Genomic DNA, 57,671 nt, shown 5'->3' with positions numbered 1-57,671 from the left:
AATAAAAAATACCTCCATCCAAAAGAATGCAGGTATAAGGTTTCAGAAAAATAGCTTTAGCTATTAATTTTATTCAAATTTTAAATTTTTCCGACCTTGTCTGCCTCTCTGGACAACCTTAAAGGTTTTTATCATTATAGCAAACTTCATTTAAAAAGACAAGAATTTATCAATCTTTTTTCAAATTTTGTAACTTCTTACCTTTGCTTGCCAAAAACAGACCAAAATTGGTCTGTTCTTTTTTTATTCAAGGATAACAATAATTCGGTTACCAACTGGATCTAAAATGGTCAATTGATGATCTGTCGCTTGAATCAAGGCATTTTTCCCCTCAGCATATGCTTTAATTTCATTGAAATAAGTGACTTGATCAACAAAAACGTCAAATTCTAATAGACCGGGCCAAGCAGCATTATTTTTTTCTAAATAAGGTCCTGACCAATCATTAAAGGCAAAATGGTGATGATAGTGGCCAGACGAAATCCAACTTGCAGAAGGAACAGCAAACTTTTCAGTCATGTTAAACAATTGTTGATAAAAAATAGAATCTTGAGCTGCTGACTGAACAGTTAAATGCACGTGTCCCATCCGCGTGCCAGCAGGAATTTCATAATTTTCCTGCATTAGATGTGCTGAATCGATTACTCCCGCAGCATCAATTTGTTCAGTCACACCAATAATCTTTTCACCTTGAATGTCCCATTCTTCTACGGCTTTATCCCGATAAACTTCAATCCCATTGCCTTCTAAATCTTGTAAGTAGATAGATTCACTATACCCATGGTCTGCCGCGCCAACGAGAGGATATTGATGTTTGATGACATGATTTAAAAAGTCACCTAAATCTGCACGTGAGGGCAATAAAATTGCTAAGTGGTACAAGCCATAAGCTTCATGTTGTTCTGATTCAACTTTATTGAGTCGCACTAAAACCTCGTTTGTTTCTTTGATTCCTAAACCTATTGATTTTGAATTTTCCTCCAAGACACTTAAACCCAAGACTTCTTGATAGTATTGTGATTCGAGTTCTAAATTGACGACATTGAGAGCAACTTGGCCCAATCTTACTTGTGATTGATAATGATACATTTTTTCCCCTTTATTTCTTAATTGTTTTTTCTTTGTTAATTTCACTTTCAACTGAAAGAATTAAATCAGCCAAGGAAATCCTTGCCATTTCAGCGTCAGCAGCAGTTTGGATTTGATCATAGCTGTCGCTAAGAACATTTTTGATGTTTCTACCAAGTTCACAATCTTGATTCGTTTTTTGATCAACCTGTAGAAGGTGGCATTCCGTTTCAACTGCCTTGTAAACATCAAGCATTGAAATGTCACTTGCTTGTCTAGTCAAGGCCGGTACTGCTTTCCCAACCTGTGTTGAAATAAGACCTGCCTGACTCAATTGAGCCATCAACCGTCTGATAACGCCTGGATTAGAAGAGACACTTTTGGCAATCGCTGTCGAAGTCATTTCACGTTCGCCTTTATAAAGTTCAATATAAATTAGAATATGAATGGCATCGCTCGTCTTATATGAATTCTTCATGCTTTCCTTTCATTTGATACAAAATAACAACCTGTTACTTTAAAAATATCATCTATGCTTATAGTATAAGTTGTTACTTTAAAAATGTCAACCATTTGATTTAAAAAAAGCACCATTGTGCTTTTTCATATCATTTCTTCTTCTTGCCTTTTTTCATTTTCTTTTGCGCACGCTTCATTGCTTGTTTCATCGCAAATTCTGATGCTTTCCCTTTAAGTCCGCCACCAAACATGGCGCTCATGTCAGGTTGTCCACCTTGGCCCATCATTGATGATAGATCTCCAAATTGTGACATATCAGGCATCCCATTCATTCCGCCCATTCCTTTAGGCATATTTGGCATTCCCTGACCACCCATCATTTTTGACATCATGGCATTCATATCACCATTCATAATGCCTTGCATCATGTCTTTTGATTGATTAAACTGTTTGATGAATTTATTTACTTCAATAAAGCTATTTCCTGAACCAGTCGCAAGACGCCGGCGACGAGCAGGGGATAATTCGACTTCCAAATGACGTTCTGCTGGTGTCATTGACAAAACAATTGCTCGCTTACGTGCGACATCTTTGGGATCTACTTTTACTTTATCAATTCCAGGCATTTGTGACATTCCTGGAATCATTTTCATAATGTCTTCCATTGGTCCCATCGATTGAACTTGATCAAGTTGTTCAACAAAGTCTTCATAATCAAAACGATTTTCGGCCATTTTTTCAGCCAATTTAGCAGATTGTTCTTCGTCGAATTGCGCTTGCGCTTTTTCAATCAAGGTCAACACATCGCCCATCCCAAGGATACGACTTGACATACGATCAGGGTAAAAGACTTCAAGGTCAGTTAATTTTTCACCCGTCCCAGTGAATTTGATTGGTTTCCCTGTTATTTCACGAATAGAAAGCGCAGCACCACCACGTGTATCCCCATCAAGTTTTGTAATGATGACACCAGTAATGTCCAATTTCTCATCAAATGTTTTTGCGACCTGTGCTGCAACCTGACCAGTCATTGCATCAACCACCAACAATATTTCAGTTGGATTTGCAAGTGCTTTGATCTCTTGGAGCTCGTTCATTAATTTGTCATCAATTTCAAGACGACCAGCCGTATCAATCAAGACATAGTCTTTTCGATCTTCCTGTGCTTTTTCGAGTCCACGTTTTACGATATTTACTGGACTTTCACTTGTGCCCTCATCATAGACAGGAATATCAAGCTGCGCCCCAAGCGTTTTTAATTGTTCAACCGCAGCAGGACGGTAAACGTCTGCTGCAATCATTAAAGGTCTGGCATTTTGCTCTTCTTTAAGTTTCTTAGCTAATTTACCAGCAAATGTCGTTTTACCAGCACCTTGAAGCCCCACCATCATGATAATCGTCGGAATGTGTGGGGATTTGAGAAGTTCAGCCTCACCACCGCCTAGAATTTTTGTCAATTCTTCATTAACGATTGATATCACTTGTTGGGCTGGATTCAATGCTTCAGATACTTCTGTTCCAATTGCTCGTTCACGAATATTGCGAATGAATTTTTTAACAACAGGCAAAGCAACGTCAGCCTCAAGTAAAGCAATTCGGATTTCTTTCGTAATTTCTAAAACATCATTTTCTGATATTTTTTTCTTACCGCGTAAATTTTTGAAAACACCTTGCAGACGTTCTGTTAGATTTTCAAATGCCATATTATTTTATCCTTTTTCTAACTATTTATTTATTTTTGATGTCACTATATTTCAGATTTGACTACTTTTATAGAATCTAATTTCCATTAGGTCAGTTTCTACAGATTCATTCAGCGTTTTATATCCATGCCTTTTCTTCATCATTACAGAGCGTCAAGATAGACAAATTAACGAAATGCTAACTATTTCCAAGTAATAAAAAAGAAAAACAAATATTTTGATTTCAATGAATGAACGAAAAACCATTACTGCTATTTTAACATTTTTCGATTAAAAATGCGCCCTTAATCATAAAATTCATAATGCCAATATTTTACCATATTAAAGTACGATATTAGAACATATTGATGGAACTAGAAAAGCAGAACCAAACGATTCTGCCTGACAAACAACTCATTTTTTGATTATTTCTTTAGTTCCTTCCAAGACCAATCCGTAAATTCAGGAATATCTACTCCATCATTCCGTGTGACTTTGAAGTGCTTTTCTAATATCCGATGCATGGAGTCAACGAATGCAACGGCTAAAGCTTCATTGACAACTTTGTTTTTCTTAAGAATTTCTACAGCATCGATTGCTTGGTGGAAACGATCCATCTCTGAATAAACACGCATGTCATATGTGGTTGTGATATCGCCATCTTCTCGATATCCATGAACATGAAGTCCTTGATGTGCTCTTTGATAGAAAATGGATTCAATCAAATCTTCATAACCATGGAAACCAAAGATCACAGGAGTTTCTGTTGAACCAAAGAAGGATTGGAACTCATTGTCACTCAGTTCCCGTTTTTGATTGAGTTTTCCTTGTTTCTTCTGCAAACGACCAATTTCTACCACATTGACGTACCGGAAGCGAACGGCTGGGAAAATATCATTGATCAAGTTAATCGCTGCCAAAGTTTCGATTGTGGGCTCGGACCCAGCAGAGGCAAAAACTAAATCAACATCTTCCCCACTTTTAGCTGTCGACGCCCAATCAATGGTCGCTAACCCTTCAGTGGCAAGTTTTGATGCTTCTTCAACAGTAAACCATTGTTGGCGAGGCTGTTTTGAAGCAACGATATGATTGATTTTTGAACGGTCTTGGAATGCTCGGTCAAAGACCGCAAGTAATGTATTGGCATCCGCAGGTAAATATTGACGAATAAAATCAGATTTTTTTTCTGCCAAATGGGTCAATATTCCTGGATCTTGGTGGGTATAGCCATTGTGATCTTGCTGGAATACCGTTGACGTTGAAATCACATTCAATGAAGGATAATCTTTACGCCATTTTTGTGCAGCTGCTTGACGAATCCATTTGAAATGTTGAGTCAACATCGAATCAACGACGCGTAAGAAACTTTCATAAGAGGCAAAGACACCTGTACGTCCTGTCAAAGTGTACCCTTCAAGCCAACCTTCAGCTTGGTGTTCAGACAATTGACTATCAATAATTCGACCTTCTGGTCCAATGAATTCGTCATCAGGAATATCAACTTCTTGCATCCATTGCCGCTTGGTCACTTTGAACATTTCCCAGAACCGATTAGACATAGTTTCATCAGGACCAAATAAACGGAAACGTGTTGGATTAAGTTTCACAATTTCTGCAAAATATTTAGACAAGACATTCATATCCATATTGTCATTCGTTTCAGGCATCAAACTTCCTCTGTTGTCAGCACTGATCGGATTTGCGAACACCTTCCAATCTGGTAGAATCAAATTCGTCCCATCAATACCACCGTTCGTCACTGGGTTGGAGGCCATTCTCATCTCTCCTTTAGGAGAAAAGGCCTTAATTTCGTCTTTAATTGTTCCATCCGAATTAAAAGCTTCTTCTGGTCGATATGATTTTAACCATTCGACAAACTCAGGTAGTGTTTCCATATTTGTAGATGATAATGGCATTGGAACTTGGTGAGCACGAAAACTGTGCTCAATCGGCATCCCTTTCCCATCAAATTTAGGCCCTGACCAATCATTATAACGTGGACCTCCCCAGCCTTTTGGCAATCGAGCGATGATAATTGGCCAAGCAGGAATTTCACCATTCTGGTAACGCCCATTATCCCGAGCATCGTTTTGGATGTTGTGGATGTCCTCAATGGCTTGATCAAAAACTTGAGCTGCAATCTCGTGATACCTCATGTAGTCATGAATCTCTTCATTTTCGATGTATCGAGGACTGTAACCTAAACCTTCAAAATATTTACGAAGGTCAACATCCGACATTCTGGCTAAAAGCGTTGGATTTGAAATTTTGAATCCGTTCAAATCAAGAATTGGCAAAACGGCCCCGTCATTCTTCGGATTTAGGAACTTGTTTAAATGCCAACTTGTTGCCAATGGGCCAGTTTCACTTTCACCATCACCAACAACCGCAAAAGCAATTTGTTCAGGCTGGTCCAAAACAGCGCCCATCGCATGACTCAATGTATAACCCAATTCACCACCTTCATGAATTGAGCCTGGCGTTTGGGCAGTCATGTGCGAGCCAATACCACCTGGAAAACTGAAACGTTTGTAAAGAGCTGCCATCCCCTCCAAATCTTGTGTAATTTCAGGATAGGCCTCGGTGTAAGAACCGTCGAGATAAGCAGGTACAACCATTGCTTGTCCTCCATGCCCAGGACCACCAAGATAAAACATTTTCTGGTGATATTTATTAATTATGCGATTAGCATGAGCATAGAGAAAAAGTTGTCCAGAAACCGTGCCCCAATGTCCAATCGGATTAGCTTTTAAATCTTCCTTTTGAATCGGTGTATCTGTCACACTAAAGAGCGGATTAGATTTCAAGAAAATCATCCCTGCCCCCATATATGTAGCTGCACGCCACCATTTATCCAGCGTCTCTAAATATGCTTTCGAATCATAATCTATCATCTTAATCTCCTCTCAGTTTTTTCTCGCTATAACCAGAGCATCCTGTTTCACACCAATAACCGATAGCTCTGTACCTCCCTTATTAAACTTAACTTCAGGTTGGTAAAAGAATTTTTCATCTAAATCGAGCATTTGAAAGCTGTATTCAGAGAAATCAATTCCTAATTGAATGACTGTACTACTTGGAATATAAATAATAAAAAGGTCATTCTCCTCAGTTGACGCAATGCGTATTGAATCATCTCCATCTATTAACAAAGTATTTTTAGGAACTAAATTATTGACGTTTAAGATTTTAAAAAGATTTTTCAGAAAGCAATAATCTAAAGCCCCAGGTAACGAAAGAGCTTCTTGCCACGTCAATGGACGGTCAAATGCTTCACCAATTTCATCATTATAACTTGAGGTATAATCGTGCCAACTCCAGATTCCATGAGCTCCATATGTTATTCCAGCACAGGCACCCGATAAAAGCGATTGCCAAGCAGCTTTTCGGACATCAAACTGTTTGAACCGGCCATAAACCTTTCTTGAATAGCCCATTTGTTCATAACATGGTTCTGAATTAATAATTGGTTTAGGAGGAAATCTCATGTAAAAACTCGTTGCAAGGTAAAATGGCATTTCTGGAAAACTATTGTTATGACCAGATTGATAAAAATACAAATCTGAACTTTCAATAATTACTTCAGGGATTTCGTCAAGACGTCCTTTAATATGAATTGTTTTTAATGTCTGGGGTGAATATTTTTTAAAATAGCTAAAAGCAATCTGATAAGTGTGAATTGTTTCTGAGGTAGGAAAATCAGTATCACCTCCAATAACATAGATCGGATTAAACTCATCAAAATACTTCAAAACTTTATCAAAATAATTGTCAAGTAAATATTCTGGAAAAATATTTTTTTCCTTGTCTAAAGCGCTCGCCCATGTTCCCTTCACATAATTTGCCCATAAAAGAACCAAGCTTAAAGTAAACCCCATCTGATCGGCTATCCTACATAGTTTATTAGCTCGTAAAAAGTACTGATCATCAAATTTTTCGAAATCAATAATCCCATCCTTGATTGAAAAAGGCAGAATCTGAAAATTGTTGATACTTCTATCCCATTGAGGTAACACATTAATTTGAATTGTGTTAAAACCTTGTTTTTTCCTTCTAGAAAGGTAACTTATCCACTCTTTCTCATCAATATTAGTAAAGGCGCTCCAACATGTATCAGCAAGATAGAAAAATGGTTTATTATCTTTCAATAAAGTTCTTTTATTTTTACTTATGGTAATATTAGACATAAATTTTCCTTTATTTTAAAAATATGTGTTCTAAATTATTAATCAGCATACCAATTATTTCTTCGCAATTAATGTTAGTAAAGTATCTCCAGCATTTACCAATGCGCTTGAATTTACCTCAATATTACCATAATCTGGGGTGTTAGTAATAATAATTGGTGTTGTAACTTTTAAATTTTCTTTCTTGATAAGCTCCAAGTTCACCGTCAAGAGATGATCTCCAATTGACACATGTTGATTTTGAACAACATAAGAGTCAAAGCCTTTTCCCTTTAAATCTACTGTATTCATACCAACATGAATTAAAACTTCTGCACCATTGTCAGAAATTAGACCAATAGCATGCTTGGTTGGAAATAAAGTCTTTACAATTCCATTAACTGGCGATAAAATTTCCCCATTTGTTAGTTCTACTGCAATTCCTTTTCCCATTGATCCGCTCGAGAAGACTTCATCATCTATTTGTTCAAGGGGAATCACTTTCCCTGACACAGGACTTTTAATTACATCATCCTCCCTAAATGTTAATGGTGTCACATTCTCGGCTTTAGGTGATTCAGCTATTACAGTGCTTATATTATCTTTTTCAACAGGATCTTTATCAATTATAAAAGTTAATATCAATGCAATTACAAAAGCAACAATAAGAGAACTTACAAAGCCAATAAAGCCAGCAGTCACTCCATGTTTGGGATCAATGAACATTGGGATGCCGAAAACACCACCACTCGCAAATCCTCCAAACATTTTAGAACCAAACGTCCCAGCAATTGCACCACCAAAGGCAGAACCAATTGAGGCGGCAATGAATGGACGTTTTCGTGGCAGAGTAACACCGTATATAATGGGCTCTGTAATCCCTAAAAATCCTGAAATTGTGGCGGCTGTTGCCACTTCTTTTTGTTTGCGATTTCGCGTTTTAATTGCCACAGCAAGAGCTGCCCCTGTCTGACCAAATACTGTACAGTAAAGCATTGCATTGATTGGATCAAATCCATGAACAGCGATATTATTTATAAAAATAGGAATAAAAGCCCAATGCATTCCAAAAAGTACTACAATTTGCCAAATTCCAGCTAATAAGAAACCAGCAAGCATAGGACTAAATCCGTAAATTGCCATTGAAATATTCGATAATAATTTACCGACTTCTGAAAATATTGGTCCAACCACCAGCAGTGTCAATGGAACCATAATAACAATTTCTAGTAATGGAACAAAAATTAATTTGAGTAAATCAGGAATTGTTTTATTCAAAAACCGATCCAAATAAGACAGTGCAAATACCGCAAAAACTGCTGGTAAAAGGGATGAGGAATAACTCATTAATATTACGGGAATATGTAGAAAAGTTAAAGCAGTTTTTGTCGTAAAAGCTGTGACAAGGGTAGGGTAAACGAGCACTGCTCCTAACATTCCACCAATATATTGATTAACTTTGAAAACTTTACCAGCTGAAAATCCAAGAACAACAGGCAAGAAATAAAAGAATGCATCGGCTGCCGCATAAAGTATAATATAAGTTCCATCTGTAACTTTCAGAATGCCAAGCGTTGTCAAAAGAACTAAAATTCCTTTTAAAATACCAGAGGCGGCTAACAAACCAAGAACAGGTGTAAATAGACCCGATAAAATAGATACTAGTTTTGAAGATATTTTCTCATTTTTGTCAGGAGTCGAATTTTCTACATTTTCTTGTGAAAGACCTATTCGTTTAGCAATTTCGTCGTAAATTAAAGGCACTTTGTCACCAATGACAACTTGATATTGCCCCCCAGATTGCACCACCGTCATCACACCATCCAAATTTTTCAGTAACTCTGTGTTTGCCTTCGATTCATCCTTGAGTTTGAATCGTAGTCGCGTTGCACAGTGAACCAAACTATTCACATTTTCTTTACCACCTATGTTAAAAAGAATGGTCTTAGCTAAATCTTTATTTTCCATAATAATTCCTATTCTATTTTAAATTTGTTACATTACCCCATGTGTGCCTGTATAACGATATGGCTCAATCTGCTTTTCTGGATTCCCTGCATAGTGATAGACAGAGCTCGTTAAAATAATTCCTTCGGTATCAAACTCATTACTATATAGTAAGTATCTGAGAAACGAATTTTGGTCATCAACTTCGCCATCCGTAGTGATAATTGTTCTAATTTTTTCTGAATTCATTCGAATTCCTCCTGCATTTTATTTTTCCACTTGAAATATCTTTTTAGTTCTGCATCATCATATTTTGAAATAACATGGTGATATTCTTGTTGAAACGGAACCCCCGTGACTACAGCCAACGCACCAAGAGCAGATAATTCTTCAACTTCGCTCAAATATAAATCTTTTCCCAAAAGGTTTGACAATTTCTGCATCAATGCCTTATTGTTTGCCACCCCACCATCAACACGAATTGACCTAATGGACAGTCCTGAGGCTTGCTCAAGTTTATCTAAAACCATTTTTACTTGAAAAATGATGCTTTCTAAAATCGCATATAGTAAATCATCACGTGTAGAATTTCGTCTAAGGTTTAGGAATGCACCTGTCGCAGTATTGTTCCAAAAAGGGGCAGCAATGCCGACTAATCCGGGAATAAATAAAATTTCTTGATGTTCACCTTTTATTATTTGATTACATTGCTCGATAATATCATCAAAATGAGCAATTGAATCATTAAACCAATTTATCGAATCAGCACAAGATCGAATGATTCCTTCAAGTGCATAATTTGTAACGTTTTTTTCAGAGTTTACAATCGTTGTCAAAATTTCTTGATTGTTCACTTGGTGAATATTTCCAGTCATCATTAAGATGGAACATCCTGTTCCAAGTGTAATTTTAATATCGCCTTTTGCAACTGCATTTTCCCCTACACTTGCAGCCTGTGAATCTGCCATGACTCCTTTAATAGGAATCCCATGATAAGTTCCGAAAAAATCTGATGATGAATGAATTTGAGGTAAATCTTCTCTGTTGGGTCCAAATATATTTAATAATTCTTGGTCCCATTCATTTGTATGAATGTTATAAAGTAAGGTTCGACAGGCATTGCTAGGCTCTGTCACGAACATCTTACCTTGAGTCATTTTCCAAATTATCCAACTGTCAACCGTTCCAAGTGCTAAATTTCCAGATTTAGAAAGTTCCCCAACTTCAAGAACGTTGTCAAAAAGCCATTTAATTTTTGTTCCAGAAAAATAGGGATCAAGCAATAAACCTGTTTTCTCATGAATCTTCTCCTGTAAACCTAATCGAATCAAATTCTGGCAAATTTGAGAGCTGCGATTATCTTGCCAAACGAGAGCATTGCAAACAGGTTTTCCTGTTATTTTGTCCCATGCAATAATCGTTTCTCTCTGGTTTGTAATAGAAATTGACTGAATATCTTTTGGTTCAAGTCCTTCTTCATTCAATAATTTATGAAATAAGTGTTCGAAGTTTTGCCAAATTTCTAATGGATCATGCTCAACCCAACCTTCTGTGGGATAGTATTGCTCATGTTTCTTATCTAATCTCTTTAATATTTTCCCATTTTTTACAAGCAATAGTTTTGTCGCTGAAGTGCTTTGGTCAATAATTAAATAATTTTCATCCATTTTCCTGAACCATTTTCTCAGCCAACTATGCTAATGATGAGCCACATAAACCATAATATTCCAATACTTCGTCGCTTTCACCTGCCATTGGTAATTCATCTGGTAGTCCAAGTATTTTTTGCCGGATTCCAACCTCTTCAGATAAGGTTTCTGCAACTGCAGCACCCAATCCATTATGAATACTATGTTCTTCGACTGAGATAACTAACCCTGTTTTCTTTGAAGCTTGTAAAATAGCTTCTTCATCTAGCGGTTTTAAGGAACTCACATTTAAAACTTCTGCATGAATCCCTTTTTTCTCTAATAGCTCGCTAGCACATAGTACTTCGTGGACCATAGATCCAACTGCAATAAAAGTAATGTCATCACCACTCCGCATCACATTTGCTTTACCAATTTCAAAACTGAAATTTTCATCTCTATAGCAGTCCTCTACTGCACCACGTCCTAAGCGAATATATGCTGGTTCATTCGTTTTTACTAGGGCCTCAAACATCTTCTTTGTTTCAAATCGGTCAGCTGGGCATAAGACTTGTAAATTGGGTATTGCTCTTGTTACTGCAAAATCCTGAGCAGAATGATGACTCATTCCCAAAGGACCGTAACTTATTCCGCCAGAGATACCAATTAATTTCACATTAGTATGTGAGTAGGCGACATCTACCTTAACTTGTTCAATACTCCTCATGCTCAAAAAACAAGCTGGAGAAACTGCAAATGGTCTTTTTCTCATGTGAGCTAGTCCAGCTGAAATACTAACCAAATTTTGTTCAGCAATCCCAACTTCGACAAGTTGTTCTGGAAGTTGTTCAGCAAAAGGAACTAATTTTCCAGAACCTCTTGAATCACTCGTTAAAACTAAAATATTTTTATCATTCTGGGCTGATTCAATAAGGACATCACAGACAACTTGGCTATTTGCGATTTTATTTTTTTCAGGCATTTATAATTTCCTCCAACTTCTGATTTAATTCGCTCATTGCTTGATTATACTGGTCTAAAGTTGGAACCTTATGATGCCATTGGGCTTGATTTTCCATATAGGATACACCTTTTCCCTTGGTAGTTTTGGCAATTATCATTTTAGGTTTACTGTTGAGATGGGGAGACTTCAGTAGTTCTACTAAAGCTCCAACATCATTTCCATTCACTTCATGGACATCCCACCCAAAAGCTGTCCATTTTGCTGCTAAATCTTCGACACTCATTACTCCTTCTGACGGGCCTGAAATTTGTAATCCATTTCGATCGATGATTGCAGTCAAATTATCTAGTTTAAAATGTGCCGCGGCCATCGCACCTTCCCATATAGATCCTTCAGCCAATTCTCCATCTCCTAAAAGTGTGAATGTTTGGTAATTTGATTGATCTAATTTTCCAGCTAATGCAATTCCAACAGCAACAGGAAGACCATGACCAAGCGATCCTGTATTCATTTCTATCCCTTCAACTTTATTATTGGGGTGGCCTATCAGTCGCGTTCCGAATTTTGAAAAAGTTTTTAGTTCTTCTTTATCAATGAAGCCTTTGTCCGCTAGAATTGCCCAAAGTGCTTCGACCGCATGACCTTTACTTTGAACATATTGATCCCGTCCATACATCTCTGGCATGAGTGGGTTAACATTCATCACACCATAATATAAGGCAACCAAGATATCTGTACATGATAAATCAGACCCTGTATGACCTGTTTTTGATCGAAAAATCATTTGTAGAACACTTTTACGGATTTCAATAGCCTTTATTCTCAAATCTTTTTCCAACATTCTATTCTCCCCTCAAGTATGCTTTTACATCTTCTTCAATCGGATCATAAAAGTCTGGCTGTATCCCAATATATTTAGTGGCCTCGTACAGAATTGGAATGACATTTTTACGAATTGCAGCAACGTGATGAATATATGGCCCTTCAACAAGTTTAAATTCAAAACGATTTAAATTTTCGAACTCAAGATAGAGATAAGTCCCTTGATTATATGGCCCCTCTACTGCGTTACCTGTTCCCATTAAGAGTGAATATTGTCCGTCATCACCGTCAAAACGACATATCGTATATTCTCCTTTTTTTGCTTCAAAAGCGACTGAACCTGGATAATCAAAGACAAAATGGCGTTTAGGTAAAATTGGTTTAGCATCGGATGTAGAATAAGCAAATACTCCCAGATGTTGAAGTAACTCGGCATTGGGATTTTCAGGGTGACGACAATTAACATCCGCAAAGATTGCTTTATCTTGTCCTAAATTTGCTGCTTCAACAAGTAATTCTGAAATTGCTCCATGAATATCAGTTTCACAGGTAAACGGAATCCCTTCATTTTGAAGTAATGATAAAGATGCATAAGGTAAAATTCCTATTTCTTTTTGTAGTTCTGTCCAACATTGAATAACTCCTGCATTACAACCATAATACTCAACTTTATTTTTTAATGCGACTTTTAGTGCAGCAATCATAACTAAATCTTTATCGTCGATTTGAATATCAGTATTCTGAGAAAACCAATTGACTGTGTATTGAACTTTCTCTTGTTCTTCTGCTAGTACACGTTTAATTTCATTAGATATTTCTCCAATTGGGACTGGTGACAACTGAATATTAAATTTTTCAAGAAGCTCACCTTCATTCACCATAACTGACCAAAAATCAAATGGACGAGGTCCTACTTGTAATATCCTTGTATTTCTAAATGTTTTAACCACATTGCAAACTCTTATAAAATCTAATAGACCACGTTCAAATTGAGGCGTATCAATATCACAGTTTTGTAAGTAAGTAAATTTTACTTTAAATCGACGAAGTACTTTTCCAATTGCAAACAAACCACATTGCGTATCACGGAGACGTGAGCCATCTGAAGCAGGACACTCATCTTTTGGTCCCCATAATAAAACTGGTACATTTAATTTTTTTGCTAGTCGAGCTACTGCGTATTCCGTTCCAAAATTTTCATTTGCAATAAATAGTCCATCAACCTTAGCAGCTCTAAATTTTTCCGCCGTTTTTTCAACACTGAAATCGTCAAAGATTAAACCTTCTGAATTGATATCTTTAATATCAATATAATTGATTTTTAAATCAGTTAATTTTTGCCTTGTTAAATCCGCATATTCGATTGCCGCTTCTGCACTAAAAAGATTTCTACGTGTAGGAGCAAACCCAATTTTTATTTCATCCATGATATAACCGCTTTCTTTTTATTGATATCTAGATTATAATCAATTATTATTTTGGGTTCAATAAAAAAAAGATGAATATTCGAATAATTTATTTTAGTTTAGTAAACCATATAAAATCTATAATTTCGTTATTTTTATATGAAATTTACAGCAATTTACAATTTTACACAAGTATTGTTTAGTAAACTTAATGAACTTTTGATTGATTATTTTATAAGAGTATGTTATCTTATCAATAAAGGGGGGAGCACACATGAAGTTATCTGAAATTGCCTCAAAAGCCAATGTTTCAAAAACAACTGCATCGTTAGTGTTAAATGGGAAACCTGGAGTAAGTGATTCCAAACGGGAAGAAATTTTAAAGATTATGAATGAGTCAAACTATGTTCGTCTCAGACACCCCAATAAGTCTACAAATAAAAGCAAACTAAAAATACGATTTGTAGCCGGCACGAATGATGACGTTATATTAACCAAATTTGAACAGCCATTTTTTAATGAGCTCATTTCTTTATTAACTTCAGAGGCAAGTTGTAAAAATCTATCGTTAATCATGAGTATTTTTCCAAAAGAAACACTATTTCAATCACTAAAAGAAATTGAGAATGAGGAAAAGTCAGCTGGGATTATTTTACTGGGAACCAATTTAACTTCTACACAATTACTCCCTTTAAGTACGTATTTTGATAATTTAATTATTATTGATTCGGAAAGTAGTGGGGTTGACTGTACCACTGTCACAATGAATAATTATTTAGGAGGTTATATTACTACCCAATATTTATTAGAGATGGGACATCATAATATTGGGTACATTAAAGGTCAACCAAGAATCAATAATTTTTTTGATCGTCGACGTGGATTTAAATCAGCTTTGATTGAAAATAATATTAATCCTAACAAGCTCCCAATTTTTCATATGAAAGGCATGCAATTTTCTCAGTCCGACGAAAGACATATTGAATCATTGCTTAATTTTGCCAAGTCAGTTACAGCTATCTTTTGTGAGAATGATTATATGGCACTTAACTTAATCCAATCTCTTCAAAACAATGGGATAAGTGTTCCCGACGATATTTCTGTAATTGGCTTCGATGATATTGTTGAAAGTCGTTTTGCTTCGCCACAACTTACAACAGTCCATGTCCCATTACGGGAAATAGCCACGGAAACTATTAGACTTATCTTAAATGGTATCACCGAACCGCTAACTACCCGACAGCAAATATTTTTAAACCCTAAACTTGTTATACGCAATTCCGTTAAAAATATAAGATAAGATTAATATTTAGATTCCAATTTTATTGTAATGAACAAAGACCAGCCATATATAATGACTGGTTCTTTGATTTTTAGATTTACCTCATTTTTGAATAAAAATTAGATGAAACAGTTTGAGTTAGCACTATTATTTTTTCTCTCATTTTCCTATAAATGTCAGAAAATAATAAACCTATCTATGACCACTTTTGACTCCAACCCAAAAATCTCGACAAGACAATACCAAAACATGTCGCTAACAAGATTTTTATAACAGCTTTTATTTTATTGAAGAATGTTTTTTTCCGAGGTATTTTACTTTGTTCTGTTTGAGCTTTCGCTTTGTTAATTTCATTTGACATTACATCTTTTTGTGTTTTTTTAGGTCGAGCTCTTACTTTCTGGTTTGGACTTATTCCTTTTGCTCGCCTTGATTCCTTTTGATTTTGGTCAAGTTTCTTACTTTTTGAACGATTGATCCTTCGTGTTTCCGACTCTAAATTGAGTTTTGATTTTTGCTTGTTTTTCTTTACATTATTTGTAATGAGAGGTTTCAAAACTTGGTCTTGTAGTTTATGGTCTGAAGGGATCGTTTTGTGTGGCGTTGGTTTTACAATATCATCGGAATGAAAACTTTCATTATATTTTTTTCTCACAGGTTTTTCTTGAATCTCGGAATTTATTCTCTTTACTTGCTCCTGAATAGGGACTTCAAGCATCTTGTTTTTTGGAAAAGTCGGTGATAACTTTACATTAGTCATTGGTATTCTATTTTTTATATGATTGAGAATGTCTGAATGGTTGATCAGGAAGTGCTGAGCGTTGCTTTCTTGAGCTATTGGTCTAGAAAAAATAATCCCTGGAGATTTTTCATCATTTTTATTTGTTATAGGGTCAAAATCGGTTCCAGAAAAGTTTGCACACTCATTCTCTATCCTTGAAAATTCATTAAATACTTTCGTCGAATCTTCAAAATCTGCAATGGCAGAAACTTCTCTTGATTCTAAATCATCACTTGTTTCTCCCCCTGCTTCTAAATTGTCATCTTCCTTTATTGATTCATGAATTGTACTTTCCTTTTCATTGATTAAACCTTGCTCAGTATCATTTTCTTCATTGACTGGATCTTCGATTGTGATAATACTGGAAATTCAACTTTTGAAAATCGTACCATCATCCCTTCGATAAATGGTTCGTATTCCTGACGATGGAAGATCACTGAGTTGGGTAAATAAAGGGCTTATTTTATTGATCGCGTCATCCACCCAAGTCACCCCTTGTCCTAAATGAATATCTTTAATAGGACTCCCTGAAAAAGCCATTGAATCGATCAACGTATTGGCTTCATCCGAAAAATAGATGCTTTCCAGTGTATTAGATTGGAATGCTTTAGCACAAATTTCTTGTAGGTTTACCTCAAAATTTACTTGCTTCAAAAAATTATTTGCAAAGGCTCGCGTTCCTATTCTTGTCAAAGCGGATGGAAATTGAACCTCTCTCAAAGCGTTACCTGCAAAAGCATCCGTTTTTATACTTTGAACATTTATTCCAAATTGAACTTCCTTCAATGCCGATTTATAAAAATTAGGAGCATTTGTTGTCGTTTGAAAGGCGGATGTGTTGATGGCTGTAACATTATCACCAATGACCACACTTGATATACCAGAATTAAGAAAAGCCGATGTCCCAATTTCGATTACTGGATATCTATTTTCATTTTCGTTGATGGTCGCTGGGATGATGATTTGAGCACCACTTGGTCCAAAATAGGAACTTACTGATGCCGTATTTTTAGAATGGTCAATCGTGTAAGTGATCTTTTGATAATCAGATACAGTGCTATATATTGTTGCCGCTTGAGCGGTCAGAGCTGTCAAAAATGTATGACTGCTCAAAAGCGTCGGTTGTAGAGTAACTGTCATTAAGGACAGCCCAATTAAAATTTGGCAGGGCCATTTCTTGTGCATAAAAAAAATCCTCCTAATTTTCTATACGAAAATTAAAAGGATTTGTCACATTTTATTTATTTTTATTATGATATTTGCGCAAATCTTGAGGATTACGTGCTTCCATCACGACTGGTAAAATCACTGGTTTACGATGAGTTTGGTCATATAAGAATTTACCAAGGGCATCCCGAATGTTCCCTTTCAGTTCAGCCCATTCGAAATCTTTTCCAGCCAAATACTTTTCGACTGTTACGTTGACTAATTCGCTAGATTCACGCATGAGATCCCGCGATGTTTTAACGTATACAAATCCGCGCGTATGGACACGACTCTTGGATACAATTTTTTTGTCATGTTTAGATATTGTAATGACGGCAATGAAAATCCCGTCTTCAGACAAGACCTTACGGTCACGCAAAACAACTGAACCGATATCACCAACTCCTGAGCCATCAATCATGACATTTTCTGCTGGCACAACTTCTGCTGGTACCATTTCATCGCCTTCAAACTCAACTGATTCTCCTCGTTTTGCGATAAAAATGTGTTCTGGGAGAATTCCCATATCCATTGCCAATTCTGCATGAGCACGTAATTCCCGATACTCCCCTTGAATTGGAATAAGATTTTTCGGACGTAAGATGTCAATTAAGAATTGCAAATCACGAGCATTGGCATGTCCTGAAATTGTTAAATCAGAAGCCAACATTTTCATGACACCACCTGCTTTGTAAACGTCATTTTCAATTCTTGCAATCATGGTTTCATAAGAGACCGATGGACTTGTAACTGACAAGATTAAATCGCCTTCTTTGATTTGGACGAATTTGTGACGGCGGTGAGCCATATCACCCAAAATCTTTAACGGTTCTCCCATCCGTCCTGTTTCCAAAATGACAAGTTCATCATCTGCATATTTTTTTATTTCGGATGGCTTAATAATGGCTTTTGGGTCAATGATATTCAATTTTTTAAGACGTCTTGCTGTTTCAATAATTTGATCCATGTCTTCACCTGTAAAGGCAACACGGCGACCAATTTTAATTGCTGCGTCAAGTACTTGTTGAATACGGCCTAAGTTCCCGGCGTTACAAGCAATAATAACGCGACCACTTGCATCATCGATGTAGTCGAATATTTTTTCATAGATTTGGTGTTCACTTGCTGATTGAACAGTTGATAATGCATTTGGAGATGATGAAAGTAAGGCGAGAACGCCATTATTTCCAATTTCAGCCAAACGTCGCATGTTGGTCCGATAGCCTGGAGCAACTGCAGGATCAAAACGGAAATCACCTGTGTAGACCACATTTCCAGCTTTAGTAGAAATTACAACACCTAAACTATCAGGAATGGTATGCGTTGTGGTGAAGAACGAAACCACTGCATTTCCAAAATCAATTTCAGTATTCTCATCCACCACGTGAAAATCATTGAATTTACGTGAACCTTCATAGTTTTTTACATTGATTCTTGCTAACTCGATCGTCAATTGACTAGCAAATACAGGGATTTTCAATTCAGAAACGATGTATGGGAGTGCGCCAATTGAATCGGCGTGTCCATGGGTCAAGAAAATCCCTGCTACACGATCTGCATTTTCGATAAGATATGAAATATCAGGGATGACAAAGTCAACACCTAACATCCCCATTTCTGCATATTTCAAACCTGCATCCAGTACAAAAATTTGGTCGTTCACATCAACCAAATACATATTTTTACCAAATTCGCGAACGCCGCCAATTGGTGTAATTTTAATATCAGCCATAAAAAGCCTTTCTTTCTTTTTTCAAATAGTAAAACCGCGTAAATAAGAACTTACTTACCGTTTAATTTTTTTTAAAATTTTCTGTTGTGTCTCCTCCACTTTCAAAATTGTTCAAGTGGTTCACAAGCTAAAATTTTCAAATTAAAAAGGGCTATATTCAAGCCCCACCGAGAATACCTATTATAATTTTATCGTAAATATATAAAAAAATCAAGCTTGTTCGTTTCAAACTTGATCTCATCTGATTCAATTGTTTTCTTACTTTGCCAGAGCTGCTTTAATTTTTTTGGCCTCATCAGTTGTTGCATCTACTAATGGAAGTCGAACGCCACCAACTGCATATCCACGCTCATTTAGAATGACTTTTAGAGCTGCTGGGTTGGGTAATGAGAATAGCGCATTGATTTTAGGCAAAATCAACCGCTGCATTGCTGAAGCCCTTGCGATCGTCCCGTTTTCTAATTCATCAAACATTTCATAGATTTGTTGACCCAATACGTGACTGGCAACTGAGACAACCCCATTTGCCCCCAAAGCTTTTGCGTGAAACGCAAGGGCATCTTCACCTGTATAAATCAAAAAGTCTTTAGGGGCCTGATCAATTAAATATGCCAGTTGCTCAACACCTGTGCAATCTTTAATGCCAATTACATTTCGTAATTTAGCAAGTCTTAATATCGTTTGTAATTCAATTTCTTGGATGACACGACCTGGAATGTTATATAAAATAATGGGTAAATCTGAGGCTTCGGAAATTGCTTTAAAGTGTTGATAAATTCCTTCTTGTGACGGTTTATTATAATAAGGTGTTACCGCTAAGCCAGCATCTATATATCCAAGCTCTGCCACTTCTTTTGTAAAGGCAATGGAATCTCGTGTATCATTTGTTCCAACGCCGGCGATTAGAGGCACGCGACCTTTCACAATTTGGTTGACCTTTTCAAATATTGCTAATTCTTCGTCGTGGGTCAATGTTGGACTTTCTGCCGTTGTTCCAGCCAAAATAAAGGCATCTGTGTGCTGACTTAATAAATCTTCAATTAATTTACTGTACGCATCGAAATTAACTGAGCCATCTTCGTTGAATGGTGTGACCAAGGCCGTTATTATTTCAGCCTTCTTCAATTGTTCTAAACTCATATCATCTCCTTTTTATTTTGTAAAGTGAAATTAACGAAATCGCTAATCACTCGTTGGTTAGGTTGATGTATATTTTGGGGTAATTGGTCCAGAGAAAACCATCTGAGTTGATTGACTTCTGCTTCTTGTGGCATCAGTTGACCAGAGAATTTACTGCACAGATAAAATGCATTAGGCATATAGATTTGATCCCCATTAGGATAAGTCATAAATCGATCTTTTCCTGAGTAAAAACCAAAAAAATCCAACTGTTCAGCAATCAATCCCGTTTCTTCAAAAAGCTCACGTCGAGCCGTTTCTTCTATTTCTTCTCCTATTTCAATTCCCCCAGCATGGAGCGCCCAAGTCTGGTTATCTTGTCTTAATTGCAACAATATTTTATTATCCTGATAGACAATGACTCCTGCACCCAAGTAAATCAAGAGGTCATGCCCGATTTTCTTTCTGATTTCACTGATGTAACTCAATTTTGCTCCCCTCTCATTACTGACAAATTGATATTGATTATTGTAAATTGAAAGGATCGACTTAGTCAAGATTCAATTTATTTCAGTTCAAATTTCATTTGCTCAACTGGGTGGATTAGGCCTCGTTGATGCAATGTTTCAGCAATTTGAACAGAATTCCAAGCAGCTCCTTTAAGCAAATTATCAGAGACACACCACAGATGAATTCCAAATGGAGCATCTAAATCTTTTCTTATCCGACCGACAAATGTTTCTCTTTTCCCGACGGCATTGATTGCTTGCGGATAGATTTGATGGGCCACATCATCTTCAAGAACAGCACCTGGAAATTCAGCAATCAAGCGTTTAATATCAGATATGTTGGGTTCTTTTTTTGTCTCAATATAAATGGATTCACTATGGCCAACCAGTACTGGAATACGGACGCAGGTCGCTGAAACCGCAATTGAATCGTCCTCCATGATTTTTTTGGTTTCCATGGTCATTTTCATTTCTTCATATGTATAATCATTGTCAGTAAAGACGTCAATTTGTGGTAACGCATTGTAAGCAATCGGGTAATGTTTTTTATCCCCACCTGCAGGTAAAATATGAGCTTCGACCTCTGTTGGAGCGACACACTCATTTAAAATTGAACGGTACTGATTTTCTGCCTCTTCCATGGCTCGTGCACCGGCTCCACCAATGGCTTGATAAGTTGATACGATGATTCGATTTAGTCCGTAAACTCGACGAATAGGTTCAAGAGCAATCATCATTTGTATCGTTGAACAATTTGGACAGGCAATTATACCATTGTGTTCATCGAGGGCCTGTGGATTTACCTCAGGTACAACAAGGGGCACGTTAGGATTTTGCCTAAAATAACTTGTATTGTCAACGACAACAGCTCCAGCTTTAACAGCATAAGGAGCAAATTTTGCCGAAACAGAACCACCTGCTGAAAATAAAGCAACATCAATCCCCTCAAATGAATTTTCAGTTAATTCTTCAATGATAAGTTCTTGGTTCCCAAATTTTACTTTTTTTCCAGCTGAACGTGCACTAGCCAAGGCTTTGACAGAAGCAATGGGCAGTGTCGTGTCCGTTAATTGTTCAAGCATTCGTGTTCCTACTGCCCCCGTAGCCCCTACGACGGCAACATTGTAAGATTTCATTTTAGATCCTTTCTTGGACGAAAAAACGCCCAAAAATAGAGGACGCTGCATAATTTATTTATACATTAGCGCAACTTGGATAACCCAAGACAGTCCGAGGGATTTAACCACACGTCCCAAGTCAAAAGCTGTGAATTTTTGACTTTCGGCAAAAAATTCCGCCCTCAAGTTTCTTCGTGCTCACCACTCGACTTGACTTCTTAATTTTTGCAACCTCTAATTTATTATTTTAATTTTCTTAATTATACTTCTTTTATAGACAAAATTCAATCATTGTCCCATTTTAATAATAGTTATAAAAAACCCTCTGTCAGTACTGACAGAGGGTTTTGGGCAAATAAATTTGTGTCAAAAAGGTTCACACATTTTGACAAACGCTCACACTTCCTGTGCGACTGACCCAACAGTCCAGCGTTCCCTGCTCGAAATTCTACTCGAAAGCAGAATGATCGACTCATCGCATAGTTTATTCTATCACAATTTTTGTTTAACCGCAATTTTGCTTTCTTTTTATTTTTTCAATCGATTTGCCTTTTGCCAACTCATCAACGATTTTGTCCATCAGACGAACTTTCTTCAAAATGGGGTCTTCAATGTTTTCGACACGAACCCCACAAACAACACCAGTAATTAATTTTGCCTCGGGATGAAATTCTATTGTGCTTAATAATTTTCCAAATTCCCCTTTCACTTCATTGGGGTTTTCAAATCCTGTCAGCCATGACAAAACTTCATTGAGTTCTACTAATGTCCGTCCCTTACGTTCAACTTTTGCCACATATAGCGGATAGACAGACTCAAATTTCATTTTATAAATTCGTTCTAATGCTTTTTCCATGATGCTTTTCTCTTTTTAAGGCTCAGACTAAAAAGAATTTGACAAAAGTCAAATTCTTTTACGATATGTCAATTACTTCAGACCTTGATAAACTTCCACCAAGTGGGCTGCTGTGAAACCGTAGGCTGGTAAAACAATTCCTGCTGGAGCTGACGCACCCCAGGTATCAACGGTTATCGTTGCTCCATCTAGTCCTACGTATTTGCCCCATCCGTAGCTTGTTCCTGCCTCGATTGCCACACGTTTGCGAACTGAACGTGGGAGTATTTCTTCGCGGTATTCTGCTGATTGTTCATCAAAAATATTCATTGAAGGCATGGATACGACACGAATCCCTTTACCAAGCACCTGCTTCGCTTCAATGGCCAATGCCACTTCTGATCCTGTCGCGATCAAAATGCCTTCCAGTGGGCCTTCTTCTTTGGAAAGAATGTATGCGCCACGATTCAAACCTTCTTCTGCTAATTCCGCTGTTCCTTCAAGAACTGGTAAGTTTTGACGTGTCAAAATTAATGCCGTTGGACGGGTTTGGCTTGTGGCCGCGCGACGCCATGCTGCAACAACTTCATTGCCATCTGCTGGTCGAATGACATCCAAGTTTGGCATTGAACGAACGCTGGCCAGTTGTTCTACTGGTTCATGAGTAGGCCCATCTTCACCAACCGCTATTGAATCGTGCGTCCAAACATAAGTCACTGGTAAACTTTGCAAAGCAGCCATTCGGACTGCTGGTAACATATAGTTTGAAAAGACAAAGAATGTGCCTCCATAAACACGTGTTCCACCATGTAAAGCAATTCCGTTCATGGTTGCACCCATCGCGAACTCACGGACACCAAACCAAATATTACGTCCTGCATAATTTTCTGGCATGAAATCATGTTCTGCTTTAGCCATCGTGTTATTTGAAGCAGATAAGTCCGCTGAACCGCCCCAGAAATTAGGCATTTGAGCTGACAATTCTTGGATGGCTTCTTGAGAAGTGACCCGTGAGGCTTTCGATTCTCCTTCTGCGTGCTTCGTCAATTCAAGTTCTGGACTTTCGTTGGCAAAGGCTTTAACGTACTGTTCCGCTAATTCGGGATACTGTTCAGCGTAAGCCACAAATGATTCATTCCAGACTTGTTCCAATCCTTCTCCACGGGCAACAAGCGTGTCCAAGAAACGTTTTGAAACTTCTGCTGGAACTTGAAATGGTTCGTAAGTCCAACCATAGGCTTTTTTAGCTGCTTCAATTCCTTCAATGCCAAGGGGGGCACCGTGAACCGCAGATGTTCCTTGTTTTGTTGCACCAAAGCCAATGACGGTTTTCACTTCAATGATTGTAGGGTGAGTGGTATCTTTTTTAGCCACTTCAATCGCTGCCGCAATTTCGTCTAAGTCGTTGCCATCCTTAACCAAAAGGTGTTGCCAACCATAAGATTCAAAACGTTTTTGGACATCATCAATGAATGATTGTTCCAAATTACCATCAAGTGAGATGTTATTTGAATCATAAAATAAGATCAATTTACCCAATTTCAATTTCCCTGCAAGGGAAGCTGCTTCTTGAGAAACGCCTTCCATCAAATCGCCGTCACCGTTGAGCGCATAAGTGTAGTGATCAACGATATCAAAGCCTGGTTTATTGTATTGAGCAGCCAAATGGGCTTCGGCCATTGCCATCCCAACCGCATTTGCGATTCCTTGACCAAGCGGACCGGTTGTTGCTTCAACACCGTCAGTGTGTCCCACTTCAGGGTGACCTGGTGTTTTCGACTGCCATTGACGGAATTGTTTCAAATCATCCGTTGTCACATGATAGCCCGCCAAATGTAAGAGACTATAAAGCATGGCTGAACCGTGTCCTGCAGATAAGACAAAACGGTCACGGTTGGACCATTTCCGACCAGTTTTTGGATTCACGTTAAGGAATTTACTCCACAAAACGTAAGCCATTGGTGCAGCACCCATAGGTAAACCTGGGTGACCTGAGTTGGCTTTTTGAACCGCATCAATTGAAAGTGTACGAATCGTGTTGACAGCTAATTGATCTGTTGTATCGAACATCTTATTCTCCATTTATCTTTTATTTATACCAATTATATCATAAGTTTTACTATAATTTTCAATAAAAAGTTAAAAATTTTTACTTTATTGAGCTTTTTTCATGAAAATTTTTTTCACTTCTTTATCTCGACTAAACAAGAAAAGCCAGAAATCAACTGGCCTATTTAATTTATTTCACTTTTGCTTTATCGCGCGCATTGAGAACCGAATTTATAACCAAAACGAGAACCAAGAATCCTAAAATTAGAGCAATCAAAGCGGTTGATCCTGCTTTCCCAGTCAAACCAAGTATGCCGCCAGACACAATATAATCTGAGTCTGCAAATGTTGATGCAGCACCTGCTCCAAATGAACCAAGGGCAGGCAAAATCAACAATGGGCCCCACGCTAAAATCAAACCATTGACGAATGAACCAATTACAGCACCCCGCACACCTCCAAAGGCATTTCCATAAACTCCGGCAGCACCACCACAGAAGAAAATTCCGACAACACCTGGAATAATGACTGTTGTATGTAAACCTAACATGGCTAACATTGAGAATACGCCTACCACGAATGATACGAAAAATCCAATTAAGACTGCATTTGGCGCATAAGGAAATACAATAGGTACATCTAATGCTGGTTTTGAATTTGGTACCAATTTAGAAGCAATACCTTGGAAAGCTGGAATTATTTCAGCTAAAATCATACGTACCCCTTGAAGCACGACAACAAATCCTGCAGCGAATGTACCCGCCTGTGTAATGGCATAAACAATGTAATTTGTCCCATTTGATAAGCTTGGTCCCTCAACGAATTTTGGACCTGCGATCAAAGCTAAAATAATATAAACAACCATCATAACAAGAGATATTGATACTGTCGAATCACGCAAAAACCCAAGATTTTTTGGAATATTTAATTTTTCAGTGGATTTTTCAGGATCAGGATTACCAAATTTTTCTCCGAGGTATCCAGAAAGCGCATAGCCCATATTTCCAGTATGCCCCATTGCAACACCATCATTCCCTGTAATTTTGCGCATGTAACGTTGTGTCAAAGCTGGCGTAATAGTCAACAAAGTTCCTTCAAATATGCCACCAAGCAAAATCGTTAACCATGAAGTTCCAAGCCCCGCAGAAGCTAATACAACGGCTGCCATCGTTGATACATAGAGCATGGCTTGTCCAGTTAAGAAAATATATTTAAACCGAGTAAATCGTGCTAAAATAATATTAACAACAAATCCGACAAGCATAATCAATGCTGCTGGTGTTCCAAATTTGACCAATGCCAACGCCACAACAGCTTCATTTGAAGGTACAATTCCTTTTGCATTAAAAACATGTTGAAACATGGCTGAAAATGGTGTCAAAGAATTAACCAAAATTCCTGCTCCACCAGTAAGAACCAAGAAGCCTGCAAATGTTTTAATACCTCCCTGAATAACTGCAGTAGCTGGCTTTTTTTGTAAAATCAATCCCAGCATTGCAATAATTCCAACAAGTAAAGCTGGTGTTGTTGCAAATGAAACGATAAAATTTAAAAATCCGTTCATCTTTATTTCTCTCCCTTATATTTATAAATAAAAATATTTCCTTAATTAATTATGACTTATATTTTCGCGATCCAAAACCGAATTTAAAGCTACACGAGCAACTTCACGATCTATGATCGTAGTCAATGGAACAATTTTTTCAGTCGGAATATTAGGAAGTGCCGAGGTCAATGTTGCTTCCACAAAGAAATAATCTGCAGCATCTGCAGTTGCTGAACCAACATCCATATGATCTAAATGAAAGTCATTGACATCAAGACCTTCTTCCTGTAAAAGTGATTGTAGATTGAGTTGAACCATAAAGCTAGTCCCGAGGCCTGATTGGCATACGCATGCAAATTTCATTTTGTTTCTCCTTTTTCAGATAAAATATGTTCTACTTCATTAATTGTTGTTGCATCTAATAATTTTTGTAACTCTTCTCTATTGGAAAGAATTTGGGTCAGAGATGACAAAGCTCGTAAATGTGCTTCGTTATCAATTGCTGAGAGGACGATGAAAATTTTTATCTCGTGATCGACGTCATCCAATAATTTCACCGGTTTTTCACATCTCAGGAATGTCATTCCGACTTTATTTACACCATCTTCTGGACGAGCATGAGGCAATGCAATTCCCATCCCTAAATCAACAAACGGGCCAAATTCTTTAATTCGATTAATCATCGCTGTGATATATGAGGGTTCAATTGAATTAGAATCCAATAAGGGTTGCGCTGCTAAAGTAATGGCATCTTCCCAATTTAATTCACGTTCAGTAAATTGAATATTTTTCCCTTTTATTAAATCTTGTAACATTAAACTTTCTTTCTCCTCTTCTCTTTTATTGAGTTTTATTTTTCTTTGCAAAACTTTTTTGATGTCCTCAAAACTGACATCTTCTCTTAACAGTGGCTTCAATAACTGAAATAATTGTTCTTCGGAAAACAATGGCAGACTGGGGAGTTCAAAATCATGAACAATTTGATTATAAAGTTGTCTTATTTCATCCTCTTTTGGAAATGGTGAAAAGAGATAGACTTTTTTGCTGCTTTCAACTTGGAGTGTTGAGAAGATAACATCATAAGAATGCACCGGAATTTCATCCAGTTGGGCAATTGAAGTTGCTACAACAAATTCCATGTTGGGAAAAAGTTCTGATAATCTTTTTTTCATAATCAGACTCGAACTTATTCCATTTGCGCAAAGGACAATCGCTTGTAATGCGCGTTGGTGCCTTTTCTTATAGATTTCCCCACCAAACAGGATGACAAAGTAGCCGAGTTCCTCTTGACTGATTGGGCCAGTTAAATCTGTCAGTGGTGACAATGCTTTTTCAATCAAATTGAATAAGTCTGAATACTCTTGTCTGATTCTTGTCAGCAAATGATTACTCGTTTCCAAGTGATAAATGAGCCTGAAATAGGCAGGATATAGGTGAGCTAACAAGGCATCGAAAGTCTTTGAGAAATCATCAAATTCCATTGCTGTTAATTTCATGACATTTTCCATAATTTGAAATGCAATACGATACAAGAAGTCTAATTGGTCATCTTCATAAATGCCATCACTTGCACCAATTAAAAGGGCAATTAAATTATTGCGCTCTGACAATGCAGTAATTTGACAACTTCCAAATTGAAAATTTTTAACGAGCTGAGGAAATCGGTCTTCAATAGAGTGGTCTTTCTGACGTACAGCCATCATTCCTGTATAGAATTGTAAAGCACGAAAGCGACTGTAAACTATATTCAAGTGATTCAGGCCTATCAAATTTTTTAATTGACAACTGTTCTGAGCCATAAAAAGTTGATTTTGACTATTTAGTACTTTTGATAAACTGTAAAAGCTATAATTATCAGTTAAATTCTGAACTTCTTGATAAGCAAAGCGCCTGATCCTCCATTCCTCACCAACCAAATAGAAGCCTCGTGTCTGATGGTACAGTATTTCAATTCCAGTATCTTTTAAATTCTGCCGTACTTGTTTAAGATCTGTCAAAATCGTGTTCTTGCTTGTATTAAGGCTTTCTTTGAAAGTTGAAATTGAGACACTTCCGAGTTCCAAAAAGATAAATAAGAAAATTAATCGCTGACGCTCACTTTTTTCTATTGTGACTTGTTTCGGCTTTAGAATACCAAAACGAATTTCTTCTAATCGGGATAGACTTTCTGGAAAGGCTATAACTTGATGATTATCTTCAATTGATTTTTCATTTGCTCGAATCAATTGTTCATTAAATTGACTGACAAGCGTGTTGACTTCTTTTTTATTAAGCCCAGTCAGCTCAGTTATCATCTCTATTTTCCAAAATCGCTTTTTTGAATAAAAAAGTTCATCGAGGTCATAGCTAATCATTTATTTCTCCTTACACATTTATTATATTTTATTTTTAAAGCAATAAAACGCTTTCTCGGTACAATTTAATCATTTTATTTTATGAAGCACTAGACCGCTTACATTTCAATTCTACTATATTTATAAATAATTTATAAAAAAGACAATACCTATTAAATATTGCCTTCATCTATTCACACAGATAAATACTAAAAAAGCCAGAATAAATTCTGGCTCCTAATTACCATTTGTGTTCATCGACGTTATCTTTTGTGACTAAATAAATTGGTGAATTTATAACTTTTTTCACTGACTTACCTTGGTAGTAATCAAATGCAGCTTGCATTGCCATTTCACCAATTTTTGCAGGTTGTTGTGCAATCGTGCCAGTCATTGTGCCATTTTTTATGGCTGTGTGTGATTCATCTTCACCATCAATTCCGAAGATTGCTATTTTCAGGCCAGTAGCTTGTACTGCCTTAGCAGCCCCAAGAGCCATTTCGTCATTTTGAGCAAATATCGCCTGGACACCAGAATGAGATTGAAGCATATTTTGAGTTGTATTCAAGCCGGTTGTCCGGTCAAAATTAGCTGATTGGCTGGATAAAATATTTAAACCAAGTGTCTTAGCTTCTGTATTGAACCCCTTACCACGGTCAATTGTAGCGGATGCCCCAGGTGTTCCTGATAGCTCCAATACTTTCGCATCTTTTCCTACTATATTTTGAATGGCTTGTGCAGCCATTTTACCTGCAGCAACATTATCAGAAGCAACTGTCGTCAAAACAGTTCCACCATTTGAGCCACGGTCCATCGCAATGACTGGAATATGTGCATTATTAGCCGCTTTAATTGCTGGAATAACTGCATCCGAATCCACTGGATTGATTAATATTGCGTCAACACCTTGACTTATGAAGTTTTGAATATCATTGAGTTGTGTTGCTGAGTCATTTTGGGCATCTGACACCGTAATTTTTGTATTGTTCTTTTGTGCCACTTTTTGAATGGCATCATCCATCGAGACAAAATATGGATTATTAGTCGTTGAAATTGAGATACCCAGTTTCAATTCATTTGGTTTTTTGTGAGTGACAGTAGTCGTTTCAGAATTTCCATCACGACCTGGAATACCCGTGTAAAAACTACAAGCTGCTAGGCTTGAAAGTGCAAACACGCTGACTGTACCTAAAATGATCTTTTTAAATAGTTTCATGACGATCTCCTTATGCTTTCTTTTTACTTCTTACGACATCAATCAGGACAGCAATGAGAATGACAATCCCTTGAATGACTTGTTGCCAGAAAGCTGATACACCAATAATATTAAGTCCATTATTGAGTACACCAATGATCAAAACACCAATCATTGTACCAAACATACGCCCTTTACCACCCATCAAGGATGTTCCACCGAGGACAACAGCAGCAATAGCATACATTTCATATCCTGAGCCTGCTTGAGGCGTAGCAGATGAAAGTCGAGATGTAATAATCAGACCAGAAATGGCGGACATCGCTCCAGACAATGTATATATCAAAATTTTAACTTTATTTAATTTAATTCCAGAAATATAAGCCGCTTTTTCATTTCCACCGAGTGCATAGACCGATTTACCAAATGCTGTTCTGTGAAGCAACACCCACAAAATTGCGAAGACGATAAGCATTAAGATAACGGGGAATGGAATACCAAGCAAGTAACCTTGTCCGATGTAAGCTAAGAAATAACCATCAAGCCCCTTTGTAATTGGATTCCCGTTTGTAAAGACTAGCGTTGCACCACGGAAAATCATTGATGTGGCTAATGTTACAATGAAAGGTGCTAATTTACCGTATGCAACCAGAGTCCCATTAATTGCGCCTAAAATCGCTCCGATAATTACTGCCATTAATACTGCAAGTGGTAACGGCATTCCTTGAGCAATCATTCCAGCTGATAAAGCACTTGAGAGGGCTAAAATCGCTCCGACTGATAAGTCGATTCCTGATGTCAAAATGACAAAGGTCATCCCGAATGCAATGAACCCATTAGCCGTTACTTGTAACAGGAGGTTGAGTAAATTGTTACCCGTCATAAAATTAGGATTGATCAGTGTAATGACAATCATCAAGACAATGAGGGCAAGCAACGTTGTCAGATTGCCCATTTTTTTTGTTATAGCTTTCACATTTTTCTCCTTAATCAACTGTTGCGAGTTGCATTATTTTTTCTTGACTTGCATCAGCTTTGTCTACAATTCCGGTCACTTTTCCTTCATGCATGACCACGATGCGATCCGAAATACCTAGTACTTCAGGTAAATCTGATGAGACCATAACAATAGGAACACCGCGTTCTGCCAATTCGTTCATGAGTTGATAAATTTCACGTTTGGCACCAACATCGACACCACGTGTCGGTTCATCCAAAATTAAAACTTTGGGAGCAATCCCAATCCATTTAGCGAGCACAACTTTTTGTTGATTTCCGCCTGACAAATCACCGACAGCTTGTTCGCTACTTGTCGCTTTTACATTTAAACGTTCATATAACTGGTTGACAAATTCGGCGGCAATTTTATCATCAAAAAATCCATTATGAATAAAATCTTTCGTACTTGGAAGGGTAATATTATCTTTGATTGAAAAATCAAGAATCAATCCTTCCTCTTTTCTATCTTCTGTAAGAAAACCAATCCCCTCATGAATCGCATCTGCAGGTGAATGAATGGTTAATTTTTTTCCATTGACTTCAATAGTCCCTGATGTAAGTTTGTCGATTCCAAAAATCGCGCGCATGACTTCTGTTCTACCCGCACCCATTAAGCCTGCAAATCCTAAAATTTCGCCTGATTTCACCTCAAATGAAACATTTTTAAATCGTTCACCAGAAAGGTTGTTTGCTTTGAAAACAACTTCACGAATGATCGCCTGTTTTTCAGGATAATAGTCCGTGATTTCCCGACCAACCATTTTTCGAACGAGCTCATCAACATTTGTGTCTTCTGTTGCTTTTGTATCAATGACTAATCCGTCACGCATGACAGTTATTAAATCACAGATTTTGAATATTTCTTCCATTCGATGTGAAATATAAATAATTCCGACACCTTTTTCTTTCAATCCGTTAATGACCTTAAATAAATTCTTAACTTCATGGTCAGTTAGGGCTGCTGTAGGTTCGTCCATAATCAAAATTTTTACATCTGACAAAAATGATTTCGCAATCTCGACCATTTGTTGTTGGCCAACAGACAAACTACCAATTTCCGCATTCAATGGAATGTTGACGTCCAATTTTTTAAAGGCATCCGATGCTTTTGCTTGCATGGTTTTGTTATCCAGCAAACCAAATTTATTTTTAATTTCACGTCCTAAAAATAAATTCTCTAAAACAGTCATGTCTTTCCAGGTATTCATTTCTTGGTGAATAAAACTGATTCCAAACTGTTCTGCCTCCTGAGGATTATTAAATTTTGTTTCACGCCCATCAATCAAAATTGTTCCTGAGCTGACTTGATATAGACCAGTTAACAAATTCATCAGGGTTGATTTCCCTGCCCCATTTTCGCCCATGAGAGCGTGGACTTGACCAGATTCAATCGTCAAATCGATGGATTCCAATACTTTATTGGTTCCGAATGACTTTGAAATTTCTTTCATTTCAATTTTCATTTATATCACCACCCCCGATTGTAAAATGATGTTGCTGTATGGTGTATCTTCTCCCGTTCGAATCACTGCTTTCACATTCTGATTCTGTTTTTTGAGCATCTCATGACTGACAAATTCAATTTCGATTTCTTGCGATTCTTTTGAAATGAGGGATAGAATGGAAGCCAATTGTTCTGGGTTTTGTTCCTTAATTTCTTCAGCTAGAAAAATCTTTTCAACCAAGATGTGTTCAAGATACTCTTTCAAAACATCCTGAAATGTTGGGAGCCCTCTGCGTAATGCTAAGTCGATCTTATTAACTCCAGCAGGGACAGGCAGTCCTAAATCACCAATACAAACTTGATCGGTATGACCTAAATCGTCGGCTAATTTTGCCAAATTGCTATTTAATATTCCATGTTTTTTCATATTTTTCATGACCTTTCATTTCAGATAAAGTTGGCATTCCACCTTGTGCACCAAACTTTTGCACAGATAAATGAGAGGCTAGAATGGCAAATTTTGTTGCCTCTTTAATGGATAAACCTTGCGTTATTCCGATTGCAAAGGCCCCATTCCAAGTATCTCCCGCTCCCGTCGTATCAGCTACTTTTGCTTTAATCGCTGGAATCAATTGTATTGCTTTTCCATCATGGAATGTAACTCCTTTAACACCAAGAGTGACTAAAAGTTTATTGGGGTATTTTGTCAATGTTTCTTCCAAAGTGGCATCGGGGAATAGTTCTGAACATTCGTGTTCATTTGGCGTAAAATAATCGACATATTCAATCATTTCCATGTCTGTTGGGCGTGCAGGTGCTGGGTTATATAGCACCTTGACTCCATTTTCTTTTGCATATTGAGCAACCGCCAAATTAGTCTGGTGAGGTATTTCATTTTGCAAGACAACAAGGGCACTGTCAGCGATGACATCCCATTCTGAGTCAAATCTTTCTGAACTGACCGCATCATTCGCTCCAGGAATGATGATGATGCGATTGTCCTCATCGAAAAGGGTGATTTGTGCAATTCCTGTGGTTTGTGGTACCGTTCCCACATGTTCGATCAAAACATGATTGTGAGTAAAATTTTTGCGAATTTCTTCTCCAAAACTATCCGCTCCAACTGCACCAATCATCTCAATTAAATCTGGAACAAGACGAGCCATCGCTACTGCCTGATTGGCACCCTTCCCACCAGGTACCATAGCAAACTGTTCACCAAAAACAGTTTCTCCTGAGTTGGGGACACGATTTGTGGTGGTTACTAAATCCATTGATATTGAACCAACGACTGTAATTTTTTTCATTTATTTCTTCTTTCTAATTGTTTCTCGTTCAACATAAGAGACTGGAAGTTCAATTTGTTTTTCCGATATCACTTGGCCGCGATCAATTTTGTAAATCAATTGTGCCGCTTCTGCTCCCATTTCATATGCATTCTGATGAATTGTTGACAAAGCTGGGTATGCAAAACGTCCAATTAAAATATCGTCATAACCGATCAGCTGAACCTGATCAGGTACTTTAATGCCCCGATCCAATAATTCACGTAAGTAAGCCAGACCGTGAATATCGGAAGGTGTAATGATGGTGTCTAAATCACGAAAATTGTCCAAGACTTCTTTCGCTTCCTTTTGTATTTCTTCAAACTGGTAAGTTTCACTATAAAATGTTCGAAAATTTACACGGTGTTCAAGTAAGTAATCACAGCTTGCCTTAAAACGATTGTTAATGTTTATTGCTGTCGTAGGACCACTGATAACTGCCACATTTTTTGCGCCCGCATCGGTCACCACCTCAGCTGCTAATCGGCCTCCAGCTTCGTTATCCGAAAATACACCATAGTCTGCGTTGTGCCCAACCCGGTCAACAATAACCTGTGGTAATTCAAAGTCTGGAAATTTCTTAGAAAAATCATGAACCGAAATGACACCAGCAGCGTTCAATTGAACTAAAACACGGAGATATTCTTCTTCTAATTCTGCATTTTCGCCGACATTCCCAAGCATAACGCGATACCCTTTTTCTTGAAGAAATTCTTCCACTCCTTTTGCTAGTCTTGGAAAGAATGGATTCGAGATATCAGGAAGTAAGAGACCTACCAATTGACTCCGCTTCGTTTTCAATGAACGTGCCGATAAATTTGGGATAAAGTTTAATTTGGTGATTGCCGCCTTGATTTTCACCTGCGCGTCTTGCCCGACATAACCGTTCCCTGCGATGTATCTAGAGACTGTCGATTTGGATACGCCTGCCTCCTCTGCTACTTTTTTTATCGTTACCATGCCATCTCCTGTTTATTTCTCATTATGGGAACGTTCTCATAATTCTTAACTCATATTTTACAGATATTTTCAATCGTTGTCAATAGAAAAATCAAGCGTTTACATTACTTTTAGTTTTCAATTAATATACAAAAAAGTAATAGTTCCAAAAACTATTACTTTTATAATATTATTCTAATCCTACGCGTTTAAAGATCACGTCAACCCGTTTTAAATGGTAACGATAGTCAAATGCCTTTTCAATGTCTTCTAGTGTTAAATATGCTCTGATTTTTTCATTTGCTTCAACAAGCGGACGGAACATTATTTGCTCATCCCAAGATTTCGCGGTTAGTGGTTGAACTAAATCATAAGCAGCTTCACGTGCCATTCCTTTTTCTATCAACATTAACATTACATGCTGGCTGTATATTAACCCAAAAGTTGCATCCATATTGCGCTTCATATTGTCGGGGAAAACCGTTAAATTCTTGACGATACGACCAAAACGATTTAGCTGATAATCGAGTAGTTCTGTTGTGTCTGGTGCAATAATCCGTTCAGCTGACGAGTGAGAAATATCGCGTTCGTGCCACAAAGCAACATCTTCCATCGCCGTTAAAGCATGTCCGCGAATCACCCGTGAAATCCCCGTGATATTTTCAGAACCAATTGGATTTCGTTTATGAGGCATTGCAGATGAACCTTTTTGACCTTTCGCAAAAAATTCTTCTACTTCTCTTTGTTCAGATTTTTGTAACCCTCGGATTTCTGTCGCCATCCGTTCAATCGATGTCGAAATCAAGGCCATTGTTGTGAAATATTCAGCATGTAAGTCACGTGGCAAAATTTGAGTTGATATTTCTTGTGCTCGCGTACCTAATTTTTTTGTCACATATTCTTCAACAAAAGGAGGGATATTTGCAAATGTACCCACAGCACCTGAAATTTTTCCTGCTTCAACTGCTTTAGCCGCGTGTTCAAAACGTTCAATGTTTCGTTTCATTTCTGAATACCAAGTCGCAAGTTTTAAACCAAATGTTGTAGGTTCCGCATGAACACCATGGGTCCGCCCCATCATGACTGTATACTTGTGTTCAATCGCTTTGTTTTTAATAATCTCAGTAAAATTTTTCAAGTCTTGACGCAAAATATCATTGGCTTGCTTGTAGAGGTAACCATATGCCGTATCAACGACATCCGTCGAGGTCAAACCATAGTGAACCCATTTACGCTCATCACCCAAGGATTCCGAAACAGCACGTGTGAAAGCAACCACATCATGACGTGTCTCTTTTTCTATCTCAAGAATCCGATCAATATCGAATGTTGCGTTCGCTCTAATCTTAGCAACATCTTCGGCTGGAATTTCACCCAATTCGGCCCATGCCTCGTCGGCTAAAATTTCAACTTCCAGCCAAGCTTTATATTTATTTTCTTCCGTCCAAATTTCAGCCATCTCTGGTCGTGAGTAACGATTAATTACCAATTTCAGTCTCCAATTTTTTCTAAATAAAAAAGTCTCTATCTATTATATCATTTCATCTTCGAGATATTCGGCAATAAATAAAAAGTAGTCGAAAAAACAATTTTTCATTCGATATGACCGAACAATTATTTCGATGTTTCAAAAAGTTCAAGCAACCGTGCCAGATTATCTAAATCAATTTGTCCCGGTGCACTCTCTTCACCAACTGATGCAAATGTCCAACAAGATCCTGTAAGATATCCTGATATACGACTTATTTTTCCTAAATCGCCCATCCCCATCGTTATAAAATGGGCCCCATATTCTAGTGTCAAATCTCTGGTAATTTGGAGTAAATCCAGTACATCACATTCAGATTGTGGCATGACTGCTGCTTTAACAAAAGCCGTATTTTCTTCATTCATCAAAACAAGACGTTGCGTTAAATCATCAGGCATTTCTTTAAAATTGTGATAAGATAGGACAACTTTTTCTTTCACACTCGATAAATGTTCCAAAATATGTGGAAATGAAAAATATTCGATATCAATATAATCAGGATTATATGACAATAATTTTAAAATCAAATTTTGATAATCTTCATAAGTAGTTACTAAAAACCCACCTTCATTAGCAGTTCTTACAGTAAATAAAAGAGGAAATGAACAGAATTTTTTCTTGATCAAGTCAGCTGCAACCTCGATTTGACTTTTTTTCATATAATCAACACGCCATTCAATCAAATCCGTCTTTGCAAATAGATCGGGATCAAGAGATTCAAGTTCCTCTAACGTATGAGGCATAATTGGAACAACGATTTTGGTTTTTCGCATTCTGTACACCTTTCTATCTTATTTTTTCATATAATAATGAGTTCTTTAATCCATTTTAACACACTTTATTAGGAGGCACAATTTATATCAGAAAACAAAAAAGCACTTTCGTGCTTTTTATAATTCTTAATTCAACGAAGAAATAAAGGGGTCTAATCGACTTATCATCACCTGTTAAAGATTCGATTCTATCCATATTAATTATCTGATTTCCTAATTTGAATCTTTTCATCGAATCGGAGTCAAAATCAATCTTTCCGCAACTCAGACAGTCAAATTGTAGGCTTTAATTGCTTCTTCCAAAGCATCTTCAAAAGTGCGAACCACTGCCACTTCCTTACCAGAAACGACCACTACGAAAGTTCCAAATTCTTCTTTAATTTCAGCGACAATTTTTTTGCCTACTTTAACTTCGGCTCCACTTGCCGTATCTACGATTTCGATTTCAGTATCTTTTTTCTTAGACATCCTATTGTTCTCCATTATCAAAATTTTACAATCTGTTTTTCGTTACTGCATCAATTAAAAAAAAAACAAATCTCAATTCCCTATTTTACCATTTTAAATAAAAATTTGCACTTTTTCTATTGAATACTTGAAATTTGTCCCCATCCGTTCATTCCTATCACTAAAGAATTTCCATCTATGTAAAAATAAAAAATAAATCCTTTTTTGAGAGACTGTGCGAAAATTAAATTCCTCAATCCACCTAAATTTAGGGTATAATAGAGTTCATATCGGTGTTCGCACAGCATTCAAGACAGAGCAATAAATGAGGTTGAAAGATGACAAATAAGTTAAATGATCAAGTGAGACTGAGACATGGTGCAACTTTGACGAATCGTATCGTCTTGTCCCCAATGCAGAGCCAATCCGGGCTAAAAGGTGGATTTGTTTCAGAAGATACCATCCGTTATTATTCTGCACGTTCCGAAGCAGGGGGACTGCTGATTACAGAATTCCATTACGTCAGTGAAAATGGTGGGCCTTCATACGTCCCAAATTATCCAGAACAGCTTGGGGCTTATTCGGATAAACATTTAGAGGGATTAAAACAAGTTGCAAAGGCCTTGAAATCCAAGGGACATAAAGCAATTTTACAAATTCACCATGGCGGACGACGCGCAAATGGACGTTATCTTGACGGAAAGGCTGTTTTATCGCCCAGCCCACTTCCGCTGTCTTTTTCAAAATTTCCAGTCCGTGAAATGTCATCTGATGAAATTGAGGCCATAATTTTGGATTTTGGTCGGGCGACTAAAAGAGCAATTGATGCTGGATTCGATGGTGTTGAAATTCATGGTGCAAATCATTATCTTTTACAACAATTCTTCTCCAAATCCACGAATAAACGTATGGACTATTGGGGTGGAAGCCTTGAAAAAAGAATGCATTTTCCCTTAGCTGTCATACAAGAAGTTAAGAAGGTCATTAAAGCAAATGCTCCTGAAGATTTTATTCTGGGTTACCGGCTTAGCCCTGAGGAATTACATACTCATGGGGAAGGTTACAATTACCATGATTCAATTGCTTTCGTAAAAAAGATCATTCCATACGAACTGGATTATTTACATCTATCTTTATGGGCGGGTTACAATTCTAAACCGGAAAAATCAAACCAATCCTATGCTGAATTATTCAAAACTGTATTAGATGAACAAACAAAATTGATTATTGTAGGTGGAGTTTTTGATGAATCTGCAGCTAAAGATGCGGTCGAAAATTACGCTGATTTAATAGCTATCGCCCGAGGAACTTTGATTGAACCACAATTTGGAAAGAAAATAGTCGAAGGTCGTGGCCGAGAAATTTTGCATGAAATTAGCCCTGAATCTGTTCCTTATTCACAATTAACTGATGGCCTACTTGAGGCATTCAGTCGTGACGATTCAATTGGTTTACCACCTTTACCTGGTGCAAATTCAATACGTTCACTTCATACGGGGAAATATGATCAATAATAAAAAGCCTAAGGCTTTTTTATTTGTCGTATTTTGAAAAATTATTCGAAAATATAAAGGTCATCTGCCGTCAAAAAAATGACTTTGAGAAAAAATGAATAATGTTATTATTTACAAATATGATATACTGTTAATATAAAATACATAAATTATTGAATTCGTAATTATTCTAAAAAGGAGCATTGGATATGAATCGAGCTAAACTTAAATTTACAGTATATTTGATGATTACACTTTTTGGATTTAATTACTTCGCATCAACTTTAAATCAAATTTTACTTCAATATACCCCAGAAGCCTACAAGATTGATACTTCTAGTGTAAAAAATTTGAGTACCTTCTTTTTAGATCATGGCTTGATTTACATATTAAATCTCTTTGGCTACTTCCTCATTTTTATTTTCTTTGTAATGATTCTTATCCTTTTTGAGTTGAAAATAAATGAGGAATTGCATTGGAAGAAATTCTTAAATGCCGCAAAACGTCCTAAATTATATGGATTTGTTTTCGGGATTATTCTTTTATTTTGGCCACTTAATGAATTGGGATTAAGAGTCCCGATTGCTAATTATATTACCATTCCTCAAACTTTCCTCTCAATGATTTCAAACCAGTACATTTGGGGGCTCTTTTGGTTATTTTATGCAATTGTAATCCTTATTGCTATTCGTTTAAAAAATATTTTGCATTATCTTATCATTGATGACATAAAACATGAAAATTTAATGAAAAAAAGCTGGCAAGCAACAAAAAATACTTTTTTGAAAAATTTTAGTCATTTACTCATAATTTTTGGAAAATTAGCTGGGTTAGTCCTATTATTAACCGCGCTTCAGTCGGTCATTGACCTCTTCAATTCACGTGGCTTAAGTGTTTCAACTACAAATTTATTCGTTTCTATTTTGGCTGGTGCTTTGTATTTCACAACTGCAGAAATTTTACTCCTTTTTATAGCTGATTCATTTGGATCTAACGCTAACTCTAATAAAAAATGGGCGATTTGCACACAAATGGTTTTATTTATAGCCACATTAAGTGTTGGTTTTTCTTCAATATTTTTATCTGGAAAAATTCTGCATGTGACAAATCAGGACTATCTCATCATCGCACACATGGGGATTTCGAAGAAAACTGATATCCCTAATTCGATCGCGAGTTTAAAAAAAGCCCATGGTATTAAAACTGATTATGTCGAAATAGATATTCAAAAAACAAAAGATGGCCAATATGTCTTAAGTCATGACGCAAATATTACATCTATTGATGGAAAATCTTACAAAATTCAAAACTATTCTTGGGATAATTTAAAAAATATTTCTTTTATTTCAAATCAAAAGAAAACAAAATTAACAAATTTCAAAGCTTATTTGGAGCTAGCAAATTCATTAAATCAAAAAATCCTTGTCGAACTAAAATTCAATCAAACCGTTTCAAATAATGAATTGAAAGAATTTGCTGTAAAATATGGTAAATTATTGGCAGAAAACCACGCTCAATTACAATCATTGAATCAAAATTCTCTCGCTCGTATTCATAAGTATTTAGATAATGATCTAGGCCTCCTTTCCCCCGTCAACAACACCATCAATAATTCCAAATTAAGCCAATTTTATTCGATTGAATACTCTAGTTTGAATCAAAACACAGTAAATCAGGCGATTAGTAACAACAAGTTAATTTATGCTTGGACAATCGATTCTAAAGTGGATTTAGCCACCACTTTTGCTTATGGGGTACAGGGTTTCATCACAGACACTCCAGGGTTTACGCGTAATTATTTGCAACAAATAGCGAAACATCCTCACTTTTCGAATGTAATCCGCGGATCCCTTTTATTCAAACGCGTTGATTTTTAGTCAAACAAAAAAGGACATCAATGATGTCCTTTTTTGAGGTCTATCAAAACATTAGGTGAGCGGGTGATTTGAATTGATATACTTTTCAATTTGTTGATCTGGCACAGCCCACGGGATAAGGCTAATGATGCTGCTGATAAGGCAAAGTTGTGGAATATCGAAAAGGAATGCACCGGCGATTCCAACAACTAGTGCAGCCATAGAAAAAACGCCTTTCCACATCCACTTGGATTCCTTTATTTTGAAATTTGATTTCTTTAATATATTATAACTTAACAAATTATAGGCGACATCAACGAGTAATATATTAAGCGCATAAAAAATTTCGGGTGTACTTTTGTCTATATAATGTGCTATCCACTCAGTTGAAAAAGGAATAAAACTCATAAAGAAAAGCAAGAGGATATTCCACCATAAATCTTTTCCAGTGACAAATTTAATCAAATGTAATAAGTGATGATGGTTATTCCAAAAGATGGCTAAGATAATAAAACTAGCTAAATATGTAATAAATACATCACGCGATTTAAATAAATCTGACCAATTAGGACCCGCAGGTATTTTTAAGTTTAAAACCATAATGGTAATTAATATTGCCACAATACCGTCAGTAAATGCACTCATTCTATCTGTTTTCATTTTTTTCTCCTACTGAAGCAACTTGATTGTCTTTTATGACGAATAAGTTAAATAATTTTAACACAAGAGGCAATGTTTGTAAAATGTTCAAATCCTATCATATTCTTTTTCAATTTGATTTCTTTGACACCAGTTCCATTTTCATATTTTCTTATTATTTCAAATTTTTTCATCATTATTTTCTTTCAAGTATCTTTATTTGACTTGTTAAAAAAGTTTGTGTAAAATATTAAAATGAACAGTGTTCACCTTGAAGGGAAATAACGCATGAATAATTCCATCACTTCCAAAGAAATTTTGATTCATCATTGTAAGGAAATAGTCAAAGCTCAGGGTTTAAAAGGAATCAGTATACGTTCTCTCGCTGAACATTCCGGCGTTTCTATCGGTGCCATTTATAACTATTTTTCTTCGAAGGATCAATTAGTAAGCGAAACGACAGGCGCAATTTGGGCAGAAATATTCCATTTTTCTGAAAAGAGTTTCGAATATGACGAATTTGTAAAGTGTCTAGAGGAATTATTATGGAGTATCGAAAAAGGGAAAGCATTATACCCCCACTTTTTTTCGGCACAAGCCATCACGATTTCAATCGGTTCTTCTGCTCAATCACTTCAAACAAATTACGATTATTGGTCTCACATTAAGGAAAGTTTAGTTAAAATATTAATTATTGACAAAAAAATTCGTCCTGATGTTTTTGATGACAATTTAACCGCTGAAAAATTTGTAGATTACGTTTTTGAATTATTTTTACATGTTATTTTGAGTGATGACAAAAATAATGGATTAATAAAATTCGTTCAGAATTCAATCTATTAATTTTTTTTGATGCAAAATGAACATTGTTCACATTGGGAAAGGAAACTTATGGTAAAAAAATTAAACCTTTTACTTATTGCAAGTCTTGTCTGGATGGTCGCTGGATTTAACGTCTTAAAAATCGGATTAGACCTTTATTCAAAATACCTATCGCCACTAAATTATCTGCTTTCTATTGTGGTCTTTTTAATTTTTTGGTTTATGATTTTTCATAAACTTACAGTTAAACACACCAAGCGAATTCGTGAATATGAGGACGACAAACAATTTTTCTTGAAGTTTTTTGATGTTAAGTCCTTTATTATTATGGCTGTCATGATGATTGGCGGAATATTAATCCGTGTCCTTCATCTCCTGCCGGAGCAATTTATTGCCTTCTTCTATACTGGTTTAGGCGCCGCATTATTTTTAGCAGGACTTTTGTTTGGTTTGAACTATTTTAAAGAGAAAAAGAAAGTGAGATAAACATGAAAAAAGTAATGAATACCTCGATTATTTATTTTATTATTGCAATGGCAAGTGGCGTTTTTTATCGTGACTTTACAAAATTTAATAACTTCAATGGACAAACAGTCCTTGCTGTTTTACACACCCATCTCCTCGTTCTCGGGACCGCAGTTTTTCTGTTCATTGCCCTCCTCTACAAAATGACTGACCTTGAACATAACCGACTTTACAAGTATTTTTATCCGATTTACAATATTTCTTTTGGTCTGATGATTATCATGATGACGGTCAGAGGGGTCTTGCAAGTTAAAGCAGTTGAACTTTCACATGGCATGGATGCAATGATTTCTGGGATGGCTGGTCTATCACACATTGGGATAATGATCGCCGTTTTACTGCTCTTATTCGGAATCAAAAAAGAATTGTTAAAATAAAAGACATCGTTGATGTCTTTTTATTTTGCGTTCAAGCAATCCCTTTCGAAAAAGTTTGATTAAACCAGAGTTGACGAAATGTTTCGACTTCTCGTGCAATGACAAGCTCTTCATTAGTTGGAATTACAAGAACCTTTACTTTCGATTGTGCAGTTGAAATAATGCCATTTGCACCGCGAATATTTAATTCTGGGCTAATCTCCATTCCAAACCAAGAAAGGCCCTCTATAATATCTTGGCGGACAGCCTCATCATTTTCACCAATTCCAGCAGTAAATATGAGCGCATCAATTCCATTAAGGAGTCCGATGTATTGAGCAATATATTTTTTTAGTCGGTCAATAAACATGTCATAAGCTAATTGAGCATTTTTATCTCCAGATGCACGCGCATCATTTAAGTCTCTCATGTCACTTGTTAGGCCACTGATACCCAAAATTCCCGACTTGTTATTTAACTCATCCAATACCGCTGCTGCATTATTTAAATGGGCAACATTTTCAATGAGATATTGAATGACAGAAGGGTCAATGTCACCTGACCGTGTTCCCATCATAACCCCTGCGAGTGGCGTTAGGCCCATTGAAGTGTCAACTGATGTCCCTCCATCAATAGCGGTTATTGAGGCTCCATTTCCAATATGAGCAGAGACTAGTTTTAATTCGTCGATTGGTCTGTTCAACATTTCTGCTGCTAATTGACTGACATAATAATGTGAAGTCCCGTGTGCACCATATTTTCTTATGCTATATTCATCATAATATTTTTTAGGAATGGGATATAGAAAGGCTTTTTCGGACATGGTACTATGGAAAGCAGTATCGAACACCGCAACAGGTAAGGCTTGGGGTAAAAGTTTCATGAATGCTTCAATTCCAGCTGGATTTGCCAAGTTGTGTAATGGAGCCAGTCGTGCTAATTCTTTAATTTCTCCTAAAACTTTCTCATCAACAATGACAGAAGCTTTAAATAATTCACCCCCAGCAACGACACGATGTCCGACCCCAGTGATTTCGCGAAAATCATTGATTAAGCCATAGTGAATGAGCGTATCAAGCAGTAATAAAACACATTGTTGAACGTCAATAATTTTCTGTTCATTGCTGTGTTTTTCCCCTGCAAATTCCACTTTCATTGTTGACTGCTCTTGCCCGATACGTTCAAATATTCCTTTTGCAATCACTGTTTCTTCAGGCATTTGAAATAATTGCCATTTTAATGATGATGATCCAGAATTGACAGATAACGTTTTTCCCATTTTCCCTACCTATTAGATAAAAAAGCCTTCATAAAATTGAAGGCTTTAGCTGTTTATTTGACAACTTTCTTTACGATTGCTAATAATGTTTTAACATCTTCAACATTCGTGTCTCCAGTTTCTTTGTTAATTATTGAACTGTATACATGCGGAATAATTTTTTTCACACCAGCGTCGAGAGCAATTTGAAGAATTTCTTCAAAGTTCTCTAAATCAATGCCACCAGTTGGTTCAAGATAGAAATCATTTTCTGCACATGCAGCTGCTACCACCTTATATTCTTCGATATGCTCTAACCCTTTCATATTAAAGAATTTAATTGATGACCCTCCCATATCTTTCAAAAGTGCAATTGCTGTTTCGATTGGAACTTGTGCAGCACTTGTTTTTGATGATCGTGGGCCTGTTGCAATATTGACCAATCCTACTTTACCAGTTGGGTTGACTAAACCATTGACAATCGTCTCGTTTTGTCCAAGCAGGGCACGGCTTGTTCCAACGCCAGTAAATACTTGATTGACGTGTTGAGGTTGCAAAACTTTTGAAAGTCGCGAAACCATATTAGATTGATTTGGATCTCCCGCACCCAAACCTACTGAAAGTGCATTTTCAGTTGCTTCTGAATATTTTTTCATGTCTTCGATCGCAGCTTCATCTGTCGAATAATTTTTAGAAAGCACGCCCAATAAAACGTGGCCTTCTGCAGCGTCAAAGCAATCTTTTGCATTTTGTACTGAATTTGCTAATACATTTAAGCATACGCGATCTTGATAATATTTTGGTGTTGTTTTCATTTTATTCCATTATCTTTCTAATTTTGCTGATGATTTGATGAAGCTCATCAGTACTGACAGAGCGAACGTCAAATTCAATAATGCCATTATTGGCTTGATATTCTCTCGTGTATACAGCTGTTTCACCATTTTTGAGGTCTTGAATAAGGTCTAAGGCATTTTTTCGATCAGAACTGACACGAACACTGGCCCTGTAGATTTCACGGCCTGCACTGTCTTGCACTTCAGTCGCTTTGATCCCTTCAATTTCGTTTAAGCCCTGAATGAATGGTTGTAATCTATTTTCTTGGCTCTCTTTACTTTCAAGCCCATTTTTCACGTATTCTTCGATCGCAGTTACGAGTCCAACAATATTATCTTTCCCAATTTTCATTGAGCGTCCAATGCCTTTACTTTGCAACTGAACCCATTTGATAAATTGGTCTTTACCGAGTAGCAAAGCAGACGATGGTGCTTCGATTGCTTTGGCACCTGAGTAGATTACTAAATCAGCTCCCATTTGATAAAACTTTTTCAAATCTTCTTCAGCAGCCGCATCAACAATCAAAGGGAGCTTATTTCGTTTCGCTACTTCTACCATCTCACTTACGGAAAGGATACTTTTTTGAACAGCGTGATGGCTCTTAATATAAAGGAGAGCCGCTGTGTTTTCAGTGATTTCCATTTCGACATCTGCTTGCGTGCATTTATTTGCCCAACCTGCTTCAATGACTTTACCACCACCTAATTCGACCATGACTTGAACACCCGTTCCATAATCAACATTGTGTCCTTTTGGAATAACAATCTCACGTTTTGTGATGCGATCAGTAAATGGATGGTAGACATGATATAAGTCACCTTTACCAATGATGGCTGCCGTTGATTGAGCAATTCCAGCACTTGCGCTAGATAAAACTGTTGCATTTTCCGCTCCAATTAAATCGGCAAGGTAATGACCCGTCGCTTTCGTAAGTTCCTCCATGACGAAAAAACTTTGCCCTGCTTCTTTTTGAGCCGCAGCAACTGAATCACTGATTCTTGAGACACCCAAGATGGTCATTTTTTCAGATGCATTAATCACATTTTGCAGTTTAAATTTATTGTGAATGGTCATTATTTTTTCAATCCTTCTCTCTCAGTGAAACTCGTGAAATATTTTCCAGCGACTGTGCATCCAACAGGAATTATCGCTTCGTTTGTCACCTCAACATTGCCATTTGAATCAACGAGGTGAACTTCCTCATTCACTAATTTAAATAAACTAATGTCACCGTCTGCTCCGACTTCTAATTTTCCTTTATTTTTAAAGCCCCATGTCTGCGCTGGAACCTCCGTAACCATCGGTATCAATTCTTCTAAAGGATAACCAATATGAAGTAATTTAGTCAGTGTTGTTGCTAAATCATAAACTGGTCCATTTTTTCGATTTCGAATATAGGTGTCAGTACTGACCGTGTGACATTTGATATTTTCATTGAAAGCTTCACGCGCCACAGCAAAATTAAAACTGTCAGTGCCATGACCAATATCAAAACGAACACCTCTTTCATAAGCGGCTTTAGCAAAAGCTTTTACTTTACCATCATCGCCAAGGATGCCATTAGATTTACCATTGAAGCAATGTGTTACCACATCACCTGCATCTAATTCATTAAAAATTTCGTTTAATTCTGGAGGATTTGACCCAATATGAATCATGAGCGGAAGCTCTGCTCTTTGCTGAAGCTCCTTAGCCATTTTCAATGGCGTAATCCCGTTGTCACCGATGACCGACTTGCTCATCCTAACTTTCAAGCCGACAATAAAGTTTTTCATCTCATGGATTCTTGCCAAATTTAGGATTTCATTGACTTTTCTTAAATCCGCGAGTTCATCTTGCCGAATAATTCCTTCTTTTGAAATATTCATCAAAGCATAGACATTTGTCTCAGCCTCTTTCGCTAATTTGTAAAAGTCTTTAATTGTATTTTCACCTGTTGATCCTGCATCAATTACGGTCGTCACACCTTTTGTAACACCAATTTGATCGGGATAATCATAATATAAATCTAAGTCTTGGAAACAATGCACGTGTGAATCAATCCAACCTGCTGATAAAAATGCTCCTTTTGCATCAACCTCTTTTTTTGCTTGACCTTCATAATGATTTCCAACAAAAGAAATTTTACCTTCAGAAATCGCGAGCTCAATTGTCTCATGATTCACCGTTTTAGCATTTAGAATTACTATATCATCCATTTCATACCTGACTTTCTTTAACCAAGCGTAACTGGGAATAAGGCTCCCATAATCATTGCTCCGAGAATTGCACCACCTGCAATTGGTTTTTTCCATACGTAAAAGATTAAAGCACCAATGACTGCACCAATTCCAATTGGAATCGAAGCTAAACCAGCACTAAGAATGATGAGGGGACCGAGGAATCGACCTGATGAATTTCCGGCACCCATCATAATATCTGCACCAAAAGTCGATTGAGCCCCTTTGCCGTTAATCGTCACTTTTCGGATTCCGATGATGATTGCTCCTATTAAAAGACCAATTCCCAAACCGGTAGGCAAAGCCAACCAGAAATTTTTCACAGGGGCATCAATTTTCGCTGCCAATAAAATCCCAGGAATTCCTAAGCCGACACCAGTTAAAATTGAACCTCCTAAATCAAGAATTCCGACAAGAGAACCTTCAAGAATTCGAGCAAAAAGGAAACTTGCTCCAAATGCTGCCACAGGACCGTATGATCCACCTTCAAGTCCAGCTTTTAGCATTGAAACAAAGGCAACTTCATTAAACGCACCTGTTCCGTAAGTAATATACATTGACGTCCCTGCAAAAACAGCTGCAGCCATCAAACCTGTCATAATTGGAAATGACCAATCTGCGTACCAAAAACTTTTTTCTTTCATTTGCTCAATATCGAGCGAATCATTGATTTGCGTTGCTTGTTCCATGAATAATGTCTCCTATTTTCCTGTCACCATTTCGTGCATATTTTTAAGCCATTCTGGCGCCTGCAATTTGAATTGTTCCAATGCAGTTAAATCCATTCCGCGGAAGAAGCTACTAAGGACAAAGAGCAAAATGATTGCGGTCATCATAATTTTGGTCAAACGTGTCCAACCAAGTTCGTCGACCCCTTTACCAATCAAAATTCCAAGAACAACACCTGGCACTGCATTTCCCATCACAAGTTGAGCCAAACCACCAAAAAGTGTAGCCCAGAAACCTGTCCGCTTTCCAGCATCTAAAGCAGCCAACCAGAAAATTATTGGCATTACCGTATTAATCAAGATCGTTGCTGCTGGCACTAAAACAGCGACTGCAGCTACTTTAAGACTTGACGGGATCGCAGTTGTTGTCACATTCAAGAATGTAACAACGATAATTCCAATGATTGCCCCTGCAATGGCCATTTTTTTAGGATTCTCAACCGTTTGTTTGAAATTTTTATTGCGCACAAGCAAAGATGCTGCTGCCCAGTTTGGCAAAACACGGTGCGTGACATCTTGAGTAAAGGCTCCAGCAGCAACCGTTGATGCCCATGCATTGAAGAAGAAACCGAGTCCAAAAGAAAAATGTGACGCGGCATCACCTTCACAGGCATTCATTTCACCAAGCGTACGAAATGCACCGAGTGCTTGAACAGTAGGGGCATTAAACATTCTTGAAGCCCCCATACCAGCAGAGAAGCCCATCAATCCACCTATAATTATGGATTCAATAATTACGATAAAATTCATTATTTTACCTTTCTTAAATTGTTTTATTGATCAAAGGAATTTTTATTCCTTCTGGATTTTCATTGTTAATTTCAAATTCAATATCATTGAGCAAAAGTCGAGCGCATTGAACTTGAGCTTCCAGTTTAATTGAAAATTCAGAACGTGTTCTAGGGAAGAAGAAAAATAAAAATTTCTCACGCCATACTTTTTCTTCTGCTTTGATAATCTTTATTTCTTCAGGCTCAATTCGTAGAATAACATCGTTTGTGTTCTTCAAAATTTCCGTCTGAATTTGATTCAAAGCTGCTGCAAACGCTTCATTTTTCGATTTTCCTGTCCCTGAAACAATTACTTTTTCAACAGTTTTTATCATTTTTAAACTCCAAACTTCTTGTTATATGCCTCAACAAGAGAACGCCCTAATTCTTCTGTATCCATGAAACCAAAGCCTAAAACTTTAATTCCATCATTGATCGCAGTAATTCCCTCTTGGACTGACCTCATCCCGTGGCGTTCGGTATACTTATATTTGTTGGCAGCTGTCAACGCACCAGCACCTCCTGAACCACAAAATGAAAGTCCAAGCTCCGCTTGCTCACGATTCATTACGTCACCAAGACGCATATCTGCTGCCATTCCTGGAATAACAATCGCAACACCGCCTGCAGCTTCGATTCCCTTAGCAATATTTTGCCCTTTGCCCATTCTGTCTCCAATTACAACTTTTACCATGATTTTCTCCTTAATTTATATTTCCTAAAATATTTTCCATATGTACTGCTAATAAATATTTCTCATTTTCAGCCAATTTTTGGTTACTTTTGATAATATTAACGGCCATTTCCAGTGATTTATCCGTCAATTCAGCAAACAAGGTCGCTTCCATTTCTGGTAAATATTCTTCATTGTGATTTCGCGTCAACATTTCATCAACATGATTCAATAAAATCACCCATTGAATCTCGCTTGGCTCCAGTCCATCGTTGTTCAATTCATTGTTAATTGCTGTAACCAATGTTTTGAATTCCTCAGGATGTTGACTTTTAAGACACTGTTCATCGATTAATTTTTGTAAATCTGGCACACTCACTCCTTTCGAGCTTTATTCCAAATACCGCATTAATGCAATTATTTCGGAATCATTTATTTCTAATTCATTATCATTGCATAATGATTTAATAATATTTTTTAATTTCGTTCGTTCAAGATCTTCAATGATATCTTGATACTGTTGATTAAACATAATACGATGCGTCATAAGGAGAATATGTAATAAAATACTTTCTTTAAAATCTTCACTAATCATTTTTTCAAATTGATTGATAAAAGCTTCGTATACCATATAACCTTTAATAAGAACATCTCGACTTTGCTCACAAACTAAAGCCTTAGAGGTCCCTGTATTCATTTCATTTGACCGTTCCACTGAACCAAGACCTGCGTCAAGTAAAAAATTAACTTGGGATTGAATCCTTTGAAGGTCAATCTCGGATAAAAATGTTTTCACCTCAATCACAGGTGTCGTGACATTGTTGATTGGAAAAATACTGATAACCAAGTCAGGATTTAGCAAATCGATATATTTTCTTGAATTTAATACAGAAGCAAATCCAATGATCCGAATATGGTCAACTTCTTTGGATATTTTTTGCTCAATAAATGATGAAACACCCACACCGGTAGAACAGACATAAAGGACATTGATTTTTCTTCCCAATTGATTTTTCCGTTCAATCGATGTAAGAAAATGAAGTGCAACATAAGCAATAAAAGAATCATCAAATCTAATTTCATCAGGCAAATTATTGTCAAGGGCAATTTTTATTTCCCTGAAAAGTTGGTCATTCTTGGATTTAATATCAATTTCAAATGGATTATATTCATTGAGGTATAAATGATCCTTTGAAAATCGCATTGAAAAATGAGTGTATAAATTTTGAAATAGTAAACTATCCTCGTCGAAATTTTCATTCATCTCTTCGCTGACTTGCTGAATCACTTTTTTGGTAAGTATCCGTGCATTAATTTTTGTGCTTAATTTTTGTTCAGAGAGGATATAGTTAAATTCCTCTTCAAATTTGGCCAACCCAAACAAATCGTAGATGTCATTTAAAATACTCGAAACTATTGTTTCTTCAACTTTTTCATGCACAGGGGTCGTTCCGACTGAACAGTAATTTTTTAATCTTTGGCAAGATAAACAAATTCTTATCACCAAAGACAATGATAAATAATTTTCATTTTCTTGGATTTCTGGAAGTCTCCTCGTAATTTGGGGAATAATAACACGATAAATTTCACTCAAGGATTCATTGTTAAATACGGATAAAACCTGATTAAAATTTTTCTTAAATTCATGGTGATTGAGCAATGCGCTCAAGTCGAAATTCGTGAATTCAGCTTCCAATAAATCTGAAACAAGATTGCGGATTTTCAATTCGCTCCCTGATAACGAGTAACCCCAATGACTGCTATCTAATTCAAGCCCTTGCTTTTTTAATTCCTTCTTCAGAATAACCAGATCATTGACAATTGTATTTTGAGAAACCAAAAACTTATCAGCAAAATAATTACTTGTCAAGGGACCTGAGGATGAAAAGAAGTCAATGATCATCTGTTTAGCTCGCATTTTATGATCAAGAGGCGAATTTTGTCTCACTTCCGAATTCAAAATTTGAATCAGTTCTTCTTTTGGTAATTTTTCTGTTAAAAATCGGTACCCCTTTCCTCTTTGTGAAGTAATTTGCTCACCTTGTTCAACTGCCCAGTCACTAATCAAACGCATTTCATTTTTAATGGTTCTTACGCTGACATCAAATTCTTGTGATAAAAGACTAGATGTGACATACTTTGAGTTATTCAATAAAAATTTAGCAATTTCAATTTGTCTTACAGTTAAATTTGTTTTCATTTAATACTTTCTACTTGATAATTCTATTATAGTAAACGCTTTACCTAAAAAAAATACAAAATCTATGGCTTTGTTAAAGTGCAATAGATGAAATAAAAGATGCACCAAGTTTAGTGCATCTTTTTATGGGGTTTTATGGAAATGATAGCGCTATTTTTTTATTTTAACATAAATACATAATAGATAACAGTATAGACCAATAAATAATATATTTTATATAATTTTGTAAAAAAAAAACACCAGTAGGTGTTCTCTCAATTTAAACTATTATTTTTCAGTTGTTTTTTCAGCTACTTCAGGTTTTACAACAGTTTTAACGCCAACTTTGTCAAAGTGTTTGTGTCCACCACTTTTACGGTTACGTTTTCCAGCTTTACGTGATTTATACATCTTAATATCCTTTCATTTGTATTCATGTGCGAATACATCCATTTCAATATTTTAGCACTTTTAGGGCTCACTTTCAAGATATATTAACGGAACCCCCTTCAAATGCTGAATCATTTGCATCAATTAGATACAATATCACACTAAAAATAGAGAAGTTGTTATTAGATAGACATTTAATAGTTTATATATTAATAAATACACCTTTATTTAATAATTCAAGGACAATAAAGTGCTATAATTTAAAAATGTACCGCTAATGATAGAAATTTGAAAAAGGAAAAAGATGGACGAAAAATACTTACATTTATTAAAGAAACAATTTTCAAATCGTGAAGCAGTCTTGACTGAAATCATTAATCTAAGCGCAATTTGTGAACTCCCAAAAGCAACAGAACATTTTGTGAGTGACATTCATGGCGAATATGCTGCTTTCAACCATGTTTTGCGTAATGGTTCTGGCTCAATAAAAGAAAAGTTGAAAGAATGTTTTCCAGATTTTTCGGGAGAACGAATTTCTGACTTATCAACATTAATCTATTATCCTCAAGATAAATTGACTTATCAAAAAGACACCCTTTGTTTACTTGACTTTGATCTCTGGTGTCAAGAAAAACTTATTGAACTCATAAAAGCATGCAAATATGTCAGTCAAAAATATACTCGTTCTAAAGTACGTAAAGCTTTTCCTGAACAATTTCGATATATTTTGGAAGAACTCCTTATTGAAGAGGCCTTTTCAACGGACAAAAAAAATTATTTTGAGTCGATCATCCAGAAATTACTCCAATTAGGACAACTTTCAAATTTAATGATTGCACTTGCTGATACAATCCGAAGATTAACCGTTGACCATTTGCACGTGGTTGGAGACATTTATGACCGTGGCCCTTTTCCTGATAAAATTATCGATCGATTAATGGGCCTTCCTTCTGTCGATATTCAATGGGGAAATCATGACATTGTTTGGATGGCAACGATTGCCGGCTCTCCTTTAGCAATGATGAATGTCTTAAGAGTATCAGCCCGCTATGGAAATCTTGATATTTTGGAAGATTCCTATGGTATCAACTTGCGACCCTTGATCGAATATGCTCAAAAATATTATGAACCATTAGCAGCATTCGCACCCCACTTGGTTGAGGGGAAATTCGTCACCCAAGATGAAATGGACCTGCTCAATCGACTGCAACAAGCAGCCGCAATACTTCAATTTAAACTTGAAAGCCAACTGATTGCACGGCGACCTGAATTCATTCTCGATGATCGTGATATTCTACAGCACATTAATTTTTCAGATCAGACCATCAAAATAAAAGAACAAATCTATCCCTTAGTTGATTTCAATGCGCCCACAATTGATCCTCAAGCACCTGAAAAACTTACGTTCGAAGAGCTTCATTTAACAGACCACTTATTATCAAATTTTCAAACTTCTGAAAAATTGCATAAACATGTTCAATTTTTACTAGAAAAAGGAGGAATGTATCTTTGCTATAATGGAAATTTGCTCATCCACGGCTGCCTTCCATTGCACGAAAATGGAGACTTTAAATCATTTCGAATAGAAGAAAAAGCATACTCAGGCAAAGCTTTACTCGATTTCTATGATCGAAAAGTACGCGAAAGTTTTCTTCATCCAGAAGTTCCAGATGATTTAGCAACGGATTTGCTTTGGTATCTGTGGGTCGGAGAATGTTCTTCACTTTTTGGAAAAAAAGCAATGACAACTTTTGAACGTTATTACATCGCTGATAAAAAAACGCATGCTGAAATAAAGAATGCCTATTATGCATTGCGGAAAAAAAGTTCAACCATCAGTCACATTTTGGAAAATTTTGGCCTTTCATCTGAGGGACATTTAATCAACGGGCACACCCCAATCAAAGAAAAAAACGGAGAAAACCCAATCAAAGCTGACGGAAAACTAATTGTCATTGATGGTGGGTTTTCTAAGCCCTATCAAAAAGAAACAGGCATAGCAGGTTATACACTTCTTTACAATAGCTTCGGTATGCAACTTTCCGCACATCAACCTTTTAGTTCAATTGAGGAAGCGGTTAAAGAAAGTCGAGATATGATTTCCGTAAAGCGCCTCGTCGATAAAGTTGAAACAAGACAACGGGTCCGAGATACAAATATTGGTCAGCAGCTACTTAAAGACATTGCTGATTTAGAAATTTTATATGACAATTATGACCGCTATTAAAAAAATCTCTTACGAGATTTTTTTATTTTATAAAAGTTCTTTGAAAAGTCCCCTAACGAAGAATTCTTCATCAAAGTCCTGTAAGTCGTCTATTTTTTCGCCTAATCCAATTAATTTTACTGGAATCCTTAAACTTTGAACTATAGACAAGACAATCCCACCTTTTGCTGAACCATCAAGTTTTGTCAGTGCAATTCCTGTAATTGGAGTGACTGTGCTGAATTCCTTGGCTTGTTGAATGGCATTTTGACCAGTTGTAGCATCGAGCGCAAGAATTGTTTCATGTGGTGCATCTGGAATTTCACGACGAATCACTTTCCCAATTTTTTCCAATTCCTTCATCAAATTGTCTTTATTTTGCAATCGTCCTGCTGTGTCAATCATTAAAATATCATAATGCTCAGCCTTAGCTTTTTGAAGCGCATCATAAACGACACTAGCTGGGTCGGAACCAGCGGCTTTTGTGACCACTTCAACATCTGAACGTCGTCCCCATTCAACTAATTGATCAATTGCTCCTGCACGGAAAGTATCGGCGGCGGCCAGCAAAACTTTCTTATGCTGATTTTTATAGCGAGCAGCTAATTTACCTATGGTTGTCGTTTTTCCAACACCGTTCACACCAACAAATAAGAACACGGTTAAGCCGTCTTCCATCGTCAGGATTGATGGCAGTTTATCTTCATCAAATTTATCGACAATTTTTTCAACAATCAATTGACGGAGGTCATCAGCCGACTTAGCTTTGGTCAATTTTGCTTCTTGACGAAGTTCTTTAGTAATCTCCATGGCCAAATCTACACCAACATCGGACATGATCAATGTTTCTTCAAGCTCTTCAAAAAATTCTTCGTCAACCGTACGGAAATTGGCAAATAACTCATTAAAGCCTTCTTTAAATGTATTTCTTGTTAAAGAAAGAGAATTTTCATATTTCTTTTCCGTTTCTTCTCGTGATTGGGCAAAGATATCAGCCAAAGCATCGACATCAATAGTGATTGCTTCTTCGTCATTTTCACCGATACGAGTGTCAGCATTGATTTCGTTTTCACTTTTATCAAATCGAACTGGTTGCTGTGATTCAATATTATTGGCCTCATCTGTGGTATCGGCCGAACTAACTGGCGAAACTGCAGGTTCATTTTCAATTTCTTGAACCGTTTCTTTATGATTAATTTCTACCGGATCAAGTGCTTCTTCTTTTTCCTTTTTTTTACCAAATAAGCGGTCAAAAAGTCCCATGTGGTTCTCCAATTCTAATTTGTTAAATTATTACATTTCCAACATTTCTTGTTCTAAATGATGGAATTATATTGAGTGATCGTCATTTTTTTCTGTATCTTGAATTTCATCTTCAGAGAGACGACGATTAATCAAATAGATTCCGCCTGCCAAAATAATAATTGAACCGATATCAATTCCTTTAGACAAAAGTACAAATTGAGTGGTTCCAACTGCCAGGGCAAGCATAATAGTCAACGTCGCATGTAAAGCAAATACAATCCCCATAAACAAGGTATAAATCATGAAAAAACGATGCATTTCAGCTAAATCAGCTGCTTTATCTTCCTCGGTATCATAAACCTCTTCTTCTAAAGCTGCCTTAACTTTATTTCTGGACAATATCCCCATTATTGGATGATTAATTGCTGCTGAAAACAATAAGACGATGCCGATTGCTCCCGTCAATATGGGATGCCAGAGCTTAAATGCCATATCATTTCCATTCGTCAAATAAACGGCTAAAATCGAAATCAAGAAACCACAGACCGCAACCAGACCAATTGGGTTGATCTTTCTTTTGCGAATCGCAGAGTAGATGGTCAAAAGAACGGGAAAAGCAGTCGCCACGCCCAACGCCATTGTATCCGAATAATGTAACCATTTTAAAATGCCATAAGCAATGACAGGCAAAATGAAAGCGACAATGAAAGATACCGTTAAATTTCTAATTTGATTATTATTTTTTTTCATTTCATCTCTATTTAATGACATATTCATTAATGACAGACGCAACTGCATGTTCTTCGTTGGTTCTGTCAGCGATGATATTGGCTGCCTTCTTCAATTTCTCTACCGCATTTCCCATCGCTACACCATAGCCAGCCCATTCAATCATAGACATATCATTTTCTTCGTCTCCCATTGCCATCACGTTCTCAGCTTTTAAATTAAGAATTTTAGCTAATTGAGCAAGGCCATAAGCTTTATTTATTCCTTTGGGCATAAATTCAACTAACTTGGCTTGTGATTTAAAAATTTCATACTTTGTAAAAAATGTTGCTGGAAACAATGGAATTTTTGAATCAATAAAATCAGCTTCTTGACAGGAAACAATCTTATTAATAATCGTGTCTGCTGTTAATTGATCCAGATTAGATTGTTTAAATGTCAACAGTTTATTTATTTTTGGATAAAGTGAAGGAACTGCAGAATCAGTCATGAGCACAGTGCCTTCACTTAAAAGGTCGCAAGGCATTCCAAGTTGGTTGGTCATTTCCTTAATATCCGAAGCTTCGGCTAGATTAAATGTCTTTTTGGAAAGAATGTCCCCTGTGTTTCGTTGAACGAGTCCCCCATTAAAGGTGATTGAAAAATCATTATAATCGGTCATATCAAGTTCATCTAAGAGGTGATGAATAGCAATTAAAGGCCGGCCAGTTGTGATAACTACATGAACCCCTTGTTCACGCGCTTTTTTTATCGCAGTAATATTTTCTTTTGAAATCTCTTTTTTGGAGTTGAGTAAAGTTCCATCCAAATCGAGCGCAATTAATTTTATTTCAGCATTCATGATTTCATTATACCACACCCCATAACTCAAAACCACCATTTCCCCTGTTTTCCGCCGTTTTAGAATCTATTCCAACGCCCCGACAAATCGGTAGAAAAATCGTACTTTTTGCGTTTTTTCTCCGTCCTCACTTAACGTTTTTTCTGAAATTTCGATGCGCTCCAACAATTCACGAACTTTTTCAGGCGTTAAATTTTCCAACAAGGCCGTGCTTTTCGCGAGTTTCACAAAATTATCCACGTTCTGACAGTCGGCTTTTATTTTCGTTATTTTTTCGCGAAAAGCTATATTTTGGATTTCTAGATTTCTCTGCTCCTTCTCAAAATCTTCACTCATTTTTGCGAAACGTTCATCTGAAATTTTCCCTGAAACATTGTCTTCGTAAAGACGAGAAATGATGCTGTCCAGCTCTAAAATTCGCGTTTCATTTTCGTGAAATTTCCGCTCCATTTCCGCCACTTTTTTCAAGTCGTCCGAGGCAAATTTTCTGTGAAGCTCTGCTACGAAATCTCCGCTTTCTTCGTTCACTTTGGCTTGAATTTTCGCGAAATCATTCGCTACAGCTTCCGCCAAATCTTCTTCGCGAATTCGATGATAACTTTC

Annotated in this window: 55 protein-coding genes and 1 riboswitch (1 of these 56 running past the window's edge); of the genes, 7 read left to right on the top strand and 48 right to left on the bottom strand. The window is 36.8% G+C overall.

Annotated features, from left to right (window positions below):
• Nucleotides 1–243 precede the first annotated feature (243 nt).
• The 11 genes from RT41_RS01595 to RT41_RS01545 all read right to left on the bottom strand — a co-directional run bounded on the left by RT41_RS01595 (nt 244) and on the right by RT41_RS01545 (nt 14,163).
• Nucleotides 244–1,089 carry a VOC family protein gene (locus tag RT41_RS01595; protein WP_054638888.1) on the bottom strand — a complete coding sequence of 282 codons (846 nt, stop codon included), beginning with the start codon at nt 1,087–1,089 and terminating at the stop codon, nt 244–246.
• A gap of 10 nt (nt 1,090–1,099) precedes the next feature.
• Complete coding sequence (locus RT41_RS01590) at nt 1,100–1,546, bottom strand: Rrf2 family transcriptional regulator (protein ID WP_054638889.1); 447 nt, start codon at nt 1,544–1,546, stop codon at nt 1,100–1,102.
• 130 nt (nt 1,547–1,676) lie between these two features.
• A complete protein-coding gene (gene ffh / locus RT41_RS01585; protein WP_054638890.1) occupies nt 1,677–3,230 on the bottom strand; it encodes a signal recognition particle protein in 1,554 nt (517 codons plus the stop codon).
• A 404-nt stretch (nt 3,231–3,634) separates the two neighbouring features.
• The gene (locus RT41_RS01580; protein ID WP_054638891.1) at nt 3,635–6,103 is read right to left on the bottom strand and encodes a phosphoketolase family protein; all 2,469 of its coding nucleotides are present in this window, start codon (nt 6,101–6,103) and stop codon (nt 3,635–3,637) included.
• Between the two features lie 12 nt (nt 6,104–6,115).
• On the bottom strand, nt 6,116–7,396 hold the full coding sequence (locus RT41_RS01575) for a glycoside hydrolase family 140 protein (protein ID WP_096816971.1): 1,281 nt from the start codon (nt 7,394–7,396) through the stop codon (nt 6,116–6,118).
• Nucleotides 7,397–7,450: 54 nt separating this feature from the next.
• The gene (locus RT41_RS01570; RefSeq protein WP_054638894.1) at nt 7,451–9,343 is read right to left on the bottom strand and encodes a beta-glucoside-specific PTS transporter subunit IIABC; all 1,893 of its coding nucleotides are present in this window, start codon (nt 9,341–9,343) and stop codon (nt 7,451–7,453) included.
• A 27-nt stretch (nt 9,344–9,370) separates the two neighbouring features.
• The gene (locus RT41_RS01565) at nt 9,371–9,571 is read right to left on the bottom strand and encodes a nucleoside hydrolase-like domain-containing protein (RefSeq protein WP_219524930.1); all 201 of its coding nucleotides are present in this window, start codon (nt 9,569–9,571) and stop codon (nt 9,371–9,373) included.
• The gene (locus tag RT41_RS01560) at nt 9,568–10,989 is read right to left on the bottom strand and encodes an FGGY-family carbohydrate kinase (RefSeq protein WP_054638895.1); all 1,422 of its coding nucleotides are present in this window, start codon (nt 10,987–10,989) and stop codon (nt 9,568–9,570) included. The genes RT41_RS01565 and RT41_RS01560 overlap by 4 nt, the downstream gene beginning before the upstream one ends.
• A gap of 25 nt (nt 10,990–11,014) precedes the next feature.
• On the bottom strand, nt 11,015–11,932 hold the full coding sequence (locus RT41_RS01555; protein ID WP_096816970.1) for a transketolase family protein: 918 nt from the start codon (nt 11,930–11,932) through the stop codon (nt 11,015–11,017).
• Nucleotides 11,925–12,755 (bottom strand): transketolase, encoded by an 831-nt coding sequence (locus RT41_RS01550; protein WP_096816969.1) that lies wholly within the window; start codon nt 12,753–12,755, stop codon nt 11,925–11,927. The genes RT41_RS01555 and RT41_RS01550 overlap by 8 nt, the downstream gene beginning before the upstream one ends.
• Nucleotide 12,756: 1 nt before the next feature.
• Nucleotides 12,757–14,163 (bottom strand): L-fucose/L-arabinose isomerase family protein, encoded by a 1,407-nt coding sequence (locus RT41_RS01545; RefSeq protein ID WP_096816968.1) that lies wholly within the window; start codon nt 14,161–14,163, stop codon nt 12,757–12,759.
• Between the two features lie 253 nt (nt 14,164–14,416).
• On the opposite strand from RT41_RS01545, the gene RT41_RS01540 reads away from it, so the two are divergent.
• Nucleotides 14,417–15,442, top strand: coding sequence for a LacI family DNA-binding transcriptional regulator (locus RT41_RS01540; RefSeq protein ID WP_054638896.1), 1,026 nt, complete (start codon nt 14,417–14,419; stop codon nt 15,440–15,442).
• A 178-nt stretch (nt 15,443–15,620) separates the two neighbouring features.
• Here the strand turns inward: RT41_RS01540 and RT41_RS01535 are convergent, their stop codons facing one another.
• From RT41_RS01535 to RT41_RS01440, 20 genes are all read right to left on the bottom strand, one after another.
• Nucleotides 15,621–16,184, bottom strand: coding sequence for a hypothetical protein (locus tag RT41_RS01535; protein ID WP_054638897.1), 564 nt, complete (start codon nt 16,182–16,184; stop codon nt 15,621–15,623).
• 390 nt (nt 16,185–16,574) lie between these two features.
• The gene (locus RT41_RS01530; RefSeq protein WP_054638899.1) at nt 16,575–17,390 is read right to left on the bottom strand and encodes a leucine-rich repeat domain-containing protein; all 816 of its coding nucleotides are present in this window, start codon (nt 17,388–17,390) and stop codon (nt 16,575–16,577) included.
• 52 nt (nt 17,391–17,442) lie between these two features.
• A complete protein-coding gene (locus RT41_RS01525; protein WP_096816967.1) occupies nt 17,443–19,143 on the bottom strand; it encodes a ribonuclease J in 1,701 nt (566 codons plus the stop codon).
• A gap of 258 nt (nt 19,144–19,401) precedes the next feature.
• Nucleotides 19,402–20,283 carry a 4-hydroxy-tetrahydrodipicolinate synthase gene (dapA, locus tag RT41_RS01520; protein ID WP_054638900.1) on the bottom strand — a complete coding sequence of 294 codons (882 nt, stop codon included), beginning with the start codon at nt 20,281–20,283 and terminating at the stop codon, nt 19,402–19,404.
• Nucleotides 20,280–20,819 (bottom strand): NUDIX hydrolase, encoded by a 540-nt coding sequence (locus tag RT41_RS01515; protein ID WP_245811556.1) that lies wholly within the window; start codon nt 20,817–20,819, stop codon nt 20,280–20,282. The genes dapA and RT41_RS01515 overlap by 4 nt, the downstream gene beginning before the upstream one ends.
• A gap of 8 nt (nt 20,820–20,827) precedes the next feature.
• A complete protein-coding gene (locus RT41_RS01510; protein ID WP_096816966.1) occupies nt 20,828–21,907 on the bottom strand; it encodes an aspartate-semialdehyde dehydrogenase in 1,080 nt (359 codons plus the stop codon).
• A gap of 58 nt (nt 21,908–21,965) precedes the next feature.
• A riboswitch (Lysine riboswitch) is annotated at nt 21,966–22,134 on the bottom strand.
• Nucleotides 22,135–22,394: 260 nt separating this feature from the next.
• Nucleotides 22,395–22,745, bottom strand: coding sequence for a DUF2200 family protein (locus RT41_RS01505; protein ID WP_096816965.1), 351 nt, complete (start codon nt 22,743–22,745; stop codon nt 22,395–22,397).
• 72 nt (nt 22,746–22,817) lie between these two features.
• Nucleotides 22,818–24,794, bottom strand: a complete 1,977-nt coding sequence (tkt, locus tag RT41_RS01500; RefSeq protein ID WP_096816964.1) for a transketolase — start codon at nt 24,792–24,794, stop codon at nt 22,818–22,820.
• A gap of 169 nt (nt 24,795–24,963) precedes the next feature.
• Entirely contained in the window at nt 24,964–26,337 is a 1,374-nt protein-coding gene (locus RT41_RS01495) for a PTS ascorbate transporter subunit IIC (RefSeq protein ID WP_096816963.1), read from the bottom strand.
• 45 nt (nt 26,338–26,382) lie between these two features.
• Entirely contained in the window at nt 26,383–26,682 is a 300-nt protein-coding gene (locus tag RT41_RS01490) for a PTS sugar transporter subunit IIB (RefSeq protein ID WP_096816962.1), read from the bottom strand.
• Entirely contained in the window at nt 26,679–28,673 is a 1,995-nt protein-coding gene (locus tag RT41_RS01485) for a BglG family transcription antiterminator (RefSeq protein WP_096816961.1), read from the bottom strand. Before RT41_RS01485 ends, RT41_RS01490 begins: the two co-directional genes overlap by 4 nt.
• A gap of 220 nt (nt 28,674–28,893) precedes the next feature.
• Nucleotides 28,894–29,868: a substrate-binding domain-containing protein gene (locus tag RT41_RS01480; protein ID WP_096816960.1), complete on the bottom strand. Its 975-nt coding sequence runs from the start codon at nt 29,866–29,868 to the stop codon at nt 28,894–28,896.
• 10 nt (nt 29,869–29,878) lie between these two features.
• Entirely contained in the window at nt 29,879–30,802 is a 924-nt protein-coding gene (locus RT41_RS01475) for an ABC transporter permease subunit (protein WP_054638905.1), read from the bottom strand.
• Nucleotides 30,803–30,833: 31 nt separating this feature from the next.
• Nucleotides 30,834–32,309 (bottom strand): sugar ABC transporter ATP-binding protein, encoded by a 1,476-nt coding sequence (locus RT41_RS01470; RefSeq protein ID WP_096816958.1) that lies wholly within the window; start codon nt 32,307–32,309, stop codon nt 30,834–30,836.
• Nucleotides 32,310–32,717 carry a D-ribose pyranase gene (gene rbsD / locus RT41_RS01465; protein WP_054639079.1) on the bottom strand — a complete coding sequence of 136 codons (408 nt, stop codon included), beginning with the start codon at nt 32,715–32,717 and terminating at the stop codon, nt 32,310–32,312.
• Nucleotides 32,692–33,597: a ribokinase gene (rbsK, locus tag RT41_RS01460; protein ID WP_096816957.1), complete on the bottom strand. Its 906-nt coding sequence runs from the start codon at nt 33,595–33,597 to the stop codon at nt 32,692–32,694. The genes rbsD and rbsK overlap by 26 nt, the downstream gene beginning before the upstream one ends.
• Nucleotides 33,598–34,575, bottom strand: coding sequence for a LacI family DNA-binding transcriptional regulator (locus RT41_RS01455; protein ID WP_054638906.1), 978 nt, complete (start codon nt 34,573–34,575; stop codon nt 33,598–33,600).
• 169 nt (nt 34,576–34,744) lie between these two features.
• Nucleotides 34,745–36,043, bottom strand: a complete 1,299-nt coding sequence (gene purB / locus RT41_RS01450; protein WP_096816956.1) for an adenylosuccinate lyase — start codon at nt 36,041–36,043, stop codon at nt 34,745–34,747.
• 125 nt (nt 36,044–36,168) lie between these two features.
• A complete protein-coding gene (gene aroD / locus RT41_RS01445; protein ID WP_096816955.1) occupies nt 36,169–36,855 on the bottom strand; it encodes a type I 3-dehydroquinate dehydratase in 687 nt (228 codons plus the stop codon).
• Between the two features lie 264 nt (nt 36,856–37,119).
• Nucleotides 37,120–37,323 (bottom strand): DUF2969 family protein, encoded by a 204-nt coding sequence (locus tag RT41_RS01440; protein ID WP_096816954.1) that lies wholly within the window; start codon nt 37,321–37,323, stop codon nt 37,120–37,122.
• A 317-nt stretch (nt 37,324–37,640) separates the two neighbouring features.
• Here RT41_RS01440 and RT41_RS01435 point away from each other — a divergent pair, with 317 nt between their 5' ends.
• Together RT41_RS01435 and RT41_RS01430 are read left to right on the top strand one after the other, a co-directional pair.
• Nucleotides 37,641–38,816 carry an NADH-dependent flavin oxidoreductase gene (locus RT41_RS01435; protein ID WP_096816953.1) on the top strand — a complete coding sequence of 392 codons (1,176 nt, stop codon included), beginning with the start codon at nt 37,641–37,643 and terminating at the stop codon, nt 38,814–38,816.
• Between the two features lie 188 nt (nt 38,817–39,004).
• Nucleotides 39,005–40,672, top strand: a complete 1,668-nt coding sequence (locus RT41_RS01430) for a glycerophosphodiester phosphodiesterase family protein (protein WP_096816952.1) — start codon at nt 39,005–39,007, stop codon at nt 40,670–40,672.
• A gap of 51 nt (nt 40,673–40,723) precedes the next feature.
• Here RT41_RS01430 and RT41_RS01425 read toward each other — a convergent pair whose 3' ends face one another.
• Both RT41_RS01425 and RT41_RS10720 read right to left on the bottom strand, forming a co-directional pair.
• Nucleotides 40,724–41,311, bottom strand: coding sequence for a TMEM175 family protein (locus RT41_RS01425; RefSeq protein WP_096816951.1), 588 nt, complete (start codon nt 41,309–41,311; stop codon nt 40,724–40,726).
• Nucleotides 41,312–41,358: 47 nt separating this feature from the next.
• Entirely contained in the window at nt 41,359–41,487 is a 129-nt protein-coding gene (locus tag RT41_RS10720) for a hypothetical protein (RefSeq protein WP_281251365.1), read from the bottom strand.
• Nucleotides 41,488–41,578: 91 nt separating this feature from the next.
• Between RT41_RS10720 and RT41_RS01420 the strand changes: the two genes are divergently transcribed.
• Genes RT41_RS01420 through RT41_RS01410 form a run of 3 tightly spaced genes read left to right on the top strand, consistent with a single transcriptional unit; the run spans nt 41,579 to nt 43,014 of the window.
• A complete protein-coding gene (locus RT41_RS01420; RefSeq protein ID WP_096816950.1) occupies nt 41,579–42,133 on the top strand; it encodes a TetR/AcrR family transcriptional regulator in 555 nt (184 codons plus the stop codon).
• Between the two features lie 48 nt (nt 42,134–42,181).
• Nucleotides 42,182–42,598, top strand: a complete 417-nt coding sequence (locus RT41_RS01415) for a hypothetical protein (protein WP_054638912.1) — start codon at nt 42,182–42,184, stop codon at nt 42,596–42,598.
• 2 nt (nt 42,599–42,600) lie between these two features.
• Nucleotides 42,601–43,014: a DUF2871 domain-containing protein gene (locus RT41_RS01410; protein WP_096816949.1), complete on the top strand. Its 414-nt coding sequence runs from the start codon at nt 42,601–42,603 to the stop codon at nt 43,012–43,014.
• Nucleotides 43,015–43,045: 31 nt separating this feature from the next.
• On the opposite strand, the gene RT41_RS01405 is transcribed toward RT41_RS01410, so the two are convergent.
• The 11 genes from RT41_RS01405 to RT41_RS10715 form a co-directional block, all read right to left on the bottom strand.
• Nucleotides 43,046–44,272, bottom strand: coding sequence for an acetate kinase (locus tag RT41_RS01405; protein WP_096816948.1), 1,227 nt, complete (start codon nt 44,270–44,272; stop codon nt 43,046–43,048).
• A gap of 53 nt (nt 44,273–44,325) precedes the next feature.
• Nucleotides 44,326–45,066, bottom strand: coding sequence for a 2-dehydro-3-deoxy-phosphogluconate aldolase (gene dagF, locus RT41_RS01400; RefSeq protein WP_096816947.1), 741 nt, complete (start codon nt 45,064–45,066; stop codon nt 44,326–44,328).
• 1 nt (nt 45,067) lies between these two features.
• Nucleotides 45,068–46,162, bottom strand: coding sequence for a DgaE family pyridoxal phosphate-dependent ammonia lyase (locus RT41_RS01395; RefSeq protein ID WP_096816946.1), 1,095 nt, complete (start codon nt 46,160–46,162; stop codon nt 45,068–45,070).
• On the bottom strand, nt 46,162–47,286 hold the full coding sequence (locus tag RT41_RS01390) for an amidohydrolase/deacetylase family metallohydrolase (protein WP_096816945.1): 1,125 nt from the start codon (nt 47,284–47,286) through the stop codon (nt 46,162–46,164). The genes RT41_RS01395 and RT41_RS01390 overlap by 1 nt, the downstream gene beginning before the upstream one ends.
• 17 nt (nt 47,287–47,303) lie before the next feature.
• Nucleotides 47,304–47,996, bottom strand: a complete 693-nt coding sequence (locus RT41_RS01385; RefSeq protein ID WP_096816944.1) for a DUF4310 family protein — start codon at nt 47,994–47,996, stop codon at nt 47,304–47,306.
• 12 nt (nt 47,997–48,008) lie between these two features.
• Nucleotides 48,009–48,785 carry a DUF4311 domain-containing protein gene (locus RT41_RS01380; RefSeq protein WP_054638913.1) on the bottom strand — a complete coding sequence of 259 codons (777 nt, stop codon included), beginning with the start codon at nt 48,783–48,785 and terminating at the stop codon, nt 48,009–48,011.
• Between the two features lie 13 nt (nt 48,786–48,798).
• The gene (locus tag RT41_RS01375; RefSeq protein ID WP_054638914.1) at nt 48,799–49,140 is read right to left on the bottom strand and encodes a DUF4312 family protein; all 342 of its coding nucleotides are present in this window, start codon (nt 49,138–49,140) and stop codon (nt 48,799–48,801) included.
• 2 nt (nt 49,141–49,142) lie between these two features.
• Nucleotides 49,143–49,499: an SFCGS family glycine-rich protein gene (locus RT41_RS01370; RefSeq protein ID WP_054638915.1), complete on the bottom strand. Its 357-nt coding sequence runs from the start codon at nt 49,497–49,499 to the stop codon at nt 49,143–49,145.
• A gap of 10 nt (nt 49,500–49,509) precedes the next feature.
• Nucleotides 49,510–49,851, bottom strand: coding sequence for a hypothetical protein (locus RT41_RS01365; protein WP_054638916.1), 342 nt, complete (start codon nt 49,849–49,851; stop codon nt 49,510–49,512).
• 18 nt (nt 49,852–49,869) lie between these two features.
• Complete coding sequence (locus tag RT41_RS01360) at nt 49,870–51,678, bottom strand: BglG family transcription antiterminator (RefSeq protein ID WP_096816942.1); 1,809 nt, start codon at nt 51,676–51,678, stop codon at nt 49,870–49,872.
• 267 nt (nt 51,679–51,945) lie between these two features.
• Nucleotides 51,946–52,068 (bottom strand): hypothetical protein, encoded by a 123-nt coding sequence (locus tag RT41_RS10715; protein WP_281251364.1) that lies wholly within the window; start codon nt 52,066–52,068, stop codon nt 51,946–51,948.
• Between the two features lie 283 nt (nt 52,069–52,351).
• Between RT41_RS10715 and RT41_RS01355 the strand changes: the two genes are divergently transcribed.
• A complete protein-coding gene (locus RT41_RS01355) occupies nt 52,352–54,274 on the top strand; it encodes a fructose-bisphosphatase class III (RefSeq protein ID WP_054638920.1) in 1,923 nt (640 codons plus the stop codon).
• 27 nt (nt 54,275–54,301) lie between these two features.
• Here the strand turns inward: RT41_RS01355 and ftsY are convergent, their stop codons facing one another.
• From ftsY to RT41_RS01335, 4 genes are all read right to left on the bottom strand, one after another.
• Nucleotides 54,302–55,516: a signal recognition particle-docking protein FtsY gene (ftsY, locus tag RT41_RS01350; protein ID WP_096816941.1), complete on the bottom strand. Its 1,215-nt coding sequence runs from the start codon at nt 55,514–55,516 to the stop codon at nt 54,302–54,304.
• A 66-nt stretch (nt 55,517–55,582) separates the two neighbouring features.
• Complete coding sequence (locus RT41_RS01345) at nt 55,583–56,248, bottom strand: VC0807 family protein (protein WP_096816940.1); 666 nt, start codon at nt 56,246–56,248, stop codon at nt 55,583–55,585.
• A gap of 7 nt (nt 56,249–56,255) precedes the next feature.
• On the bottom strand, nt 56,256–57,068 hold the full coding sequence (locus tag RT41_RS01340) for a Cof-type HAD-IIB family hydrolase (protein ID WP_096817021.1): 813 nt from the start codon (nt 57,066–57,068) through the stop codon (nt 56,256–56,258).
• 66 nt (nt 57,069–57,134) lie between these two features.
• On the bottom strand, nt 57,135–57,671 hold the 3' portion of the coding sequence (locus tag RT41_RS01335; protein ID WP_096816939.1) for a recombinase family protein. It continues 1,101 nt past the right edge of the window; 537 of the gene's 1,638 nt are visible here — the last part of the coding sequence; its start codon lies off the right edge, out of view; it ends in the stop codon at nt 57,135–57,137.

It is taken from the genome of Lactococcus fujiensis JCM 16395 (assembly GCF_002441655.1).
Taxonomy (GTDB): Bacteria; Bacillota; Bacilli; order Lactobacillales; family Streptococcaceae; genus Lactococcus; species Lactococcus fujiensis.
Note: the sequence above shows the minus strand (reverse complement) of the source record. Positions and strands in the feature narration are given on the sequence as shown.

Coding starts and splice junctions, on each gene's coding strand:
- RT41_RS01595 (WP_054638888.1), bottom strand. CDS start 1,089: ATGTATCATTATCAATCACAAGTAAGATTGGGCCAAGTTGCTCTCAAT.
- RT41_RS01590 (WP_054638889.1), bottom strand. CDS start 1,546: ATGAAGAATTCATATAAGACGAGCGATGCCATTCATATTCTAATTTAT.
- ffh (WP_054638890.1), bottom strand. CDS start 3,230: ATGGCATTTGAAAATCTAACAGAACGTCTGCAAGGTGTTTTCAAAAAT.
- RT41_RS01580 (WP_054638891.1), bottom strand. CDS start 6,103: ATGATAGATTATGATTCGAAAGCATATTTAGAGACGCTGGATAAATGG.
- RT41_RS01575 (WP_096816971.1), bottom strand. CDS start 7,396: ATGTCTAATATTACCATAAGTAAAAATAAAAGAACTTTATTGAAAGAT.
- RT41_RS01570 (WP_054638894.1), bottom strand. CDS start 9,343: ATGGAAAATAAAGATTTAGCTAAGACCATTCTTTTTAACATAGGTGGT.
- RT41_RS01565 (WP_219524930.1), bottom strand. CDS start 9,571: ATGAATTCAGAAAAAATTAGAACAATTATCACTACGGATGGCGAAGTT.
- RT41_RS01560 (WP_054638895.1), bottom strand. CDS start 10,989: ATGGATGAAAATTATTTAATTATTGACCAAAGCACTTCAGCGACAAAA.
- RT41_RS01555 (WP_096816970.1), bottom strand. CDS start 11,932: ATGCCTGAAAAAAATAAAATCGCAAATAGCCAAGTTGTCTGTGATGTC.
- RT41_RS01550 (WP_096816969.1), bottom strand. CDS start 12,755: ATGTTGGAAAAAGATTTGAGAATAAAGGCTATTGAAATCCGTAAAAGT.
- RT41_RS01545 (WP_096816968.1), bottom strand. CDS start 14,163: ATGGATGAAATAAAAATTGGGTTTGCTCCTACACGTAGAAATCTTTTT.
- RT41_RS01540 (WP_054638896.1), top strand. CDS start 14,417: ATGAAGTTATCTGAAATTGCCTCAAAAGCCAATGTTTCAAAAACAACT.
- RT41_RS01535 (WP_054638897.1), bottom strand. CDS start 16,184: ATGACTAATGTAAAGTTATCACCGACTTTTCCAAAAAACAAGATGCTT.
- RT41_RS01530 (WP_054638899.1), bottom strand. CDS start 17,390: ATGCACAAGAAATGGCCCTGCCAAATTTTAATTGGGCTGTCCTTAATG.
- RT41_RS01525 (WP_096816967.1), bottom strand. CDS start 19,143: ATGGCTGATATTAAAATTACACCAATTGGCGGCGTTCGCGAATTTGGT.
- dapA (WP_054638900.1), bottom strand. CDS start 20,283: ATGAGTTTAGAACAATTGAAGAAGGCTGAAATAATAACGGCCTTGGTC.
- RT41_RS01510 (WP_096816966.1), bottom strand. CDS start 21,907: ATGAAATCTTACAATGTTGCCGTCGTAGGGGCTACGGGGGCAGTAGGA.
- RT41_RS01505 (WP_096816965.1), bottom strand. CDS start 22,745: ATGGAAAAAGCATTAGAACGAATTTATAAAATGAAATTTGAGTCTGTC.
- tkt (WP_096816964.1), bottom strand. CDS start 24,794: ATGTTCGATACAACAGATCAATTAGCTGTCAACACGATTCGTACACTT.
- RT41_RS01495 (WP_096816963.1), bottom strand. CDS start 26,337: ATGAACGGATTTTTAAATTTTATCGTTTCATTTGCAACAACACCAGCT.
- RT41_RS01490 (WP_096816962.1), bottom strand. CDS start 26,682: ATGAAATTTGCATGCGTATGCCAATCAGGCCTCGGGACTAGCTTTATG.
- RT41_RS01485 (WP_096816961.1), bottom strand. CDS start 28,673: ATGATTAGCTATGACCTCGATGAACTTTTTTATTCAAAAAAGCGATTT.
- RT41_RS01480 (WP_096816960.1), bottom strand. CDS start 29,868: ATGAAACTATTTAAAAAGATCATTTTAGGTACAGTCAGCGTGTTTGCA.
- RT41_RS01475 (WP_054638905.1), bottom strand. CDS start 30,802: ATGGGCAATCTGACAACGTTGCTTGCCCTCATTGTCTTGATGATTGTC.
- RT41_RS01470 (WP_096816958.1), bottom strand. CDS start 32,309: ATGAAAATTGAAATGAAAGAAATTTCAAAGTCATTCGGAACCAATAAA.
- rbsD (WP_054639079.1), bottom strand. CDS start 32,717: ATGAAAAAACATGGAATATTAAATAGCAATTTGGCAAAATTAGCCGAC.
- rbsK (WP_096816957.1), bottom strand. CDS start 33,597: ATGAAAAAAATTACAGTCGTTGGTTCAATATCAATGGATTTAGTAACC.
- RT41_RS01455 (WP_054638906.1), bottom strand. CDS start 34,575: ATGGTAACGATAAAAAAAGTAGCAGAGGAGGCAGGCGTATCCAAATCG.
- aroD (WP_096816955.1), bottom strand. CDS start 36,855: ATGCGAAAAACCAAAATCGTTGTTCCAATTATGCCTCATACGTTAGAG.
- RT41_RS01440 (WP_096816954.1), bottom strand. CDS start 37,323: ATGTCTAAGAAAAAAGATACTGAAATCGAAATCGTAGATACGGCAAGT.
- RT41_RS01435 (WP_096816953.1), top strand. CDS start 37,641: ATGACAAATAAGTTAAATGATCAAGTGAGACTGAGACATGGTGCAACT.
- RT41_RS01430 (WP_096816952.1), top strand. CDS start 39,005: ATGAATCGAGCTAAACTTAAATTTACAGTATATTTGATGATTACACTT.
- RT41_RS01425 (WP_096816951.1), bottom strand. CDS start 41,311: ATGAAAACAGATAGAATGAGTGCATTTACTGACGGTATTGTGGCAATA.
- RT41_RS10720 (WP_281251365.1), bottom strand. CDS start 41,487: ATGATGAAAAAATTTGAAATAATAAGAAAATATGAAAATGGAACTGGT.
- RT41_RS01420 (WP_096816950.1), top strand. CDS start 41,579: ATGAATAATTCCATCACTTCCAAAGAAATTTTGATTCATCATTGTAAG.
- RT41_RS01415 (WP_054638912.1), top strand. CDS start 42,182: ATGGTAAAAAAATTAAACCTTTTACTTATTGCAAGTCTTGTCTGGATG.
- RT41_RS01410 (WP_096816949.1), top strand. CDS start 42,601: ATGAAAAAAGTAATGAATACCTCGATTATTTATTTTATTATTGCAATG.
- RT41_RS01405 (WP_096816948.1), bottom strand. CDS start 44,272: ATGGGAAAAACGTTATCTGTCAATTCTGGATCATCATCATTAAAATGG.
- dagF (WP_096816947.1), bottom strand. CDS start 45,066: ATGAAAACAACACCAAAATATTATCAAGATCGCGTATGCTTAAATGTA.
- RT41_RS01395 (WP_096816946.1), bottom strand. CDS start 46,162: ATGACCATTCACAATAAATTTAAACTGCAAAATGTGATTAATGCATCT.
- RT41_RS01390 (WP_096816945.1), bottom strand. CDS start 47,286: ATGGATGATATAGTAATTCTAAATGCTAAAACGGTGAATCATGAGACA.
- RT41_RS01385 (WP_096816944.1), bottom strand. CDS start 47,996: ATGGAACAAGCAACGCAAATCAATGATTCGCTCGATATTGAGCAAATG.
- RT41_RS01380 (WP_054638913.1), bottom strand. CDS start 48,785: ATGAATTTTATCGTAATTATTGAATCCATAATTATAGGTGGATTGATG.
- RT41_RS01375 (WP_054638914.1), bottom strand. CDS start 49,140: ATGATAAAAACTGTTGAAAAAGTAATTGTTTCAGGGACAGGAAAATCG.
- RT41_RS01370 (WP_054638915.1), bottom strand. CDS start 49,499: ATGGTAAAAGTTGTAATTGGAGACAGAATGGGCAAAGGGCAAAATATT.
- RT41_RS01360 (WP_096816942.1), bottom strand. CDS start 51,678: ATGAAAACAAATTTAACTGTAAGACAAATTGAAATTGCTAAATTTTTA.
- RT41_RS10715 (WP_281251364.1), bottom strand. CDS start 52,068: ATGTATAAATCACGTAAAGCTGGAAAACGTAACCGTAAAAGTGGTGGA.
- RT41_RS01355 (WP_054638920.1), top strand. CDS start 52,352: ATGGACGAAAAATACTTACATTTATTAAAGAAACAATTTTCAAATCGT.
- ftsY (WP_096816941.1), bottom strand. CDS start 55,516: ATGGGACTTTTTGACCGCTTATTTGGTAAAAAAAAGGAAAAAGAAGAA.
- RT41_RS01345 (WP_096816940.1), bottom strand. CDS start 56,248: ATGAAAAAAAATAATAATCAAATTAGAAATTTAACGGTATCTTTCATT.
- RT41_RS01340 (WP_096817021.1), bottom strand. CDS start 57,068: ATGAATGCTGAAATAAAATTAATTGCGCTCGATTTGGATGGAACTTTA.